Genomic DNA, 56036 nt, shown 5'->3' with positions numbered 1-56036 from the left:
ACCAGCCCGCCGTCACCATCAAGAACGTCGAAGTCTCCATCATCGACAAGGCGTGGGACGCCAACGACGTCAAGCCGCAGCCGCCGGAGCGGCTGTCCGGCAAGACCGTCGCGGTCATCGGCTCGGGCCCGGCGGGTCTCGCCGCCGCCCAGCAGCTGACCCGGGCGGGCCACACGGTCGCCGTGTTCGAGCGCGCCGACCGCATCGGCGGACTGCTGCGCTACGGCATCCCCGAGTTCAAGATGGAGAAGCGGCACATCAACCGCCGGATCGAGCAGATGCGCGCGGAGGGCACCAAGTTCCGCACGGGCGTGGAGATCGGCCGCGACATCGACGCGGCGAAGCTGCGCCGCCGGTACGACGCCGTCGTCATCGCGGCCGGCGCCACGACCGCCCGCGACCTGCCGGTGCCGGGCCGTGAGCTCAAGGGCATCCACCAGGCGATGGAGTACCTGCCGCTCTCCAACAAGGTCGTCGAGGGCGACTTCGTGGCCCCGCCGATCACCGCCGAGGGCAAGCACGTCGTCGTCATCGGCGGCGGCGACACGGGTGCGGACTGCGTCGGCACCGCCCACCGCCAGGGCGCGCTGTCCGTCACGCAGCTGGAGATCATGCCCCGGCCGGGCGAGGAGCGGAACGCCAACCAGCCCTGGCCGACGTTCCCGATGCTCTACAAGGTGACGTCCGCGCACGAGGAGGGCGGCGAGCGGGTCTACTCCGTCTCCACCACCCACTTCGAGGGCGACGAGGACGGCAACGTCCAGTCCCTGCACCTGATCGAGGTCGAGTTCGTCGACGGCAAGCTCCAGCAGAAGCCGGGCACGGAGCGTGTCATCCCGGCCCAGCTGGTCACCCTCGCCATGGGCTTCACCGGTACGGACGTCGACAACGGCCTGGTCTCCCAGTTCGGCCTGGAGCTGGACGAGCGCGGCAACATCGCGCGCGACGCGGACTTCGCGACCAACGTCGACGGCGTCTTCGTCGCCGGCGACGCGGGCCGCGGCCAGTCCCTGATCGTCTGGGCCATCGCCGAGGGCCGCTCCGCGGCACGCGGCGTGGACCGCTACCTCACGGGCGCGAGCCACCTGCCCGCCCCGATCCGCCCGACGGACCGTTCTCTGATGGTCTGACGTTCCCTCATATACGTCCCGTACAACGGCGTACGGAACTGATCGCGGCGCCTGCCCACTGTCCCCGACCGGACGACGGGCAGGCGTCGCGGTGTTCTTCCGGCGGGTGCCGCTGCCGCAGACTCATCCGGAGCGGGTGGCGGGGGTTGTCGGGGCAGACGAACACGCTGTACTCGCCACAGCGGCCCACGACGGCCTTCGTCGGATCCACCCGGCCGTCCTCGGCGTCCTCCACGGGGCGCCGGCCGCGCGAGCCCCCGTCCCCCTCGCGTGAATCGACGGCCGGCAGCAGCCGCAGCTCCCGACCGCAGGTGTCGCGGTACTGCCGGGACAGGTCCGTGGAATGCCAGGAGCGATGGCCGCGCGGTACCGGTCCGGTCCGACAGCCGATCGGGCGGCTGCGTCAACCGCTCGACTTCCCGTACATTCCTGCGCGTTGGCACACCCGGCGAACGGAGACGCGCAATGGCGGCGATCAGCCTCCGCAAGATAGAGGAGTCCGCCCCGGCCCTCGTCAGCCTCTACAAGACCGCGGGCGTCTCGCTGGAGAAGCACGGGCTGCGCGGGCAGCGCGTCGCGGTCTATCTGGTGGTGGACTACTCCGGCTCGATGAAGCCGTACTACAAGGACGGCAGCGTCCAGGCCCTCGCCGACCGGGTGCTGGGGCTGTCGGCGAACCTGGACGACGACGGGAGCGTGCCCGTCGTCTTCTTCTCCACGGACATCGACGCGGAGACCGAGATCGCCCTCGCGGACCACGAGGGCCGGATCGACCGGATCGTGGCCGGGCTCGGGCACATGGGCAAGACCAGCTACCACCTGGCGATGGATGCGGTCATCGACCACTATCTGGACAGCGGTTCCACGGCCCCCGCGCTCGTCGTCTTCCAGACCGACGGCGGCCCGATCAACAAGCTCGCTGCCGAGCGGTACTTGTGCAAGGCGGCGAGGCTGCCGATCTTCTGGCAGTTCATCGGCTTCGGCGATCCCGGCAGCAGGCAGTTCGAATTCCTGCGCAAACTCGACGAACTGGCCGTCCCGGCGAAGCGTCCGGTCGACAACGCCGGCTTCTTCCACGCGGGCCAGGACCCGCGCCGGGTCCCGGACACGGAGCTGTACGACCGGCTCGTCTCCGAGTTCCCGTCCTGGCTGGCCACCGCCCGCGCGCAGGGCATCGTGCGCTCCTGACCGTACGGGCCCCCACCCGTGGCCGCCGCCGCGCCGCCGTGTGCCCAGGTCACCGGCACCGTGCACAGCGCAGGAGACCGGGCGGGCCCATTCGTCCGCCGCCTCCGGTGATCATGGTGCATGCTCGGCCGCCCGACTGCGTGGCCCGGGAGGGGGAGCACATGGCGCCGCAGGAGGAGGTGACCTGGGAGACGGGTACGCGGTGTCCCCGCCGGGGGTGGCCCCGGGAGGACGGGGCCGGCCGTCTCTACCGTGACGCCGACGGGCCCGTGCCGAACGGACGCCGCTCCGCTCGCGCGCTCCACGTCGTCCCGAGGGCCGGGCTGCGGTCGCCCGGGTGACCACCGAGCAGCATCTCGGCTCCCGCGTGCGGGGACGCCGCGCCGTCCACCGGTTGGAGGAACCGTTGGGCGCGTCGCGGGGGTGGATCACGCTGCACTGTCGCCGACTGCTCCGGTTCGGCCGCACGCGGTGGGGTGCGACCGGGCGCGCCGTGCCCGCATCGTCCAGGAGACCTGAACCGGAGACCTGAACCGGCGGCGGTCTGTCGACCACGGCGACCGCTTCCCGGGCATGCGGAGTCCTGCGCGCCGCAATCTGGACAGAAGATGTCGGGTATCCGCGGTTGTCTGGAGCCATGGGAAACAGCTGGACAGATTTCAGTGAGGCGGAGCCGGACTTCGCCGCGACCGTGCAGCAGCGCTTCGAGCAGGACACGCACCACGTCCTGGCGACGCTGCGCAAGGACGGTTCGCCGCGCGTGACCGGCCTCGAGGTGAACTTCAGGTTCGGGGAGCTGTGGCTCGGGATGATGCCGAACTCGCGCAAGGCACTGGACCTGCGGCGTGACCCGAGGTTCGCGATCCATGCCAATCCCGGGACCGGTGCGTCCATGGAGGACGGGGACGTGCGGGTCGCCGGACGGGCCGTCGAGGTGACCGATCCGGAGGTGATGGCCCGGTTCCAGGAGGAGGTCGAAGCGCCGCAGCCGTTCCATCTGTTCCGGGTGGAGCCGACCGAGGTCGTACGCACGGGGGTCGAGGACGACGAGCTCGTCGTCCAGTCCTGGCGGCCGGGGCGAGGGCTGCGGACCGTGCGGCGCGGCAACGACGACAGCCCGCCGCGCCCGGACGCCGCGTGACCGTGCCGGGGCCGTGCCGGGACCGTGCCGGGGCCGTGCCGGGAGTCAGCCGGACAGCACCGCGGCCCGGCACTGGGCCGGCGTGCCCCATGCGTCCCGCAGCGGGCGGGCCTTGCGCAGCCAGAGCGAGAGGTCCAGCTCCTCGGTGTAGCCGACGGCGCCGTGCAGTTGGAGGGCGGTGCGGGCGGCGGCGTACGCGGCCTCGCCCGTGGCCACCTTCGCCGCGGCGACCTCGGCGGGGGCCAGCGAGAGCGCCGCCCCGTGGAGGAGCGGCCGGGCGAATTCGAGCGCGACGAGTGTGTCCGCCAGCCGGTGCTTGACCGCCTGGAACGACCCGATCGGCGCGCCGAACTGGGTGCGCTGCCCGGCGTACGCGACGGTCCGCTCCAGCAAGGCGAGCCCGATGCCGAGCGACTGCGCGGCCGTGGCGAGACGCGCCCAGTCCCCGGCGCGCCGGGCCGCCGCGGCGACGGCGGTCCCGGCGGCGATGACCTCCCCGCCCGCGTCCGGCACGGCAAGCCGCCGCACCGGATCGGCCGACGCCCGGACCGGTCCGTGCCCGGGTGCGACACGCAGCCTCGCGCGGGGCGGGCCGGAGCCGTCGGCGCCCTCGCCGCCATCCGGTTCGACCACCAGCACCCAGCCCGCCGCATCCGCGTCGAGCACGTACCGCCCCGCACCCGGAAGCCGCAGCGTCGCCGTCACCTCGCCCGCCGCGATCCCCGGCAGGAGCCGCTTCGCCGGGCCGGGCTCGCCGAGCTCCGCGAGCAGCGCGGCCGCGGCGACCGTTTCCGCCAGCGGCCCCGGTACCGCATGGCGGCCGAGCTCCACGAACGCGACGGCGAGCTCGACGGGAAGCGGGCCCAGGCCCTCGTACTTCTCCGGAACGGCCAGCGCGAAGACCCCCGCGTCGGCCAGGCGGGACCACAGTGCGCGGCCCGGCGCGGGGTCGCCCGCCGCCCAGGCCCGCGCCGCCGCCACCGTGTCCGCGGCCGTCAGCATCGCGTCCAGCGAGCGCCCGAAGGCCTGCTGTTCGTCGTCGAGCAGGAAGCGCATCAGCGGCGGCCTTTCGGAAGTCCGAGCAGGCGCTCGGCGATGATGTCGCGCTGGATCTCGTTCGTCCCGGCGTAGAGGGGTCCGGCCAGCGAGAAGACGTACCCCTCGGCCCACTCGCCCGGGCCGTCCGCCAACTCGCCGTCCGCGCCGAGCAGATCGAGCGCGGTCTCGTGCAGGGCGATGTCGTACTCGGACCAGAAGACCTTGTTCAGGCTGGATTCGGCACCGATGGCCGAACCCGCCGCGAAGCGCGAGGCGTTGGCGTACGTGAAGAGCTGGTACGCCCGTGCGCCGATCACCGCGTCCGCGACCCGGTTCCTCAGCGCCGTGTCGGAGGGGTCCCCGGCCGACCGCCAGAGCCGTACGAGCCGGTCGGCCGCGGCCAGGAAGCGGCCGGGGGAGCGGAGCGTGAGGCCGCGTTCGTTGCCGGCCGTCGACATGGCGATGCGCCAGCCCTGCCCGGGCTCGCCGATCACGTCCTCGTCCGGCACGAAGACGTCGTCCAGGAACAGTTCGCCGAAGGCCGGCTTGCCATCGAGCCGGCCGATCGGGCGGACCGTGACGCCCGGCGCGCGCAGGTCGAACATCAGGTACGTCAGGCCCCGGTGGGGCCTGCCGGCATCGGGGTCGGTCCGGAAGATGCCGAACGCCCGGTCCGCGAAGGCCGCCCGCGACGACCATGTCTTCTGGCCCGACAACAGCCAGCCGCCGTCCGTCCGCACGGCCCTGGACTTCAGCGACGCGAGGTCGGAGCCGGACTCCGGCTCCGACCAGGCCTGCGCCCAGATCGCCTCGCCACCGGCCATGGACGGCAGGACGCGGGCCCGCTGCTCCTCGGTCCCGTGGTCGAAGAGGGTCGGGGCAAGGAGGCTGATGCCGTTCTGCGACACCCGGCCGGGCGCGCCTGCCGCGTAGTACTCCTCCTCGAAGACCAGCCAGTGGAAGAGATCGACGCCGCGGCCGCCGTACCGCTGCGGCCAGGACACCACCGACCAGCGGTGCGCGTACAGCTCCGCCTCCCACTCCCGGTGCGCGGCGAAGCCCTCCTCCGTCTCCAGCGACGGCAGCGGCCCGGCCGGGACGTGCGCACGCAGCCACGCGCGGGCCTCCGCGCGGAACGCGTCCTCGTCCGCCGTGTGTGTCAGGTCCATGAAGCGCGCGCTCCCCTCCCCGGGAACCTTCCCTAACAAGTGTTTGGTAGGTTAACGTGCCGGTGTGACGGACAACAAGGCTCAGTACGTACCGGGGCATGCGCTGCTGGACCGCCGTACCGCCGTCATCACCGCGGCCGCGGGGGCCGGGATCGGCGGTGCGACCGCGCGCCGTTTCCTGGAGGAAGGCGCACGGGTCCTGATCAGCGACGCGCATGCGCGCCGCCTCAAGGAGAGCGAGGCCGCGCTCGCTGCCGAGTTCGGGGCGGCGGCCGTGGAGTCGCAGGTGTGCGACGTCACCGACGAGGCCCAGGTGCAGGCCCTCTTCGACGAGGCCGTACGGATCCACGGGGGCCTCGACGTCGTCGTCAACAACGCGGGCCTCGGCGGCACGGCCGAACTCGTCGACATGACCGACGAGCAGTGGTCCCGCGTGCTGGACGTCACGCTGAACGGCACCTTCCGCTGCACCCGGGCCGCCCTCCGGATGTTCAGGGCGGCCGGCCGCGGCGGCGTCGTCGTCAACAACGCCTCCGTCGTCGGCTGGCGCGCCCAGGCCGGCCAGGCCCACTACGCCGCCGCGAAGGCCGGCGTCATGGCGCTGACCCGGTGCGCGGCGGTCGAGGCGGCGGCGTACGGGGTCCGCGTCAACGCGGTCTCGCCGAGCCTCGCCATGCACCCGCACCTCGTGAAGGTGACCTCGGCCGAGCTGCTGGAGGAGCTCACCGCCCGCGAGGCCTTCGGCCGGTACGCCGAGCCCTGGGAGGTCGCCAACGTCATCGTCTTCCTCGCCAGCGGCTACTCCTCGTACATGACGGGCGAGACGGTGTCCGTCAGCTCCCAGCATCCGTAGATCGGGCAGGACCGGGCAGGACCAGAATGGGCACGTGCCAACGACGAAGAAGAAGACCCAGGTGACCGCCTCGCCGGAGCGGCGCCGCGAACTGCTCGGCATCGCGGCCGAGGTGTTCGCCGCCCAGGGCTACAACGCCACCACCGTCCGCAAGATCGCGGACGCGGCGGGCATGCTCGCCGGCAGCCTGTACTACCACTTCGATTCCAAGGAATCGATGCTCGACGAGATCCTCTCCACCTTCCTCGACGAGCTGTGGGCGGGGTACGACACCGTCCTCGCGGCCGGGCTCGGGCCGAGGGAGACGATCGAGGCACTCGTCACCGAGTCGTTCCGGGAGATCGACCGGCACCGCGCCGCCGTCGCGATCTACCAGAAGGAGTCCAGGCACCTCTCCGCACAGCCCCGCTTCCGCTATCTCGCCGACTCGCAGCAGAAGTTCGAGAAGGCATGGCTGGGAACGCTGGAGCGCGGGGTCGCCGCGCGCGTCTTCCGCGACGACCTGGACGTCCGGCTCACGTACCGGTTCGTCCGCGACACGGTGTGGGTCGCGGCGTCCTGGTACCGGCCGGGCGGGCGGCACAGCCCCGACGAGATCGCCCGCCAGTACCTGTCGATGGTGCTCGACGGCATTACGACGAAGGAGCAGCAGTCATGGCCGAGGCCTACATAGTCGAAGCGGTACGCACCCCGGTCGGCCGGCGCAACGGAGGCCTGGCCGGTGTCCACCCCGCCGACCTGGGCGCACACGTCCTCAACGCCCTGGTCGCCCGGTCGGGGATCGACCCGGCCGCCGTCGAGGACGTCGTCTTCGGCTGCCTGGACACCGTGGGCCCGCAGGCCGGTGACATCGCCCGCACCTGCTGGCTGGCGGCGGGCCTGCCCGAGGAGGTGCCGGGCGTCACCGTCGATCGCCAGTGCGGCTCCTCGCAGCAGGCGGTGCACTTCGCGGCCCAGGGGGTCATGTCGGGCACCCAGGACCTCGTCGTCGCGGGCGGCGTGCAGAACATGACGCAGATCCCGATCGCCTTCGCCTCCCGCCGGGCCGCGGAGCCGCTCGGGCTGACCGAGGGCCCCTTCCACGGCTCGCAGGGCTGGAGTGCCCGGTACGGCGACGCGCCCGTCGACCAGTTCCACGGCGCCGAGCTGATCGCGAAGAAGTGGGGCATCTCCCGCCTCGACATGGAGGAGTTCGCCCTCCGCTCCCACCAGCGGGCCGTCCGCGCGATCGACGAGGGCCGCTTCGAGCGGGAGACCGTCGCCCACGGCGACGTGACGGTGGACGAAGGCCCTCGCCGCGACACGACCCTGGAGAAGATGGCGGGCCTGCGCCCCGTCCTGGACGGCGGCACGATCACCGCGGCCTGCTCCTCCCAGGTCTCGGACGGCGCGGCGGCGATGCTCCTCGCGAGCGAGCGTGCCGTACGCGAACACGGGCTCACCCCACGCGCCCGCGTCCACCACCTCTCGGTGCGCGGCGAGGACCCCATCCGCATGCTCTCCGCCCCCATCCCGGCCACCGCACACGCGCTGAAGAAGACCGGTATGACCATCGACGACATCGACCTGGTCGAGATCAACGAGGCCTTCGCCCCTGTGGTGCTCGCCTGGCTCAAGGAGACCGGCGCGGACCCCGCGCGGGTGAACGTGAACGGCGGCGCGATCGCCCTCGGGCATCCGCTGGGCGCTACGGGTGTGAAGCTGATGACGACGCTGCTGCACGAACTGGAGCGCACGGGTGGGCGGTTCGGTCTTCAGACGATGTGCGAGGGCGGGGGCCAGGCGAACGTGACCATCATCGAGCGGCTGTAGCGCCGCCATCTCCGTGAGGGCGCGGCGCACATGTCAGTGGGACGGGCCGCGTCCTCGAAAGGCGGCGTGGGCTTTCGAGGGAAGGCGGTGACGCCGTGGACGGGTCGGCCCGGGGCGACATGGGTGCGGGCGCGTCCGGCGGCAGCGTCGATGGTGCTCATGACAATAGAGCTCGGTCACGGCTCCGCCGTTTCGTGGTTCCACACGGGAGATCCGGGCGTGCTACAGTTAGCGGCGTTGCAGTTTTGGTACCCATGAACTTTATGTGCGCCTGACGGGAAATGATCCGCTAGGCGCATTACTGTTTTTCCGGCTTTCTCCGGGTGGGACCTCTTACCTATCGGGAGAATGACATGGCCACTGGAACCGTGAAGTGGTTCAACTCGGAAAAGGGCTTCGGCTTCATCGAGCAGGACGGCGGCGGCGCCGACGTCTTCGCGCACTACTCCAACATCGCCTCCTCGGGCTTCCGTGAGCTCCAGGAAGGCCAGAAGGTCACCTTCGACGTCACGCAGGGCCAGAAGGGCCCGCAGGCGGAGAACATCGTCCCGGCCTGACATCCGGACGCGTACCACGCAGCCGGGGCCCGCACCTTCGCGGTGCGGGCCCCGGCTTGTGCTGTCCTCAGGCCCAGGAAGGCATTCCCGAATGACTCGCTCCGAAAGTCCCGCACGCCGGCGACCGGCGACGCGACCCGTCAAGCGCACCGCGAACGAGCCCGTGGACAGGTCCGCGGGCTCCTCCGCGAACCGGTCGGTGAACGAGCCGTCGAAACAGCCCGCGCGACGGTCCGCCAAGAGCCCTGCCAAGAGCCCCGCAAAGGGCTCCGCGAACGGCTCGGCCAAACGCTCCGGCGGTGTGCGCCGTGCCGTGACGCCTCCGCAGGAATTCACGCTGCCGGAAACCAGCACGCCCGCCCTGCCCGCCGTCGCGTCGTTCGACGAGCTGGAACTGCCCGCGGCGCTGCTGAAGACCCTCACCGCGCAGGGGGTGACCGCACCCTTCCCGATCCAGGCCGCCACGCTGCCGAACTCGCTCGCCGGGCGTGACCTGCTCGGACGCGGGCGCACCGGCTCCGGCAAGACCCTCGCTTTCGGTCTCGCGCTGCTCGCCCGCACCGCCGGGCGGCGGGCCGAGTCCGGGGCCCCGCTCGCCCTGGTCCTCGTGCCCACGCGGGAGCTCGCCCAGCAGGTCACCGATGCCCTCACCCCGTACGCGACGGCCGTCAACCTGCGGCTCACCACAGTCGTCGGCGGAATGTCGATCACCAAGCAGGCGGGCTCGCTGCGGCGCGGCGCCGAGGTGGTCGTGGCGACGCCCGGCCGGCTCAAGGACCTCATCGAGCGCGGCGACTGCCGGCTCGACCAGGTGGCGATCACCGTGCTGGACGAGGCCGACCAGATGGCGGACATGGGCTTCATGCCGCAGGTCACCGCCCTGCTGAAGCAGGTGGAGACGGACGGGCAGCGCATGCTGTTCTCGGCCACCCTGGACCGGAACATCGACCGGCTCGTACGGCAGTTCCTGACCGACCCCGTCGTGCACTCGGTCGACCCGTCCGCAGGCGCCGTGACCACGATGGACCACCACGTCCTGTACGTCGCCGACGAGACGGACAAGAAGGCGGTCACGACGCGCATAGCGGCCCGTGACGGCCGGGTCATCATGTTCCTGGACACCAAGCGGTCCGTGGACCGGCTCGTCAAGAGGCTGCTCGCCAGCGGCGTACGGGCGGCGGGCCTGCACGGCGGGCGGTCGCAGCCGCAGCGCAACCGCACCCTCGACCAGTTCAAGAACGGGCAGGTCAGCGCGCTGGTGGCGACCAATGTGGCGGCCCGTGGCATCCATGTCGACGACCTGGACCTCGTCGTGAACGTCGATCCGCCGATGGACCACAAGGACTATCTGCACCGGGGCGGGCGCACCGCGCGGGCGGGTGAGTCGGGCAGCGTCGTCACGCTGGTCCTGCCGGACCAGAAGCGCGAGATGGCCCGGCTGATGTCGGATGCGGGCATCAGCCCGCGCACGGCGATGATCAAGTCCAGCGACGAGGAGCTGGCACGGCTGACCGGGGCCCGCGAGCCGTCGGGGGTGGCCGTCACCATCGAGGTGCCGCAGCAGCCGCAGCCGCAGCAGACGGCGGCGCGGTCCGCGCGGTCGCGGCGCAGGACGCCGCGTCCGCAGCAGGGCGGCGGCGGTACGGGGTCGGGCCGGCGCGCGCAGACCGGCCGCCACCACCGGGCCGCGGGCCGCTAGGCGCGCCCGTCGGGCCCGCCCGACGGGGCGTGCGACGCCCGGTGCTGTTCGGTGGGCCCGGGTCTCCGTCGTCGGTCGGCGGGCGGGCTCGGTAATGGCGGGCCCGGGTGTCCGTCGTCAGTCGGCGGTCGGGCCCGGAAGGGGCGGTAGGGCGCGGAGTGTGTGGTCGGCCTCGGACATCACGCGGGCGACCAGCTCCGCGCAGCTGGGGAGGTCCTCGATCAGGCCCGCGACCTGACCGGACGCCATGACGCCGAGGTCGGTGCGGCCCTCGACCATGGAGGCCTTCAGGAGCATCGGCGTGTTCGCGGCGAGCAGGACCTGGCTCCAGGACAGGTCCTTGCCGTGTTTCATCGCGAGCCCGTCACGGATCATCGCGGCCCAGGGCAGTCCCGAGAGCTTCCTGAAACGGGCAGCCTGGCGGACGGCGTGCAGGAGGGCCCGGGTACGGCCGGACCGTTCGAGCGCGTCGACGAGTTCCGTACGGAGCATGCGGTGCGGCAGGCCGTCGACGGCCGTCGTGACGGTGATGTCCTTCACCGACGCCGCCAGATAACGGGCCTTGACGGCGTCCGGGACCGTCGAGTCCGATGTGAGCAGGAAACGGGTGCCCATGGCGACGCCCGCCGCCCCGAAGGCGAGCGCCGCCACCAGCCCTCGCCCGTCGTGGAAACCGCCCGCCGCGACCACCGGGATCTCCACGGCATCCACGACCTCCGGCAACAGCACGGTCGTGGCGACGTCCCCGGTGTGGCCACCGCCCTCGCCGCCCTGCACGATCACCGCGTCCGCGCCCCACGCTGCGACCTTCTCGGCGTGGCGGCGGGCGCCGATGGACGGGATGACCACGACGCCCGCGTCCTTGAGCTCGGCGATCAGCTCGCGCGAGGGGGCCAGGGCGAAGGAGGCGACGCGTACGCCCTCGTCGACGATGATCCGCACCCGCTCCCGTGCGTCCCCGGCGTCGGCGCGCAGATTGACGCCGAAGGGCGCGTCCGTACGGGACTTGACCTCACGCACGGCCTGTCGGAGCTGCCCGGTGGTCATGGTCGCGGAGGCGAGGATGCCGAGCGCCCCGGCGTCGGCGGTGGCGGTCACCAGCCGAGGGCCCGCGACCCAGCCCATGCCGGTCTGGACGATGGGGTGGCGGACGCCGACGAGCTTGGTGAGCGCGGTCTCCATCAGGCCCCGACCTCGCGATCGCGCATACCGTCCGGGTCGATGACGTCGCGGATCAGCGTCAGTTCGGCTGCGGTCGGCTCCCGCGTGCACGGGACGTCGTCACCGATCACCAGCCCGAATCCGGTCGCCTCCCGCACCTGTTCCACCGTCACCCCCGGATGCAGGGAGGCCAGCCGCATGGACCGGTCCGGCGTCGCGAAGTCGAAGACCCCGAGGTCGCTGACCACCCGCGGGATGCGGTGGAAGCGAGCACCCGCCGCGTTGTCGTACCCCACACCGCTCACCATGTCGACCTTCTCGACGAACACACGGGTGGAGTGCCGCGGCACCCAGTAACTGACCGGATTGTTGAGGGTGTTGACCGGCGCTCCGCGCACACCGAGCAGCTGGCGGGCCGGTCGGGCCCAGCCGCCGATGCAGGAGATGTTCTGGTTGCCGTACCGGTCGATCTGGCCGGCGCCCATCATGACGTGCCGTCTCCCGCCGGTGACCATCGTGAGGTGGCGGCGGTACGGCAGCCAGCCCTCGACCGTGCCGTCGAGGCCTACGAGCATCGCCTCGCCGTCCGTGAGCAGCAGATCGGGCGAGAAGGTGCGCTTGGCGAGGCGCGCGCCGACGGAGGGGATCAGGCCCATGGGACTGGCCAGCACCTCGCCGTTGTCCCGCCAGGCCTCGGCGCAGGCGATCACGCAGTACTCGGAACGAGAGACGGTCATCGCTGCTCCTCGTGCCAGGCCCGGACGTCCGACTGATAGGCGTGCTCGTCGGGGCCCGACAGGAAGCGTCCGGCGAATTCCTCCCACGGCGTGGTCGCGTACAGCTTCTGGAACGCCTCGTCGCGGCCGTGGTCGGGCACGCAGGAGGTGAAGTGCGCGCCGTTCGGGGTCTCGACGACGCCCGTGACGCTGTGCCGGCTGACGAGGAGGGTCTGCGGGGCGGCGTCCTTGGTCAGCTCGGCCGTCTCGACGAGCTGTTCGCACGACATGTACGCCTCGTCGGCCGCCTCGCAGAAGAGGTCGTCGAAGTACGGGTCGGGACCCAGGTACTGGCCGTTGCCGAGCCGGTCGGCGCGGTTCATGTGGACGAGGGCCGCGTCCATGCGCAGGGCGGGTACGGCGACGAGCTCCTCGCCGTCGTCGTAGGGCGACGTCACCGTCCGCAGCCCGGGGTTGACCCGCATGACGTCCGAGCCGAGTCCGGCCCGCACGGGCAGGAACGGCAGCCGGTTGGCCGCGGCGTGCAGGCCCCACATGAACATGGCCTCGTCGAGCTCGGTCATCTCGAAGGCGCCGCGCTCGCGGGCGGCGCGGAAGTGCGGCTCCAGCGGGATCGAGTCGAGCGTCGCGAACGGCGCCACGAGCCTGCGGATGCGGCCGGCCGCGGCGAGGAGGCCCACGTCGGGACCGCCGTACGAGACGACGGTCAGGTCGGTGATCCCGCTGCGGAGCAGAGCTCGCACCAGGGCCATCGGCTTGCGCCGTGAGCCCCAGCCGCCGATGCCGAGGGTCATGCCGCTGCGCAGCCGCCCGATGACGTCATCGACGGACATGGTCTTGTCGGCCATGGATCACGCCTCCTTGCCGAAGGTGTCGCGGACGCGGCCAGCGGTCCCGCTGAGGCCCGCCTCGAAGGTGAAGCCCTGCTCGAAGCGGTAGCTGCGGCGTACGTCGACGGGGTCGATGCCGTTGATGGCTGCCTTGGCCAGCCGGAGCAGATGGCCGTCCTTCCGCGCGATCTCGCGCGCCAGCTCCAGGGCCGCGGTGGGGAGTTCCTCGCGCGGGACGACCTTCCACACCGAGCCGTGGGCCTGCAGTTCGGCGGCCGTGGCCGTACGTGAGGTGTAGTACAGGGTGCGCATCAGATGCTGCGGTACGAGCCGGGCGAGATGGGTGGCCGCGCCGAGAGCGCCGCGGTCCAGCTCCGGCAGCCCGAAGGTGGCGTCATCGGACGCCACGATCGCGTCGGCGTTCCCGACGAGCCCGATCCCGCCGCCGAGGCAGAAACCGTGCACCGCGGCGACGACGGGTACCTCGCACTCGTAGACCGCGGCGAAGGCCTCGTAGCAGCCGCGGTTGGCGCCGATGAGGGCGCGGTGCGTGCCCGCGTCGCGCTGCAGCTCCTTGATGTCGACGCCCGCGTTGAAGCCGCGGCCCGCGGCGGTGAGCACGACGCAGCGGATCTCCCGGTCGCGGCCGGCCGCACGGACGGCGTCCGCGAGGTCGTACCAGCCCTGCACGGGCAGGGCGTTGACGGGCGGGAAGTCGACCGTGACGACGGATATGCCCTTCTCCGGGCCTGAGGTGGAGACACCCATGAGCAGATCAGCTACCTTTCCACCAAACATTTGTTAGGTGATGCTGCGTCAGGAAGGTAGCAGCCGATGGAGCTGGACGGGAGGGTCGCCGTCGTCACCGGCGGCACGCGGGGCGTCGGCGCGGGGATCGCGCGGGCGTTCCTGGCGGCCGGCGCGGAGGTCGTCGTCTGCGCCCGCAGACCGCCGGACGCCCCGGTCGAAGCGGGCGGTCGCGAGGCGGAGTTCATACCCGTCGACCTGCGCGACGGGGTGGCCGTCACGGACCTCTTCGCCGATGTCGGGCGCCGGTACGGACGGCTCGACGCCCTCGTCAACAACGCGGGCGGGACGCCGTACCGGCTGCTCGGCGAGGGGGCCGCCGAGCGCCACGCGCGGGTGGTGCAGCTCAATCTGGTGGCGCCGATGACCGCGTCCCTCGCCGCGTACGAGCACCTGCGCGCGGCGCGCGGCTCGCTCCTGATGATCGGCAGCGTGAGCGGTACGCGACCCTCGCCGGGCACGGCCGCGTACGGGGCCGCCAAGGCGGGCCTGGAGAACCTGGCCCGCTCCATGGCCGTCGAGTGGGCGCCCGAGGTCCGGGTGAACACCCTGGTGCTGGGCATGGTGCGCACCGAACTGTCGCACCTCCACTACGGCGACGAGGCGGGGATCGCGGCGGTAGGCCGCACCGTGCCGCTGGGCCGGCTCGCCGAACCGGGCGAGATCGGGGACGCGGCCGTGTTCCTCGCGTCGGACCGGGCGGGGTACGTGAGCGGGGCGTCGCTGCTGGTGCACGGGGGCGGCGAGCGCCCCGCGTTCCTGGACGCGGCGAATGTCGACCGGTGACGTGAGGAGAGAACGTGATGACCGCAATCACTGAGGGACGCGTCGTGATCGTGACCGGCGCCGGTCGCGGGCTGGGCAGGGCACATGCCCTCGCCTTCGCCGCCGAGGGCGCGAAGGTGGTGGTCAACGACCTCGGAGTGGGCCCGGACGGCTCGGGCACGTCCCGTACCCCCGCGGAACAGGTCGTCGACGAGATCCGCGCGGCGGGCGGCGAAGCGGTGGCGCACGCAGGCGACGTGGCGTCCGCCGAGGGCGCGGCATCCTTGGTGGCGACCGCGCTCGACACCTTCGGGCGGCTCGACACCCTCGTCAACAACGCCGGGTTCCTGCGCGACCGGATGCTGGTCAACCTGGACGAGGACGACTGGGACGCGGTGATGCGGGTGCATCTGAAGGGGCACTTCCTGCCGCTGAAGCACGCGGCGGCGTACTGGCGGGCCGAGGCGAAGGCCGGCCGCGAGCCGGCCGCACGGGTGGTGAACACCTCCTCCGGGGCGGGCCTGCTCGGCTCGGTCGGCCAGGGCAACTACAGCGCGGCGAAGGCGGGCATCGTCGGCCTCACACTCGTCGCGGCGGCGGAGATGGCCCGCTACGGCGTCCAGGTCAACGCGATCGCCCCGGCGGCACGGACACGGATGACCGAGCAGACCTTCGCGGAGACGATGGCGGCGCCCGGGGAGGCGGGGGCCTTCGACGCGATGGCCCCCGAGAACGTCTCTCCGCTCGTCGTCTGGCTCGGCGCTACGGCGTCGGCGGGCGTCACGGGCCGCGTCTTCGGGGCGGAGGCGGGTCGCATCACCGTGATGGAGGGCTGGCGCCCGGGCCCCACCGCGGACAAGGGTTCCCGCTGGACCGCCGCGGAGGCGGGGGAGGCGGCCCTGAAACTCCTGGCGGACTCGCAGCCACCGCAGCCGGTGTACGGGGCGGGGTAGCGCTTCGGGCCGGGGTGCGGGGTGCCCCCGGCGGGGTGCGGGTGTGGGGTGGGGGGTGTGCCCGGTGCCGTGACGGGTGTCCGGTGTGTCCGTCCTCAAGTGCCCCCTACGCCCTGCGGCGTGGGGGGACCCCGGACGGGCCGGGTGCGGCCGCTGTCGGTGGGTGGTGGTGCGGGGCCCCTCCGGGCTCGCCTCCTCGAAATCGGTGGGTACGGCGCCGTCCGGCACCACCGCCCGATTTCTGCGGGGGCGACCCTGCACGGCCCCGCCCCGGCCGTCCCCCGACCGCGGCCCGGTGGGTGGCCGGAAAGCCACGGGGGCATGGCAAGCGTGATGTGTGGCGCGCGGCACGGGTGATGACTGGGGTGCCGAGGTCCGTGTGCCGGTCACCTCGGGCCGGGTCCACGCGGACCGGGGTGCGCGCCCGGTGCGTACGGAGGACGGGGTGGCCGAGTACGAAGTGGGCCGGCTCCGGGACATGGACGTTCGGCTCGACGCTCGAGCCGGACGAGGGCTGACACACGACGAAGCCCCGGCCGGACCGACGGGTCCGGCCGGGGACTTCGGCCATGTCGGGGGCTTCAGCCCTCGACCAGGATCACTTCCAGCGTCCGGGGCCCATGGACCCCTTCCACCCGGTCCAGCTCGATGTCGCTCGTCGCCGACGGGCCGCTGATCCAGGTCAGCGGGCGCGCCGGATCCAGGCGCTCCAGGCCCTGCGGCACCGAGTCGGCGACCTGCTCCGGCACGCGCACCACGCAGATGTGGTGGTCGGGCACCAGCGTGATCCGGCGGCGGCCCTGGCCGGGGCCGCCGTCCAGGACGATCGTCCCGGTCTCGGCGATGGCCACCGCGCAGCCGGTCACCACGCTGTCCACCGTGTCGAGTTCGGCGGGTGTGGAGCCCGGCGTGTCCGGCACGAGCTCGATGCCGTTCGCCGCCGCCGTGGCCGGCCACTCCTCCGGCAGCCCGTCCGGCACCACGACCGTGCGGGTCCCGCGCTCCGCCAGCAGCCGGCCGATCAGCCCCGGCAGGTCGTCGGCGGACGCGACGCGGTGCACGAGCGCGCGGTAGTCCGCGAGGTTCTCGGCGAGCAGGTCCGCGGTCTGCGCGGGCGTGCGCTGCCCGTGGACGCGGAGGTAGTCGCGGACGACCGGCACGTCCTGAGGACGCTCGTCGCGCGGCACGTCCGCCAGGGCGCGGCGCACCCGTCCGAGGACCGTGTCCCTGCTGCTCACTCGCCGCTCCCTTCGGTACCGCGCGTGCGCTGCCACCAGTCGCGGAACGACTCGGCCGGCACCTCCGGCACCGTCCGTGTGTCCGTCCAGGCCCGGCCGGGACCCGGCAGGCGCCGGGGATGCAGCCGGCGCGTGCGGGAGGCGAGGCGCTGGAGCCTGCGCAGCGCGCCCGGGTGGTCCAGCGTCCAGCGGGCCGCGCGCATCGCGGCCCGTTCGGCCGCGTGCCCCTTGGCCGGGCGGATGGTGACCTTCGTACCGTTGCGCGTCACCTCGCCGCCCTCGACAACCCGTTCCCGCAGATGCACCAGCACTTCGGGGATGTCGATGGCGACGGGGCACACCTCGTAGCAGGCACCGCACAGCGTCGAGGCGTAGGGCAGCGAGGCGTCCAGCTCGCTGTCCGTGCCCCGCAGCTGGGGCGTGAGGATCGCGCCGATCGGGCCGGGGTAGGCGGACCCGTAGGCGTGCCCGCCCGCCCGCTCGTACACCGGGCACACGTTCAGGCAGGCCGAGCAGCGGATGCAGCGCAGCGCCTGCCGCCCCACCGTGTCGGCGAGGGTGTCGGTGCGGCCGTTGTCGATCAGCACCAGATGGAAGGTCCGCGGTCCGTCGCCGTCCGACGTCCCCGTCCACATGCTCGTGTACGGGTTCATCCGCTCGGCCGTGGACGAGCGGGGCAGGAGCTGGAGGAACACCTCCAGGTCCTGCCAGGTCGGCACCACCTTCTCGATGCCGACGACCGAGATCAGCGTCTCGGGCAGGGTCAGGCACATCCGGCCGTTGCCCTCGGACTCGACCACGACCAGGGTGCCGGTCTCGGCGACCATGAAGTTGGCCCCGGAGATCGCGACCTTCGCGCGCAGGAACTTCTCCCGCAGGTGCAGCCGCGCCGCCTCGGCCAGCTCCGCGGGCCGGTCGGTGAGACCTTCGGGGGCGGGGCGGCCCCAGTCGCCCATCTTCTCGCGGAAGATGGTGCGGATCTCGGACCGGTTGCGGTGGATCGCCGGGACCAGGATGTGCGAGGGCAGGTCGTCGCCCAACTGCACGATCAGCTCGGCGAGGTCGGTCTCGCAGGCGGTGATCCCGGCCTCGGCCAGCGCGTCGTTGAGCCCGATCTCCTGGGTGGCCATGGACTTGACCTTGACGACCTCGGTCTCCCCGGTGGCCCGTACGAGGTCGGTGACGATCCGGTTGGCCTCGGCGGCGTCGGTGGCCCAGTGCACCTGGCCGCCCGCCGCCGTCACGGCGGTCTCCACCCGCTCCAGGTAGTGGTCGAGGTGCCGGAGCGTACGGTTCTTGATCGCTGCCCCGGCGGCGCGCAGTTCCGCCCAGTCGTCGAGTTCGGCGACGGCCTTGGCGCGCTTGTCACGGATGGTGTGGGTCGCGTGGCGCAGATTGCCGCGCAGGGTGGCGTTCCGTGTGGACTCGGCCGCGGCCTTCGGGAAGGCGGGCATGCCGAGATATGTGCCGCTCATCGGGCATCCTCCTCCGTGCTCGCCAGGATCTCGGCGATGTGGACCGGACGCACCGGCGAGCCGAGCCGGGCGAGCGTACCGCCGATGTGCATCTGGCAGGAGTTGTCGACCGTGCACACGGCCTCCGCCCCGGTGGAGACGATGTTGCGGGCCTTGTCCGCGCCCATCGCCGCGGACACGGCGGCGTTCTTCACGGCGAAGGTGCCGCCGAAGCCGCAGCACTCCTCGGCGCCCGGAAGCTCCCGCAGCTCCAGCCCCTCGACGTGCTCCAGCAGCCGCCGCGGCCGGTCGCCGAGACCGAGCATCCGCAGGCCGTGGCAGGTCGGGTGGTAGGTGACGGTGTGCGGGTAACAGGCCCCGACGTCCGTCACCTTCAGCACGTCGACCAGGAACTCCGTGAGCTCGTAGGTCTTCGGGACCGCGGCAGCCGCCGCTTCCGCGAGCTCCTGGCCCCGTCCCTCGGCGGCCGCCTTCGCGCCGATGCGCGGGTAGTTGTCGCGCACCATCGCCGCGCACGAACCGGACGGGGTGACGACGTAGTCGTAGCCGTCGAACGCGGCGGCGTAGCGGCGCACCAGGGGCTCGGTCTCGTGCCGGTAGCCGGTGTTGAACTGCGGCTGTCCGCAACAGGTCTGTGCCGGAGGGAAGTCCACCTCCACGCCCAGCCGTTCCAGCAGCGTGACGACCGCCTGCCCGGTGCGGGGGAAGAGGGTGTCGTTGACGCAGGTGACGAAGAGCGCTACTCGCACGGCTGTTCCTCCTTGGCGCCCGTCCGCTGCCGGGCCGCTGCCTCCTGGCCTCCGGTGACGAGGGCTTCCGCCCGCTCCCATGCCCGGAGGTCGCCCGTGGGCTCGTGACGCCGCAGCTCCTGGGTGTCGTACAGGAGTTTCCGCAGCTCGGACAGGTCTCCGGCCACCGCCCCGGCCGCACGGGCCTGCACCAGGATATTGCCGAGCGCGGCGGCCTCGGCCGGGCCCGCCACCACGGGCAGACCGCACGCGTCGGCCGTCAGCCGGCACAGCAGCTCGTTGTGGGCGCCGCCGCCGACGATGTGCACGGTGTCGATCGTACGGCCGGAGAGCCGCTGGGCGTCCGCAAGCGCGCGGCGATGGGCCAGGGCGAGCGAGTCCAGTACACAGCGGGTCGTCTCGGCCGCGTCGCGCGGCACGGGCCGGCCGGTGCGGCGGCACGCCTCGGCGATGCGCTCCGGCATCCGGCCCGGGGCGATGAACTCCGGGTCGCCGGCGTCGACGACCGAACGCAGGGGCGCGCACGCGCCGGCCCGCCGCAGCAGCTCCCCGAGCTCCTGCGGCTGCCCTTGCGACTCCCAGCTGCGCAGACACTCCTGGAGCAACCAGAGGCCCATGATGTTGCGGAGGTAGCGGACGGTGCCGTCGACGCCGAGCTCGTTGGTGAAGTTGGCCCGGCGGCTGTCCTCGGTGAGGACGGGCGCGTCCAGTTCGAGCCCGGCGAGCGACCACGTGCCGGTGGCGATGTACGCGAAGCGCTCACCGCGCGCGGGCACGCCCGCCACGGCGGACGCGGTGTCGTGCGACCCGACCGCGGTCACCGGGACGGGACCGGTCAATCCCGTCTCCGCGAGGGCATCGGGCAGCAGCAGCCCCGCGCGGTCGCCGGGCCGGCGCAACGGCGGGAAGAGTGAGAGGTCGATCCCGAGTGTGTCGGCGACGGGGCGTGCCCAGTCGCGGCTGCGCGGGTCGATCAGCTGGGTCGTGGAGGCGTTGGTGATCTCGGTGCCGGTCTCGCCCGTCAGCCAGTACGAGACGAGGTCGGGGACGAGCAGCAGCCTGCGGGCGGCCGCCAGCGCGGGCGTGCCCTGCGCGGCGACCAGCTGGTAGACGGTGTTGAAGGGGAGGTGCTGCAGTCCGGTGGCCGCGTACAGGTCGGCGGGCGGGAGCAGGTCCGCGACCTTGGCGGTCGCGCTCTCCGTACGGCCGTCCCGGTAGTGCACGGGGTTGCCGACGAGGGCGCCGTCGGCGTCGAGGAGGCCGTAGTCCACGGCCCAGGAGTCGATCCCCACGCTCGCGAGCCGCCCGCCGGTGAACCGGCCGGCGGCGCGCAGCCCGTCGAGCACGCCCCGGTACAGCCCGAGGATGTCCCAGTGCAGGGTGCCGCCGACGCGGACGGGCGTGTTCGGGAACCGGTGCACTTCCGTCAGGCCGAGCGCCCCGGCCCCGACGTGCCCGACGATGACGCGCCCGCTGGAGGCACCGAGATCGACGGCGGCGAAAACGAGGGGTTCATCTGGTGACACGATGTCAGTCCTTTGGAACGTTGTGGGCAGTCGTTCCGCAGGGCGAGCGAAGCGACCGGGGGCACCCTCATGCCCGCAGGGCCAGGGGGGAGGGTGGGCACAACGCGACCACCGGGGTGCAGCTGCACACGAGTCGGACCGCCGGCGGTTGCGCGCCGTTGCCGGGTGCGGGCCATGGTGCGCCACCCTTCCGCCGCAGCGGACGAATGCCCGCGCCACGGCGGAGCGCCGTGTCCACGCGGCGTGCAGCGCAACGCGCAGGCCCGCGCCGCACGGTGCGGGCGTGGCGGCTGCTCGCGCACCCCGTTCGCCCGAGGGCCGGGCCGGCGCGTGCACGGGCGGTCCGGCCGCGCCGGCCTCGCGCGGTCCCGCCGCCGGCGGCGGGATGGGCCCGTCAGCGCAGGAACGCCGCCGCCACGCCCGCGTCCACCGGCACGTGGAGCCCCGTCGTGTGGCTCAGGTCCCCGCCGGTCAGCGCGAACACCGCGTTGGCGACATGCTCCGGCAGCACCTCCCGCTTCAGCAGCGTCCGCTGCGCGTAGAACTCGCCCAGCCTCTCCTCCTCCACCCCGTACACGGCGGCGCGCTTCGCGCCCCAGCCGCCCGCGAAGATGCCGGAGCCCCGCACGACGCCGTCCGGATTGACGCCGTTGACCCGGATCCCGTGCTCGCCCAGTTCGGCGGCGAGCAGCCGGACCTGGTGCGCCTGGTCGGCCTTGGTCGCCCCGTACGCGATGTTGTTGGGGCCCGCGAACACGCCGTTCTTGGAGGCGATGTAGACGATGTCGCCGCCGATGCCCTGCGCGGTCATCACCCTGGCCGCCTCCCGGGAGACCAGGAAGGAGCCGCGGGCCATGATGTCGTGCTGGAGGTCCCAGTCCTCGGCCGTGGTCTCCAGGAGCGGCTTGGAGACGGAGATCCCGGCGTTGTTGACCACCAGATCCACGCCGCCGAAGGCGAGCGACGCGGCGGCGAAGGCGGCGGCGATCTGCTCCTCGGAGGTGACGTCGACCGTCACCGCGACCGCCTTGTCGGGGCCGCCCAGCTCCTCCGCCACGGCGCTCGCGCCGTCCGCGTTCACATCGGCCACGACCACGCAGGCGCCCTCGGCGGGGAGCCGTTGCGCGATGGCCCTGCCGATGCCGGACCCTGCTCCCGTCACCAGGGCGACGCGGGTCGCGAGCGGCTTCGGCGCGGGCATCCGGCGGAGCTTGGCCTCCTCCAGCTCCCAGTACTCGATGCGGAACTTCTCCGCCTCCTCGATCGGCGCGTACGAGGAGACCGCCTCGGCCCCGCGCATCACATTGATCGCGTTGACGTAGAACTCGCCCGCCACGCGCGCGGTCTGCTTGTCCTTGCCGAAGCTGAACATGCCGACGCCGGGCACGAGGACGATCGCCGGGTCGGAGCCCCGCATGGCGGGGGAGTCCGCCTCGGCGTGCCGCTCGTAGTACTCGCGGTAGGCCGCGTGCAGTTCCTCGAGGCGGGCGACCGCCGTCTCCAGCGGGGCACCGGCCGGCAGATCCAGGACCAGCGGGCGGACCTTCGTGCGCAGGAAGTGGTCGGGGCAGGAGGTGCCGAGCGCGGCGAGCCGCGGGTGCTCGGCGCGGGCCAGGAAGTCCAGGACGACGTCGGCGTCGGTGAAGTGGCCGACCTGCGGGCGGTCGGTGGAGGCGAGGCCCCGGACGACGGGAGCGAGCGCGGCGGCGCGGGCCCGTCGCTCGGCCTCCGGCAGAGGCCCGTACCCGTCGAGCCCCGGCCCGAACGGCTCGGCCTCGCCGCGCTCGGCGAGGAACGCCTCGGCGGTGCGGATGATGTGCAGGGAGTTGCGCTCGCACTCCTCGGACGTGTCGCCCCAGGCGGTGATGCCGTGTCCGCCGAGGACGCAGCCGATGGCCTCGGGGTTGGCCGCCTTGACGGCGGCGATGTCCAGGCCGAGCTGGAAGCCGGGGCGGCGCCACGGCACCCATACGACCCGGTTGCCGAAGCACTCCTTGGTCAGGGCCTCGCCGTCGGCGGCGCACGCGAGCGCGATGCCCGAGTCGGGGTGGAGGTGGTCCACGTGGGCGGCCTCGACGAGTCCGTGCATCGCGGTGTCGATGGACGGTGCGGTGCCTTCTCCCCCTGGGAGCCGTCCCTTGCCGTGCAGGCAGTAGTCGAAGGCCGCGACCATCTCGCCCTCGCGGTCCACGCCCGGGTACACGCCGGTCAGCGCGCGCAGCCGGTCCAGCCGCAGTGCGGTGAGCCCGCCCGCCGTGAGCGTGCCCAGGTCGCCGCCCGAGCCCTTGACCCACATGAGCTCGACGTCGCCGCCGGTGACGGGGTCGGTCGCGGTGCCCTTGGCGGAGGTGTTGCCGCCGGCGTAGTTGGTGTTGCGGGGGTCGGCGCCCAGGCGGTGCGAGCGCGCCAGCAGGGCGTCGATCTGCGGGTGTTCTGCCATGTCGGTCACGCTCCCCATCCGGCCTGGGTGCCACCGACGCGCTCGTCGACGATCTTCTGTGCCCAGCCGGAGCGGGCGTACGCCGCGACCGGGTCCGGGTCGATGCCCAGCTCCTCGCGCACCTCGGCGAGCAGCGGCCGTACGTCCGTGTTGTAGGCGTCCATCAGCACCGCGTTGGCGGCGAGCACATCGCCGTCCTGCTGGGCTGCGGACAGTGCGTCGCGGTCGACCAGCAGGGCCTTCGCCGTCGCCTCCTGGACGTTCATCACCGAGCGGATGATCGCCGGGATCTTCGCCTCGATGTTGTGGCACTGGTCGAGCATGAAGGCCACGCCGGGCATGCTGTGCTCTTCCGGGGGACAACCTCCGGACCCCCCGCCGAATCCACCGCCCCTGATCACCTCGTACATGATGCGGAACAGCTGGAAGGGGTCGGCCGCGCCGACCATCAGGTCGTCGTCCGCGTAGAAGCGGGAGTTGAAGTCGAACCCGCCGAGCCTCCCCTCACGCAGCAGCAGCGCGACGATGAACTCGATGTTGGTGCCCGGCGCGTGATGACCGGTGTCCACGACGACCTGGGCCCTGGGACCCAGTTTCAGGCAGTGTGCGTAGGCGGTGCCCCAGTCCGGGACGTCGGTGGTGTAGAAGGCGGGCTCGAAGAGCTTGTACTCCAGGAGCATCCGCTGGTCCTCGCCCAGCCGCTCGTACACCGCGGCCAGGGCCTCGGCGAGCCGGTCCTGGCGGGCCCGGATGTCGTCCTGGCCCGGGTAGTTGGTGCCGTCGGAGAACCACAGCTTCAGATCGCACGAGCCGGTGGCGTCCATGATGTCGACGCACTCCAGCAGATGCCCGACGGCCTTGCGGCGCACAGCGGGGTCGGGGTGGGTGACCGAGCCGAGCTTGTAGTCGTCGTCCTGGAAGACGTTGGAGTTGATGGCGCCGAGCCGCAGTCCGCGCTCCTTGGCGTACGTGGCGAGCGCGCCGTAGTCGTCGACCTTGTCCCAGGGGATGTGGAGGGCGACGGTCGGGGCGGCGCCGGTGTGCTCGTGGACGCGCGCCGCGTCGTCGAGTTTCTCCCGCGGGGTGCGCGGCACCCCGGGCTGCGCGAACACCTTGAAGCGGGTGCCGGAGTTGCCGTACGCCCACGACGGCGTCTCGATGGCCTGGGTCTTGAGGGCCGCCTTTACGGCGGAAACGGCGGATGCACCGGACATGGATCAACGCTCCCGAGGGCCGAGCGAACGTATGAATCGTTTCATCACCGTGAAGCTATGGCCGCCCAACTGGGCTGTCAAGGGATCGCGTGACTCCGGAAATTTTCGTCGACTGACCCATTGACGGCGCGGGTCTTACCCGTCTAGCTTCCGTGAAACTTGGTTGAAACCTTTCACAGCGCCTTTCGCGGCGCACCTTCAACGGAGCATCCATGAACCAGCCCGACACGGGTCCGGCCCCTGTTCTGGCCCTGACGGACGTGTCCAAGTCCTTCGGTGCCGTACGGGCCCTGCAGGACGTCTCCCTGCAACTGCTCCCGGGCGAGGTACACGCGCTCGCGGGGGAGAACGGCGCCGGCAAGTCCACCCTCATCAAGACGCTCGCGGGGGTGCACCGGCCCGACTCCGGCCAGGTGCTGCTGGACGGGAAGCCGTCGCCTACGGTGACGACGACGACCAGAAGTCCTTCCAGGAGACCCAGGGGCTGCTCAAGGCCTACCCGAACCTGAAGGGCATCATCTCGCCCACCACCGTCGGCATCGCCGCAGCCTCCCGCTACATCAGCAGCTCCAGCTACAAGGGCAAGGTCGTCATCAACGGCCTCGGTACGCCGAACCAGATGCGCGAGTACGTCAAGGACGGCACCGTCGAGCAGTTCGCCCTGTGGGACCCGAAGAAGCTCGGCCGCCTCGGCGCGTACGTGGCATCCGCGCTGGTCTCGGGTCAGATCACCGGCGCGGAGGGCGAGAAGTTCAAGGCCGGCGACCTCGGTGAGTACACCATCGGCAAGGACGGCGAGATCATCCTCGGCCCGCCGACCGTCTTCGACAAGAACAACATCGACGACTTCGACTTCTGACGTCCCGGAGTCACCCGATGCAGCGCGTCTGCTTTCTGCTGAAGGTCAGGCCGGGGCGGCTGGAGGAGTACCGCGAGCGTCATGCGGCCGTATGGCCCGAGATGCTCGCGGCACTCTCCGCCGCCGGCTGGAACAACTACTCGCTCTTCCTCCGGGACGACGGACTGCTCGTCGGCTACCTGGAGACCGAGGACTTCGCGGCCGCCCGGGCCGCCATGGCCGCCACGGAAGTCAACGCCCGCCGGCAGGCCGAGATGGCCGGCTTCTTCGAAGCCCTGGACGGCGGGAGGCCGGACGAGGCCATGATGCCGCTCACCGAAGTCTTCCACCTGGCACAGGAACGGATCGCCCATGACCACAAGAACTCCCGCAGAGGTCACCGGCCGATGACATCGCTGCTCGGCCCTGCGGCAGGCCAGTCGGCGGGCCAGCCCGTCGGCATCAAGGACGTCGCCCGGGCCGCCGGGGTCTCGGTCGGCACGGTCTCGAACGTGATCAACCGTCCCGACTCGGTCTCGGCGGAGACCCGGGCCCGCGTCCGGTCCACCATCGAACGGCTCGGCTATGTACGCAGCGAGTCCGCCCGGCAGCTGCGGGCCGGCCGGAGCCGGATCATCGCGCTGCTCGTGCTCGACATGGCCAACCCCTTCTTCGTGGACGTGGCGTCCGGCGCCGAGCGGGCGGCGCGCGAGGCCGGACTGGGGGTGATGCTCTGCAACAGCGCGCAGAGCCCGAGCGAGGAGGCGGAGTACCTGGGGCTGTTCACCGAGCAGCGGGTGCGGGGCGTGCTGGTGACGCCCGCGGACACCACGGGCGCCAATCTGGAGAGCTTCCGCCGTCACGGCATCCCGTTCGTCTTCGTCGACCGTGTCCTGCCCAGCGCCAAGGGCTGCTCGGTGTCGGTGGACGACATCACCGGCGGCACCCTCGCCGTACGCCATCTCGTCGAGCAGGGCCACCAGGACATCACCTACGTCAGCGGCCCGATGCATCTCGCCCAGTGCCAGGACCGGCGTACGGGTGCGTTGCGGGCGCTGGCCGAGGCGGGGCTTCCCGAGGACCGGCTGAGGCATGTGGAGGCGGAGCGGCTGGACGTGGCGGCGGGGCGGGACGCGGGGGCGCGGCTGCTGGGCATGTCCCCGCGGCCGACGGCGGTGTTCTGCGCCAACGACCTTCTCGCCCTCGGCGTCCTCCAGGCGCTCTACGGGGCCGGGGTGAGCGTGCCCGACGAGATCGCCCTCGTCGGCTACGACGACATCGAGTTCGCCTCCGCCGCCGCCGTGCCCCTGACCTCCGTGCGCCAGCCCGCCTTCCGTATGGGGCGCACGGCCGCGGAGCTGCTGATCGAGGAGACGGACGAGAGCGCGGCCGTGGACCATGAGCACCGGAGGATCGTGCTCCAGCCGGAGCTCGTCGTCAGGAGAAGCAGCCTCGGCCGGGTGCGCGGCCGGCCTCCCGCGTAGCCGCTCTCCTGAGCGGCCGCCGTCCTGCGTAGCATGAAGCCGCGGCCGCGGCGGGCCGCGGGAAGGCGGGCGGTCGGACCTCGTGGCACGCATGGTGGGTATCAAGGACGTGGCGCGGCAGGCGAAGGTGTCGGTCGGCACGGTGTCGAACGTCATCAACCGGCCGGACATGGTCGCCGAGGAGACCCGCGAGCGGGTATTGGCCGTGATCGAGCGGCTCGGTTACGTGCGCAGCGAGACGGCCCGGCAGCTGCGGGCCGGCCGGAGCCGGATCATCGCGATGCTCGTCCTCGACATGGCGAACCCGTTCTTCGTGGAGGTCGCGTCCGGGGCCGAGCGCGCGGCGCGGGCCAACGGGCTCGGCGTGATGCTGTGCAACAGCGCGCAGAGTCCGGACGAGGAAGCCGACTACCTCTCGCTCTTCGCCGAGCAGCGGGTGCGCGGGGTGCTCGTCACACCCGCCGACGCCACGGGCCGGAACCTGGAGAACTTCCGGCGCCACGGCATCCCGCACACCTTCGTCGACCACGACAGGCCGCGGGACGAAGCCTGCTCGGTGTCGGTGGACGATGTCACCGGCGGTGCGCTCGCCGTACGCCATCTCGTCGAATGCGGCCACAGCGGCGTCGCCTACGTCAGCGGCCCGATGCATCTCGCCCAGTGCCAGGACCGGCGTACGGGTGCGTTGCGGGCGCTGGCCGAGGCGGGGCTTCCCGAGGACCGGCTGAGGCATGTGGAGGCGGAGCGGCTGGACGTGGCGGCGGGGCGGGACGCGGGGGCGCGGCTGCTGGGCATGTCCCCGCGGCCGACGGCGGTGTTCTGCGCCAACGACCTTCTCGCCCTCGGCGTCCTGCAGACCCTCTACGGTGCGGGCGTCCGCGTGCCGGAGGACATGGCCCTCGTCGGCTACGACGACATCGAGTTCGCCTCCGCCGCCGCCGTGCCCCTCACCTCGGTCCGTCAGCCCGCCTTCCGTATGGGGCGCATGGCGGCGGAGTTGCTGATCGAGGAGACGGACGAGAGCGCGGCCGGCGGGCACGAGCACCGGAGGATCGTGCTCCAGCCGGAGCTGGTCGTCCGCGAATCGACGCTTGTCCGGACCCGGAGCCGAACCAGCGGTACTGGACGGCCCGCCCCCGGAGCCTGATCCACCGGACAGGCCCGGACAGCCCCCGGACCGACCCCGGGCAGGGCCCCGGGCACACCCCGGACAGTCGGCAGACGGGCCCTGGTCCTGCTCTAGTCCAGCAGCCGCTTCGTCGCCGCGCGCTGGCGCTCGGTCGCGCCCGCCAGGAAGCGCACGGCGACCTCCAGCTCCTCCGTCGTGAACTCCTCGTAGAGTTCGGCCACTTCACGCGCCCAGTCGTCGAAGAGCGGCGCCAGCTCCGCGAGCTTCTCGGGTCGGGACTCGATCAGCACCCGGCGCTTGTCCGTCGGGTGCTTCACCCTGCGTACGTAGCCCTTCTTCTCCAGGCGGTCCACCAGGCCGGTGACCGAAGCGGGTGCGAGTCCGGAGCGTTCGGCGAGGTCCTTGGCGGTGAGGGCGCCGTGGCGCTGGAGGAGGTCGAGAGTCTTGGTCTCGGTCGGCCCGAGTCCCTGCTTGGCCGCGACCACCGTGTGGAAGGCGACGGATGCCGCGCTGGAGTCCCGGCCCGCGGCGGTCAGGGCCGCGATCACCTCGGCTCGTCGTGAGCTGTCGTCCCTGGTCATGAGGCCAGCTTAGCAAGATATTTCGTTCGGTCGAACGAAGGACTTGTGATCAGTGCTGCCCGCGTGCAAGTCTTTCGTTAGTCCGAACGAAATACATCCTGGACCCCGGGAGTCCCGATGGCCACGACGAGCCTCACCGCCGACCTCTCCGCCTCCCCGCACCCGCGACGCTGGGCGGCCGCGGCCGTCATGACGGTCGCCGCGCTGATGGACCTCCTGGACGTGACGATCGTCAACGTGGCGATCCCGTCCATCGGCCGCGACCTGGGTGCCTCCGCAAGCGCCCTGGTCAACGTCGTCCTGTCCGCCGTGCCGACCGACCTCGCGGGCGGTGCCTCGGGGATCTTCTCCACGGCCCAGCAGTTCGGCGGCGCCCTCGGGGCCGCAGTGGTCGGCACGGTGTTCTTCGCGCACACGACGGGCGGCGACGGCCTGACGGACGCCCTGTCGGCGGCGATGCCGTGGGTGGTCGGGGCGTTCGCCCTCTGCGCCGCCCTCTGCCCGGCCCTCCCGCGCACCGCCGTCAGCCAGGACGCCCCGACACCCGGCTAGACCCGTCCATCCGCACGTCGTCCCGCCGGATCCCGGTCCGAGCCAAGGAGGCCCACCATGTCCGCAAGGAAGCCACTCACCGCAACCCTCGCCCTGGCCACCCTGTTCGCCGCGCTCTTCACCGCACCGGCGGCCGGTGCCACGCCTGAGCGGGCGGCGGCGCGCCCCACCGTCGAAGTCACCACAGGCGATGGTGGTCTGGCCGCCCCGAGCACCACCCGACCCGGCCCCGTCGCCTTCAGGGTGACCGCCACCGACGTGAAGTCGGGGCACGTGGGCCTGGTCCGGCTCCGTGAAGGCGCCTCGCCCACCGCGTTCCGCATCGGCCTGCGGAAGGCGTTCTCCGACGAACCCGCCGAGGTCGTCGAAGGCAACCGCGAGGTGACGGCCCAGGCCGAACTGCTCGGCGGCGCCCTGACCCTGCCCGGCAGCCCCGGTTCGTTCACCCAGGTGCTGCGGCCCGGCACGTACCACCTGCTCGAGTACCGGGACTTCCAGGATCCCGGCGTGCCGACGGGGCAGGAGCGCATCCGTACGCTCACGGTCTCCGGGGCCGCGCACGGCCGGCTCCCGGAGGCGGAGGCGACGGTCGTCTCGGGGGCCGTCCCGGGCATCGGCCCCCGCTTCCGGGCGCCGCGCACGCTCCGCGCCGGAGCGCCTGTGCGCGTCGTCAACACCATGCGGGGACAGGTCAACGAGGCCGTCTTCCACAAGCTGTTCCCCGGGAAGACGGACGCCGACGTCCACAGGTTCTTCACCGCTCCGGACTGGGAAGACCCGCCCTTCGACCCGTACGCGAACGTCGGCACGCCGCCGCTCTCGCCCGGTCGCTCCACCGTGATCCGGATGCCGCTCACGCCCGGCGACTGGGCGCTCGTCACGTGGGTCGGCAGCGCCGTCGACGGCGGCAAGATCGCTGCGCAGGGCATGCACACGGTCATCACCGTCACGTGACCGGGGAGCGCGGCAGCGGGCCGGCCCGCCGGAGCCCGAGCTCCGGCGGGCCGTTCCCGTCGGGCGGACCCTGGCCCGGTCACCACCCAACGGCGTTCGCGCGTCCGGGTCGTGACGGTCACGTGGAGGAGGTGAATTGCGTGAAAACTCCTCAGACTTGACGTTGACACGACAACGTCTACGCGCGTCATCATGAGGGTCATGCGAATCCCCCCACGGATCACCATGCTCGGCGGCGCCGCCGCCCTTCTCTCCGCCCTTCTCGTCGGCGGGCCCGTAGCGGCCCCGGCGACCGCCGCCGCCACCGCGGTCGGTGACATCTGCTACTCCGACCTGCCGTCCCAGGCGTACGACACCCTCGAACTCATCGAGAACGGGGGTCCGTTCCCGTATCCCCAGGACGGGACGGTCTTCCAGAACCGGGAAGGCATCCTGCCCGCCCACTCGACCGGCTACTACCACGAGTACACGGTCAAGACGCCCGGCTCCTCCACGCGCGGCGCCCGGCGCATCGTCACCGGGCAGTCCTACCTGGAGGACTACTACACCGCCGACCACTACCGCTCGTTCGACCTCGTCGACCACGGCTGCTGAGCCGTCGCACAGCCGCCCCCCACCCCGTGCCGCCGGCCCTTCCCGCTCCTCGGCCGGCGGCACGGCGCGTTCCGGGGACCGGCGCTGCAACGGCCACCTCGGCGTAACCCTTCTGTCATCCCCGGGTGCGAGGCTCCGCGTCGTCGAAGAAGTTGTCTGTACAACTCGGAGTTCCACTCATGCCCTCCCTCGTGTCCGCACCGCCTGTCTGGCTGCGCGACAACTGTCCCTGCCCGCACTGCCGGGACCCCCGTAACGGCCAGAAGCTGTTCCAGATCACCGAGCTGCCCGCCGCTCTCGCCGTGGACAGCGTCCGGGACGCCACGACCGCGGACGGCGCCCCCGCCCGCGAGGTCGTCTGGGCCCCCGACGGGCACCGCTCCGTCTACGCCGAGACCTGGCTCGGCGCGCATCTCCCCGGCGCCTCCGCCGCACCCGGCGACGGCCGCACCGAGGACGACAAGGAGCTGTGGGCCGCCGCCGACCTGGAGGGACGACTCCCCGAGGCCGACTGGTCCGCCTACACCACCGGCCCCGCAGTCAAGGCCGCCGCCCTCCAGAGCGTGCTGCGCCTCGGCTTCGTCCTGCTGCGCGGCGTCCCCGTCCACGACCGCCAGGTCCTCGACGTGGCCCGGACCTTCGGTTACGTGCGCGAGACGAACTACGGCGAACTCTTCGAGGTACGCGTCGAGGCCGACCCGAACAACCTCGCCTTCACCGGCGCCCGCATCACCCCGCACACGGACAACCCGTACCGCGACCCGGTGCCGACCCTCCAGCTGCTGCACTGCCTCACCAACGCAGCCCAGGGAGGCGACTCCGGGCTCGTCGACGGCTTCCACGCGGCGGCCCTGCTGCGGCACGAGGACCCGGAGGCGTACGACGTCCTCACCCGCGTCCCGGTGCCGTTCGCCTTCGCCGACGACCGCAGCGAGCTGCGCGCCCACCGGCCGCTGATCGGCACCGACCCGGCCGGCCGGATCCGCGAGATCCGCTTCAACAACCGTTCCATCGGCACGCTGCACCAGCCGGCCGACGTGCTCGACGCCTTCTACGCCGCTTACCGGCGCTTCGGCGAGCTGCTGCTGCGCAGCGAGCTCCAGCTGGAATTCCGGCTCACCCCCGGAGACTGCCTCGTCTTCGACAACACCCGCCTGCTGCACGCCCGTACGGCCTTCGCCGAGTCCGGTGACCGCCACCTCCAGGGCGCGTACGCCGACATCGACGGCCTCGCCTCCACGCTGGCGGTCCTGCGCCGAGAGGAGACCGTGAAGTGAACCCCCTCGACACCCTCGCCGAGCTCTTCGAGGGCGAAGGCAGCGCCGAGTACTTCGGCGAGGCCGTCACCCAGGCCCAGCACATGCTCCAGGCCGGGGCCCTCGCCGAGGCCGCCGGAGCCCCGCCGCACCTGGTCGCCGCCGCGCTGCTGCACGACGTCGGCCACTTCCGGGGCGCGGTCACCGGCCGCGACCTGATGGAGCACGGCACCGACAACCGTCACAGCCACACCGGGGCCGACTGGCTCGACCGGTGGTTCGGCCCCGAAGTGACCGAGCCCGTCCGGCTGCACGTCGCCGCCAAGCGCTATCTGTGCGCTGTCGAACCCGGCTACTTCGACCTGCTCTCCGAGGCGTCCGTCCACACGTTGCGGGTCCAGGGCGGTCCGATGACGGAGGAGCAGGTACGGGCCTTCGAAGCACACCCCGGGGCGCGGGACGCCGTCGCCGTCCGCCGCTGGGACGAACAGGCGAAGGACCCGGCCATGCCGACGCCGGCCTTCGCCCACTTCCGGCCGCTGCTGGCGGGTCTGCTGCGCCCGGAGGCGGCGCCGACGGGCTGAGGCGGGCACGACACCGGCCGAAGCCGCGCGTCGAGTGGTCCGCAGGTCGGGGGAGAGTCGGGTGGGGCCCGGAAACCGTTCGCCCATGGAGGGCTCCGGTGGAGTGCCCCCGCCTGTTCTCTCCGGGAGTGCAGCAGTTGTCGAACTCCGGAGACCGTGTCGACGACGCAGGAGCCCGTAGGAGCGAGGGCCGGCGGCTACGTCGTGCCGTCCTGCCACGTTCCCGCGTCTGCCAGTCTTGGTGAAGAGGGTGTCGACCGAGGACCCTTCCTCGCCCGGGCCCGGTCGCGGGACCACGTACCGGCGCCGACCAGCACGGCTGCCCCGGCTCCGTACAGCGGCAGCCACAGGGTCGTAGTCGCTGCCAGGCAGTCGGCAACGGCCTTGCCGCTCCGGGCCTTTTGCGCGTAGGCCAAAGCGGCGCTGTCGCGCCCGGCCAGGTTCGCCAGCGCGGCCCTCGACCGGATGACCTCGTACCTGCCCACCTCTTGGCACCCGACACGAGTGCCTGACATCGGAAACAGCCAAGCCCAGCGCTGCAGCATGGGGGCCAGCGCGATCGCCACGCACAGGCCGACGACCAGCGAATACGCGACCAGACTGCGCATGTACGCAGATCGGATGCCGGGCGTCCAGGCCGGCTGTCGATGAAAGGCGAAGATCACCGCAAGAAGCGTCACCCCGATGAAAGTGGCGAACCACTGCCAGGAACCCTGCGCGAGTGCGAACGTCAGCACGGCAGCGAGTCCGATGCTGATGACCCCGGCCTGACCGGCAGCGTCATTACCTGCGCCGGTGGATGCCGACCTTCGGGTTCCTTCATGGCTGGGGTCGTTCACGGGCCTCTCCTGCAGGGTCGGAGGCATCAGCATCCGATGCGTGGCGCCGCGGGCCCCGGCGCCATGCCGGGCGGGTTCGGCACCCCGCTCGGATGGGGGGAGCCACAAGCCAGGCACCGCCGCCGAGACCCGGAGCCGCAACGTCTCGCGCCACGGCCGACAAGCCGGAATGCGACGCACGCCCGGCATCGAACGCGTGGTCGACGCGCACCCGGCCCACCACGCCCGCCGCAGGCGGTCAGCGGCTCAGTCGCCGCCCCAGCGCGCTCGTCGCCGTCGAGCTCTGCATCGTGAACGCCACCGTCCCCGGCAGATAGCGGTCCTGGGACCATTCGACCGGTGCTCCCGTCGGATCCGTCGAGTGACGCCGCTCCCGCAGCAGCGACTCCCCGGCCCGGCACCCCAGCAGCTGCGCGTCGTCGTCGTTCGCCGGCACGAGGTCGATCGTGTGCCGGGCGTCCGCGAACAGCACGCCGTGCAGTGCGAGTGCGGCCGAGTGCGAGACGGTGTCCAGGGGCATCTCCGCCACCAGCTTCCCGATCCGCTCCGGGTAGGTCGTCCGCTCCACCATCACCGGCGCGTCCGAGAGCGTACGAAGCCGACGCACCCGGTACACGACCGAGCCCTCCGCCAGCCGCAGCTTCTCCGCCTCCTCCTCGCTCGCTACGACCCGGTCGACCGCCACGACCCGGCCGCCCGGCTCCTCGCCCAGCGACCGCGCCCAGCGGGTGAACGAGCGCAGCTCACCGAAGCTGTGCAGCCGTGGCCCGCCCAGCACCACGCGCCGCGTGCCGCGTCGCGACGTGATGAGTCCGTCGGTGCGCAGCGCGGCGAGCGCCTGGCGCACGGTGCCTCTGGACACGCCGTAACGGCGGGCGAGTTCGTCCTCGGCGGGCAGCTTCGCCCCGGAGTCGTAGTCACCTGCCGTGATCGCGGTCCGCAGATCGGCGGCGACCTTCAGATACAGCGGAGTCCTGCCCCGTCCTTCGCTCACGTCCCACACCTTGTCATGCGCAGTTGTCATCGGACCAGTGAGCTCAGCAGCTCGGGATCCACCTCGTTCAACGACCCTGCCAGCGTGACCCCGTCGGCCTCCGCGAGGGGTTCGGTCGACGGTACCGCCAGCACCCGGCACCCCGCGGCGACGGCGGACGCGACCCCGGCCGGGCTGTCCTCGACGGCGACGCACTGCGCCGGGTCGGCGCCGAGCGCCGCGGCCGCCGCCAGGTACGGATCGGGCTCCGGCTTGGTGCGTACGGTGTCCTCGGCGCCGAACAGCGCGTCGAACCGGTGCCCGTCCAGCGTCCCCGCGACCTGCTCGACGACCGCCCGCGGCGAAGCCGAGACCAGCGCCGTCGGCACCTTCCGGGCGCGCAGCGCGGCGAGGAGCCGCAGCGCGCCCGGGCGAGGCACGGCGGCCGCCGCGAGGCGGGACGCGAAGTCCGCGCCCAGCTCCGCGGCGAGTTCCCCCTCCGGTGCCTCCAGCCAGCTGTGCAGCATCGCGGCGGTGTCCTCGACCGAGCGGCCCGTCACGGCCGTCCGGCGCTCGGGGTCCAGCACACGCCCCCGTCGTACGGCGGCCGACTCCACCACATCGAGCCAGGCACGTTCGGTGTCGACCAGGGTGCCGTCCATGTCGAACAGCACTCCACGCAGTACGGTCACGCGGCGCCGCCACGGGTGACCAGGACGGGCCGCTCCTGCGGGCGTACGGACACGGCGGTGCCCGGTGTGAGCTCGGCGGCGGCGTGCGTCGGCACGTCCGCCTTGACGGACGTTCCGTCGGCCAGCGTGACCCGCACCCGCGTGGTGGGGCCGTGGAAGGCGGTGGCGGTGACCCTGGCCGTACCGGCCGCATCCACGACGACGTCCAGCGCCTCGGGCCGGATCAGCGCGTGCACCGGACCGCCGGACGCGGGCGCGTCGCCCTCGACGGGCAGCCGCACCCCCAGCACCTCCACCGTTCCGCCGCCGTCGGCGGCATGCCCCGGCACCCGGTTCATGGTGCCGATGAACTCGGCGACGAAGTCCGTCGCGGGTCGGGCGTACAACTCGGTGGGCGCGGCGCACTGTTCGAGCCGGCCCTGGTTCATGACCGCGACCCGGTCGGCCATCGACAGGGCCTCCTCCTGGTCGTGTGTGACGAACACGGTGGTGATGCCGAGCTCCAGCTGGAGCCTGCGGATCTCGTCCCGCAGGGTCACCCGCACCTGCGCGTCGAGCGCCGACAGCGGCTCGTCGAGCAGCAGCAGCCGGGGCCGCAGCGCGAGCGCCCGGGCCAGCGCGACCCGCTGCTGCTGTCCGCCGGACAGCTGGTGCGGGAAACGGCCGCCGTGACCGGGCAGTCCGACGAGCTCCAGCAGCTCGGCGGCGCGCGCCCGCCGCTCGGCACCCCCGACCTTGCGCATGCGCAGGCCGAAGGCGACGTTGTCCGAGGCCGTGAGGTGCGGGAAGAGGCTGTACGACTGGAACACCATCGCCGTGTCACGGCGGTTGGCCGGCACCGGCACGAGGTCCTCGCCGTCCAGCAGCGCCTGGCCCTCGTCGGGCTGCTCGAAACCCGCCAGCACCCGCAGCGCGGTGGTCTTGCCGCAGCCGGAGGGGCCGAGCAGGGCGAGCAGCTCGCCCGGGGCGATGTCCAGGTCGAGGCCGTCGAGCGCGACGGTGGCACCGAACGTACGGCGCAGCCCGCGCAGTTGCAGCGCGGCGCCGGTGCGGGCGGGCGCGTCGAGGAGGGTCATCGGGAGGTCTTTCCTTCAGAGGTCCGGGCAGAGGTACGGGGTGCAGAGGTACGGGACGGGAGGCGGCGGTTGCCGAGCGTGGTCAGCGCCAGCAGCAGCACCCAGGTCAGCAGCAGGCTCAGCAGCGAAACGGCCACCGACAGCCGGGCGTCCGAGCCCGATGCCTGCACGATCCAGACCGCGAACGGCTGGAAGCCGAGCAGCGAGGCGACGGTGAACTCGCCCAGCACCAGGGCGAGCGTGAGGAACGAGCCGTTCAGCAGCGCGCCCCGCAGATTGGGCAGTACGGCCGAGACGAGCGCCCGCGGCCAGGACGCCCCGCAGTCGCGCGCGGCCTCCACCAGGGTGCGTACGTCGACGGCGCGCAGCCCCGCGTCCAGCGCCCGGTACACGAACGGCAGCGCCATCACGGCGTACGCCAGGACGAGGACGAACGGGAAGTCCGGGTTCTGCACGGCCACGAACGTCTGGTACAGCGGCGTCGTGGACAGCTTCTCCGGGCCCCAGCGCAGCACGGTCCCGAGACCGGCGGTCAGCGCCACGGGCGGCACCACCAGCGGCAGCGTGCACACGACTTCGAGCACCGGACGCAGCCGCGGAGCCGCCAGCCTGGCCGCGACCGCCGCCGGCACCGTGATCAGCAGCACGAGCGCGACCGTGGCCGCCGCGAGTGCCAGCGACAGCAGCAGACTGCCGGTGAAGCCGGGCGCGACGACGACCCGTGTGTACGAGGACAGGGTCAGCCCCTGGCCGGGGATGTCCAGCGTGAACACGGCGGAGGCGATCAGCGGCACCAGGAAGTACACCCCGGCGACCAGCAGCACGGCGGACCGGGTCAGGCGAGCCATCGGGTGCTCCTTCGCTGCAGCGGCAGATGGACGGCCATCACCAGCGCGGCGACCAGCACCATGTCGAGGCTGAGCGCGAGCGCCACGTTCTCCTGGCCGACCAGGACGTTGCCGGAGAGCGCGTCGGCGATCTGGAGAGTGACCAGCGGCACCGAACTGCCCACCATCGCCGCGGCGGTGGCGTACGCAGCGAAGGCGCTGCCGAAGAGCAGCACGAACCCGCCGAGGAGCGTGGGCAGGAGCACCGGGATGCCGACGTGCCGCCAGTACTGCCAGGTGGAGGCGCCGCAGTCGCGGGCCGCCTCCCGCCACTGGACGCGCAGCCCGTCGAGCGCGGGCGCGACGGTCAGCACCATCAGCGGGACCAGGAAGTACACGTACGTCAGCGCCAGTCCCCAGAAGCTGTAGAGCGACCAGCCGTGGTCGTCGAGGCCGAGCCGGGTGGTGAGGACGCCGGCGTTGCCGAGCGTGGCGACGAACGCGAAGGCGAGCGGTACGCCACCGAAGTTGGCGAGCACGCCGGACGCGGTGAGCACGGCCTCGCGCAGCGCGCGGCCGCGGGAGGTGACGACGGCCTGGGCGAGCAGCAGCCCGAAGAGCGTGCCCCCGGCCGCGGTCAGCGCGGAGAGCTCGACGCTGCCGAGCAGGGCGGTGCGGTAGGCGCCGTCGACCGAGTGGCTCAGATTGTCGAGGCCGTACGAGCCGTCGACGGTGAACGCCCCGTCGGCCATGGCCAGGGCGGGCAGCCCGAAGGCGACGCCGACGACGAGGAACAGCGGCAGCGCGGACATCCAGGCCCAGGAGCGCCGCCTGCGCCGGGGGCCCGCGCCCGCGGCCGGTGCCGTACCGGCCGAGGCGCGGGCGGGGGAGTCGAGCAGGGTCATCGGCGGATCACCCGGAGACGGCCGCGGCCCAGCCCTGCGCGAGGGTCTCCTTGGCCTTGGCGGTCTGCTGCTCGGTCGGGAACTTCGGGGTGCCCTCGACGGCCGGCAGTGCGGCCGCGGCCGCCTTGTCGATGGTGCCGTCGGCGGTCATCGCCGGCATCAGCACCGGGCGGGCGTGGCCCTTGAGCCACAGGTTCTGGCCCTCGGCGCTGTACAGGTACTCCTGCCACAGGCGGGCCGCGGCCGGGTGCGGGGCGTCCTTGTTGATGGCCTGCGCGTAGAACTGGGCGTAGACGCCGTCGGAGGGGACGGCGACCTTCCAGTCGATGCCCTTGGACGAGAACTGCTCGGCGTAGCCCGAGTTGAGGTAGTCCCAGTCGATGCTGATCGGGGTCTCGCCCTTCTCGACCGTGGCCGGGGTGGACTCGACGGGGTTGTAGTTGCCGTTGTCCTTCAGCTTGCCGAAGAAGTCGATGCCGGGCTGGATGTCGTCGAACGAGCCGCCGTTCGCGAGGGCCGCCGCGTACACGCCGCCGAAGGCGGAGCCGGACTTGGTGGGGTTGCCGTTGAGGGCGACCTGGCCTTTGTAGTCGGGCTTGAGCAGATCGGCGAAGGTCTGCGGGCAGACCTTGACGCGCTTGGCGTCGCAGCCGATGGAGACGTAGCCGCCGTAGTCGTTGAACCAGCGGCCCTGCGCATCGCGCTGCGTCTCGGGGATCTTGTCGAAGGCGGCGACCTTGTAGGGGGCCGTCAGTCCCTCGGCGGCGGCGGCCTGGGCGAAGGAGGCACCGAGGTCGAGCACGTCCGGGGCGCGGTCCTGACCCTTGCGGGTCTTCACCGCGTTGATCTCGTCCTGGCTGGAGGCGTCGGGGTTCTCGACGGTCACCTTGATGCCGTACTTGGCGGTGAAGCCATCGATGATCGCGCCGTAGTTCGCCCAGTCGCGGGGGAGGGCGATCGCGTTGAGCACGCCTTCCTTCTTCGCGGCGGCGACGAGGGCGTCCATGCCGCCGGCGTCGGCCGCGGACGCGGCGGTTGCGATGTTCTTTCCGTCGACGGTGGCGGAGTCGTTGGTGGGGGCGGCGCCACAGGCGGTGAGCGTCAGAGTGATACCGAGAGCACCGACGAAGGCGGCGGCGCGGGCAGGGGTGGTCACGCGTACTCCATGAGGGAATGCGAGGCGGGGCCAAAGCTGTATGGACAACAGTTGTCCATACAGCTCCGTCATTACGGGGGCTGCCGGTGTCCCGACGGTGAACGCGGGGCGTCGCGTGCGATGCGATTGCCGGGCGGGGTGGGGTCGGGCTCACTTCGAGCCCGTCCGGCGTTCGGGATGGGCAGCGCGGCGGCCGACTCGCCGGCGCCGTGCGCTGTGAGCCCGTGGGGTGCTGGGAGGTCGGGCGCTCGGGTCGACGTGCCGGTGCCGAGCCTCATTTCGAGCCTGTCCGGTGTTCGCGGATGGACAGCGCGGCGGCCGACTCGCCGGCGCCGTGCGCTGTGAGCCCGTGGGGTGCTGGGAGGTCGGGCACTCGGGCCGACGCGCCGGTGCCGAGCCACACTTCGAGCCTGTCCGGTGTTCGCGGACGCGCACTCGGGCCGACCGGACGGTCCTGGCACGTCCCCTGCGGCCGGGGCGGGGTCTGCCCTGCCCCTCACTCCGGCCCGTCGCGGGCGTCAGTGCGTGCGCGGGACCGTCGCCTCCAGGCGGCGCCTGGCGGGTTCGTCCTCGACGTACTCCACCGCCTGCTCGGCGGTGGAGTACGCGTACCCCTCCGGATCCTCTTCCGCGAGGATCCGCGCCAGTGCCTCGACCGCCCGCGCGTCCTGACGCATCGCCAGCCCCCGCGCCGCCTCCGCCTCGATGTCCGGGACCTGGTCGGTGAGCCGGGCCGCGAGCGCCTCGCGGATCTCCGGGCTGTCGGCCTCCACGTCCGCCAGCGCCGTCGTCGCCCAGTCCCGGACCCCGTCGTCGCTGTCCCGGGTGAGGCCGAGCAGCACACGGACGGCCTCGGCGTGATCACCGGGCACGAGCCCGTGCAGCGCGACCGCCACGCCGAAGCGGATCTCGGGATCGTCGTGCCCGGCGTGCCGCAGAATCTCCGGCAGCGCCGCCGGATCACCCTGCTGCCCGAGCCCCGCCACGGCAGCCCGGATCAGCTCGGGCTCGTCGGCCGCACGTGCCAGCTCCCGCAACAGCGGCACGACGCGCGCGACGAAGATCCCACGCCCGGGAGCCTCACCCTCGGTCGAGGCCGGCCCCGTACGTCCCGCAGCTTCCGTGCGTCCCGCCGGTTCCGTCGGCTCCGCGTCCACCGCGTCCACCGCGCCCAGCCCCGCCAGCACGTCCGCCGCGAACGCCTGCCGCAGGGCATCCTCGGTCCCGCACCACGCCGCCGCGGCCCGGAACGTCTCCTCGTCGCCGCGCCGCTGCAGGACGGCCACCGCCTCGGTCCAGTCGTCCCGGTCCGGGTCCCCGCAGCCCAGTGCCCGCGCCGCGAGCTCGTCGGCGGGCGGGTGCACGCCCACCGTGTCCTCCAGGAGCGTGACGATCGCCGCGTGCCCGGTCTGCTGCTCGACCGATCTCAGAAGACCGCGGTCGCCGATCAGCTCCACGACCACGGTCACCCCGCCGTCCTCCTCGACCTGCCGGGCCACCGTCACGGCGCCCTTGCCCTCCGGCCCGGGTTCGGGTTCGGGTTCGGGTTCGGACAGCGTGCGCCGAAGTTCCTCCTCCACATCGAGGTCGAGCCACCGCCTGGCCTCCGCGAGCGCCTCGGCCCTGGCCCGGGCACCGTGCCTCAGCAGGGCCCGTACGCACGAGGGTGACCCGCGCCGGGCCGCCGTCACGAGCGGAGGATCCCCGTCGGGACCGGGCAGGTCGGGGTCGGCGCCGGACGCGAGCAGCAGTTCCGCCACCTCGGCGCGGCCCTGGCGGCAGGCCCAGGTCAGGGCGCGCACCCCGGGGTTCTCCTCCAGATCGGGCCGCGCCCCCGCCGCGAGCAGGGAGCTCATCACCTCGGTGTGGCCCCACACCGCGGTCCCGCACAGGGGAAGCTCATCTGCTTCGGGCCCGCTCGCCCGATCGGGGTCGGCGCCCTTCGCGAGCAGCAGGCGCACCGTGCCGGGCCGGTCCTGGGACGCGGCCAGGTACAGCGCGGTCTGCCCGTCCTCGTCGGCCGCCTCCGCCGGTGCCCCGGCCCGTAGCGCCCGTACCACCGCGTCGTCGTCGCCCTCGTACAGGGCCTCGAACAGCTCTTCGGTCAGGTCCAGGTCACGGTCCCGGTCCGCGTCGCCGCCGCTTTCGGTGCTCATACCGAAACCCTACGGAAACCCCCTCAGGTGTCGCATTCGAGAATCGTCCGGCACAGTGCACACCGCGCCCGCACCCGTCCCCGCACCGGCACCCGGATCCGCTGGTGGCAGGTGGGGCAGGGGAACGACACCCGCAGCCCGCCTCCCGGCGCCCGCTCGAACGCGTACGCCGAGCCAGGGCCGGGGCCGGGGCCAGGGCCGGGGCCCGGTCCCGGACGCCCCGGTCCGGGGTGGTCCTGCGCGTTGCGCCGGTCCTTCGCGTACCGCCGCCGCCCGTTCCACCCCGCCGCGGTCAGCGGCGGCTGCTGCCCGTCGCGCAGTGCCTGCGCCCGGCCCTTCGTGTACGCCGAGTAGCCCTGCGGGCTGGTGAACCACACCGACGGGTCCTCGCCGAAGACCAGCGCGCGCTTCGCCAGGACGTACCCGAACTCCTCCGGGGTCAGATAGCCCAGTTTCTGGCTGGAAACCGCGTCCTCGCGGAACGCGTCGAGCAGCAGCCACCCCGCTCCGAGATACGTCGTCACCGTGTCCGTGAGGATCTCGTTGTCGCGCGTCCCGGGGAACGAGAGGTCCAGCCGGTGCAGCAGCACATGCGTGATCTCGTGCGCGAGTGCCGCCCCGATGTCCCTGCGATGCCTGCGGAAGCGGTCGTTCAGCTCGATGAAGTACTCGGGCCCGGCAGTGAGTTCCACGCTCGCCGCATGCTCCATCTCCCGGAAACTCACGATCATCCGGGCCTCGGGCAGCCGCAGCTGATGCACCAGTGCACGGGCCACGCGCTGCGCCCCGAGATGCAGGTCGTCGTGGTCGGCGAAGGCCACGTCGGCCGGCAGCACGCTGGTCGAGTACGCCCGCACTCCGTCGTACGACAGCCGTTTGTGCAGCGCGGTGATGGCCGCGCGCGCGGTGTCGAGGTGCGGGAACCCGTGCACCACCTCGCTGCCGGTCGTCACGCCCGTACCCCCTGCAGGTGCCGTACGAAGTCGCCCTGGACGACGGTCGACCGCTCTCAACTCTACGGTGCTCCGCGACGGCCCCGCGCTTCGTCGCGGGCGCCCTTCCTGGCCGAAAAGTGCACCTTGTGGCTCTCCTCGCGCCCTCCCGATAATCCGGACACGCCTTGACGGGCCCATGTCACATCGATGTGCCGTGTGCCGTCCTGCGCGTCACCGCAACCCCCCACGGAAGAAGGCAGAACCTTGAACAACAAGCTTGTACGTGCCCTCAAGAGATGTGCCGCCGCCGGCGCCGTCGTACTCGCCGCCGTCAGCCTCCAGCCCACCTCCGCCTCCGCCGCCCCGCCGCCCGTCGTCGGTGGAACCCGCGCCGCCCAGGGCGAGTTCCCCTTCATGGTCCGGCTCTCCATGGGCTGTGGCGGCGCGCTCTACACCCAGCAGATCGTGCTCACCGCCGCGCACTGTGTGAGCGGCTCCGGCAACAACACCAGCATCACGGCCACCGCCGGAGTCGTGGACCTCCAGAGCTCCAGCGCGATCAAGGTCAAGTCGACCAAGGTCCTCCAGGCCCCGGGCTACAACGGCACCGGCAAGGACTGGGCGCTGATCAAGCTCGCCCAGCCGATCAACCTGCCGACCCTGAAGATCGCCGAGACAACCGCGTACAACAACGGCACCTTCAGCGTGGCCGGCTGGGGCGCCACCCGCGAGGGCGGCGCCCAGCAGCGCTACCTGCGCAAGGCGACGGTCCCGTTCGTCTCCGACGCCTCCTGCCAGTCCTCGTACCCCGAGCTCGTACCGGGCGAGGAGATCTGCGCCGGCTACAACGAGGGCGGCGTCGACACCTGCCAGGGTGACTCCGGCGGACCGATGTTCCGCAGGGACAGCGCCGGCGCCTGGATCCAGGTCGGCATCGTGAGCTGGGGCTACGGCTGCGCCCGGGCGGGCTTCCCCGGTGTCTACACCGAGGTGTCCACCTTCGCCGCCGCGATCAAGAACGCGGCGGCCACCCTGTAGCTCCCCGTCCCACGGACACGGAGGGGCGGGGAGGCCACACCAGGCGTACGCCCGGGGATCACCCCAGGCGTACGTCCTCCCCGCCCCGCTCCAGCTCCAGCACCCACACCTCGTTCGCGCCCTCCCGCAGCACCGGACCGGGGACGAACAGGGACGTCTGCGGCCCCGCGGCCCAGTAGCGGCCGAGACAGAAGCCGTTGACCCACACGAACCCCCGGGTCCAGCCGGGGAGTTCGAGACCCGCGTCACCCGGGACGGCCACGTCCGCGGTGGCGCGGTAGAGGCCGGGCGCGCAGCCCTCCACCGCCCGGAACGGCACCTTCGCCACCGCCTCCTCGAAGGTGTCCAGCCGCAGCCCCCGCGCCCGGAAGCCGTGCAGATACTGCCACGGTGACCGCACCGGCCGTGCTCTGGCTCACCCCCGGTGTTCCGCACCACTACGCCCCGGACCCGGCGACCGGCTGGGACGAGAGTTTCGTCGACTTCGCGGGCCCGGCGACGGCCACCTACGCCGAACTCGGCTACATCGAGCCCGACCGCCCCGTCGTCCCCCTCTCCGAAGCGTCCCCCGCCCGGGCGGCCGTCGGCCGCATCGCCCGCGCCGCCCGTCGCGGCAACCCGCTCCTCGAGCTCGAGACCGCCGCCGCCGTTCATGAACTCCTCGTCGCCCTGCGCCGCGCCCGCGCCGACACGAGCCCCGACGGCGACCCCGTCCTCCAGGCCCTCGCCCGCGACGCCTTCCAGCCCCTGACCGTCGCCGAACACGCCGCCCGCCACGGAATGACCCCCGCCGAACTGCGCACCGCCGTCCGCCGCGGCGCCGGGTGCAGCCCCAAGGACTACCTCCTCGGCATCCGGCTCGGCCGGGCCAAGGAGCTCCTGGCCGCGACCGACCTTCCCGTCGCCGCCGTCGCCCGCCGCGTCGGCTACGACGACCCGGCCTACTTCTCCCGCCTCTTCACCCGCCGTGTCGGCACCGCCCCGATCCGCTTCCGCGAACAGCAGGGCCGCACCGTGCCGGGGGGCTGGAGCAACCGCATTCCGGATCCTGATCACCCTCCGATGATCACGGCCCGCCCGTCGTAAGCTCCCTCCTCATGACCTCCAGCGAGACGAACGACATCGACGAGGCCGTCCAGGCCGAACTCACCAGGCTGCGCGAGAGCATCGACAACATCGACGCGGCCGTCGTTCATATGCTTGCGGAACGGTTCAAATGCACCCAACAGGTCGGCCACCTCAAGGCGCAGCACCGCCTCCCGCCCGCCGACCCCGCCCGTGAGGCCCGCCAGATCGCCCGCCTCCGCGAGCTCGCGGAAAGCGCCAGACTGGACCCGGCGTTCGCCGAGAAGCTGCTCAACTTCGTCATCGCCGAGGTCATCCGCCACCACGAGACCATCGCGGGCGGCGACGCGGACACGCCCCGCTCCTGAGCCGGCCGCCGGCCCGTCCGGCCTCGTTCGTCTTCTTCGGCCTTCCGCGGCCTTCCTCGACCGTGCCTCGCTCGCCCACAGCGAATCCCCCTGCCACTGCCCCCACCCCGTCGGGCAGCATGGCCCCATGCCCGTACTCACGCGCGACGAAGCGCAGACCCGTGCCCAGTTCCTCGACGTCCACCGGTACACGATCGACCTCGATCTCACCACGGGGGACGAGACCTTCGACTCACGGACCGCGATCCGGTTCACGGCCCGCGCGGCCGGAGACACCTTCGTCGAGCTCAAGCCCGCCACCCTGCGCTCCGTCACCCTCGACGGACAGCCCCTGGACCCCGAGACCCTCGACGGGAACAGGCTCGCCCTGAAGGGGCTCACGGCGGGCGAGCACGAGCTGCGCATCGACGCCGCCATGCGCTACTCCCGCACCGGTGAAGGCATGCACCGCTTCACCGACCCGAGCGACGGTGAGACGTACCTGTACACCCAGCTCTTCATGGAGGACGTCCAGCGCGTCTTCGCCGCCTTCGACCAGCCCGACCTCAAATCCGTCTTCGAGATCACCGTCACCGCCCCCGAGGGCTGGACCGTCCTCGCCAACGGCATCACGACGGACCACGGACAGGGCCGCTGGACCGCGGCGCCCACACCCCTGATCTCCACCTATCTCGTCGCCGTGGCCGCCGGCCCCTGGCACTCGGTGCGCACCGAGCACGCCGGGCTGCCCTTCGCCATCCACTGCCGCCAGTCGCTCGCCCCGTACCTGGACGCCGACGCCGAGGAGATCCTCGACATCACGCGCGCCTGCTACGACCGCTACCACGAGAAGTTCGAGGAGCCGTACCCCTTCGACTCGTACGACCAGGCCTTCGTCCCCGAGTTCAACGCCGGCGCGATGGAGAACCCCGGACTGGTCACCTTCCGTGACGACTTCATCTACCGCTCGGCCGTCACCGACACCGAACGCCAGACCCGCGCCATGGTCATCGCCCACGAAATGGCCCACATGTGGTTCGGCGACCTCGTCACGCTGCGCTGGTGGGACGACATCTGGCTGAACGAGTCCTTCGCCGAGTACATGGGCTACCAGACCCTCACCGAGGCCACCCGCTTCACCGACACCTGGACCGACTTCGGGATCGTGCGCAAGGCCTGGGGCTACGACGCCGACCAGCGCCCCTCCACCCACCCCGTCGCCCCCGACCCCGACGCCGTCCCCGACACGGCATCGGCCATGCTCAACTTCGACGGCATCTCCTACGCCAAGGGTGCATCCGCCCTGCGCCAGCTCGTCACCTGGCTCGGCGAGAAGGACTTCCTCACCGGCATCAACCTCCACTTCGCCCGCCACCGCTTCGGCAACGCCACCCTCGCCGACTTCATCGACTCCCTCGCCGAGGCCACCGACCGCGACGTGCACAGCTGGGCCGAAGCCTGGCTGCGCACCACGGGCGTCGACACCCTCACGCCCGCCGTGGCCGAGTCCGACGGGAGCTGGCGGCTCGACATCACCCAGGACGGCAGCCGCCCGCACCGTATCGCCGTCGGCGCCTACGACCGCGACCCCGTCGAAGGCGGCCGCCTCGTCCTGCGCGAGCGCTTCGAGATCGACGTACCCTCCGGCGAGCCCACGACGGCACGCCCCGGCCGCCGCCCCGCCCTCGTCGTCCTCAACGACGGCGACCTCAGCTACGCCAAGGTCCGTCTCGACGAGGATTCCGCGGAGCCGGCGCTGCGCAGCCTGTCCGGCATCCCCGACCCTCTCACCCGCGCCGTCGTCTGGAACTGCCTGCGCGACATGGTCCGCGACGGCGAGCTCGAACCCACCGCCTATCTGGAGACCGCCCGCGCCCACCTCCCGGCGGAGAGCGACCTCGCCGTCGTCCAGGGCGTCCTCGCCTTCGCCGGCACCCAGATCGCCGACCGCTACCTCACCCCCGGGGCCCGCCCGGCCGCACTGGCCCTGCTCACCGACCTCACCCGCGACCTGATCCGCCGCACCGAGGACGGCCGCGACCCCGGCCTGAGGCTCACCGCCGTACGCCACTTCATCGACTCCGCCTCCCAGCCCAACGCGCTCCGCGACTGGCTCGGCAGCGGAAGCGTTCCCGGCGGACCCGACCTCGACCCCGAACTGCGCTGGCGCATCCTCGCCAGGCTCGCCGTGCTCGGCGCCACCGACGAGAACGAGATCGCGGCCGAACTCGACCGAGACCCCAGCGCCACCGGCCAGGAAGGCGCCGCCCGCTGCCGCGCCTCCCTCCCCACCCCCGAGGCCAAGACGGCCGCCTGGTCCCGGCTCTTCGACTCCGACGACCTCTCCAACTACCTGTTCACCGCCACCGCCCAGGGCTTCTGGCGCCCCGAACAGACCGACCTCCTCAGGGATTACGTCCCCCGCTTCTACCCCTCCGCCGTCGCCGTGGCCGCCCGCCGCGGCCCCGCCATCGCCGAGGCCGCCGGGCGCTACGCCTTCCCGGTCCACGCGGTGGACGCGGAGGCCCTCGGTCTCGGCGAGGACTTCCTCCGCGACACCGAGATGATCCCGGCCCTGCGCCGCAAGCTCGTCGACCAGCTCGACGACCTGCGCCGCGCACTGGCGATCCGGGAGGCCGTACCCCTTTCGGGTTGAGATCACCCGGTCTCCGGGCGCACCGTCCCCGGCGCGGCCAGTCTGGGGGCATGACCATCCCGCCCCTCGCCGGAGGGGCCGCAGGGCCCGACGCCCTGCGGCCCCTGCTCGGCGTCGTGCTCGACGCGCTCAAGGAGGGCGCGGACGCCCGGGGCGGACCCCTGCCGTCCGGCGGACCCGAAGCGGTCCGCGCGGATGTACGGGAGGCCGCCACCCCCGTCATCCCCGAGCACGGCCACGGCGCCGACGAGTCGCTGCGTACGCTCGTACGGGCCTTCGCCCGGGGCGCGGCCGACCCGGCAGACCCCCGGTGCGCCGCCCATCTGCACACCCCGCCGCTCGCGCTCGCCGTCGCCGCCGACCTCGCCGCGTCCGCGCTCAACCCGTCCCTGGACTCCTGGGACCAGGCGCCCGCCGCATCGGCCCTGGAGGCCGAGGTCACCCGCGCCCTGGCCGGCGAGGTGTACCCCCGCGGCGCCCGCCCCGACGCGCTCGTCACCACCGGCGGCACCGAAGCCAACCAGCTCGCCCTCCTCCTCGCCCGCGAGCGCCACGGCACCGTCCAGATCGTCTGCGGCGGCCAGGTCCACCACTCCGTCACCCGCGCCGCCTGGCTCCTCGGCCTTCCCGAGCCCGTCAGCGTCCCCGCCCCCGACGGCACCACGGACCTCGGCGGCCTCGACGACGCACTCGCCCGCCTCCACGGCCCCGTGCTCGTCACCGCCACCGCCGGCACCACCGACACCGGCCGCATCGACCCGCTCCCCGGCATCGCCGACCTGTGCGAGCGCCACGGCGCCGAGCTCCACATCGACGCCGCATACGGTGGGCCCCTGCTCCTCAGCCCTCGCCACCGCGACCTGCTGCGCGGCCTCGACCGCGCCCGGTCCGTCACCCTCGACCTGCACAAACTCGGCTGGCAGCCGGTCGCCGCCGGGCTCCTCGCCGTCCCCGACGGCGCCCTGCTCGCCCCCCTCGCCCACACCGCCGACTATCTGAACCCCGACGACGACACCGAGGCCGGAATCCCGGATCTGCTCGGCCGCTCCCTGCGGACGACCCGGCGCCCCGACATCCTCAAGATCGCCGTCACCCTCCGCGCCCTCGGCCGCAGCGGCCTCGCCGACCTCGTCGACCGCACCCTCGCCGCCGCCCACGACCTCGCCGACCTCGTCGAGAAGCACCCCTCCCTGGAGCTCCACGCCCGGCCCGTCCTCTCCACCGTCCTCTTCCGCCCGCGCGGCGCGAGCGACGACAGCGTCGCAGCCGTCCGCCGCACCCTCCTGCACCAGGGCCGCGCCGTACTCGGCCGCGCCCGCGCCGACGGCCGGCTCTGGCTCAAGGCCACCCTGCTCAACCCCCACGCCACCCCAGGCGACCTCGAAACCCTCATCTCCCTCGTGGAAGGCAGCACTCCCCGATGACCGGCACGCCCGCCTCCGGCGCCCACGGCCTCGACCAGCCCCACGACCTGGTGGGCATCGGCATCGGGCCGTTCAACCTCTCCCTCGCCGCCCTCGCCCACGGGCTGCAGTACGGGCAAGGGGCGGGAGGGCTCGCCGCCACCTTCTACGAGCAGCGCCCCGACTTCCACTGGCACCCGGGCCTCCTCATCGACGGAGCGACCCTCCAAGTGCCCTTCCTCGCCGACCTGGTGACCCTCGCCGACCCCGCCAGCCCCTGGTCGTTCCTCAACTACCTCAAGGCCCGCGACCGGCTCTTCCCCTTCTACTTCGCCGAGAAGTTCCACATCCAGCGCGCCGAGTACGACGCGTACTGCCGCTGGGTCAGCGGCCGGCTCCCCGGACTCCACTTCGGCCACCAGGTCGACGCCGTCCGCTGGAACCCCGAACGAGCCCTGTTCGAGGTCGACTTCACCCAGCTCGACACCCACGGGGGAGCGGAGTCACTCGGCCGCGCCTACGCCCGCCACATCGCCCTCGGCATCGGCACCGAGCCGTTCGTCCCCGTACCGCTGAAGACCCTCGTCGAGGCACCCACCGTCCCCGTCCTGCACTCCGCCGACTACCTCGAGCACCGGCAGAAGCTCCTCGCCGCCGAGCACATCACCGTCATCGGGTACGGACAGTCCGGCGCCGAGATCTTCCTCGACCTGCTGCGCGCCCGCCCCGTCGGAGCCGAGAAGATCCACTGGCTCGCCCGTACCGATGCCTTCGCCCCCATGGAGTACTCGAAGCTCGGCCTCGAACACTTCACCCCCGACTACACCCGCTACTTCCACGCCCTGCCCGAATCCGTACGCGACGGACTCGTCCCGCAGCAGTGGCAGCTCCACAAGGGCATCGACGCCGACACCATCGCCGCCATCCACGACGAGCTCTACCGCCGCACCCTCCACGGCGGCTGGCCCGACGCCGTCCTCACCCCCGGCGTCCAGGTCCGCACCGCGGGCCGCGTCGCCACCACCAAGGTCGAGCTCCATCTGGAGCACCTCCGGCAGGGCACCCGCTCCCGCCTCACCACCGACGCCGTCGTCCTCGCCACCGGCTACCGCGAACGCCCCCTCGACCGGCTCCTCGCCGGACTCGACCCGTACATGCGCCGCGACTCCTCCGAGCGCCCCCGCATCGACGACCAGTTCCGCCTCGTCCTCGACCCCGCCGTCACCGGCTCGGTGTACGTCCAGAACGCGGAACGGCACACGCACGGAGTAGGCGCCCCCGATCTCGGCCTCGCCGCCTGGCGCAGCGCGACCATCCTGAACTCGCTCACCGGCAAGGAGCACTATCCGCTCCCGCGGCGCACCGCCTTCACCAGCTTCGGCCTCGAACGGCGGGAGGCGCCCGGCATTCCCGGCCAGGCGCCCCCGCTCACTCCGCTCGAAGACCGTCGCTAGAGGATCGGCGCGAGAGGACCGGCGCTAGAAGACCGGAACGCCGTCCCGGGTCAGCTTCCAGCCCACCGACGCGAACGCGGCCGGATCGACGGTGCCCTTGGACTGCACCCACTGGATGATCGTGTTACGGATCTCGTCCGAGTTCGCCCACAGCTGCTCGGCCTTGGCGACATGCGGGAACGCACCGCCGCCACTGGCCCGGTAGTTGTTCACCGCCAGCACGAACTGCGCCGCCGGGTCCAGCGCCTTGCCCTCGAAGGACAGATTCACGATCCGGGACCCGGCCGGCTTCGCCACGTCGATCTCGTACGTCAGCCCGGACACGGCGTCGTAGTTGTAGTCCGGGATGCCGTCGGCGTTCGTCAGCTTCGCCGTGTCCACCGGCGCCCCCGCCGGGGTCTGCACGTAGTACCGCGCCGAGTACTCCAGATAGTCCTTCAGCTGCGCGCCGGTCAGCAGCCGCGCCTCCAGTGTGTTCTCGAACGGGTACAGCCCCGCCGCGTCCCGGATCGTGACCAGACCGGCCGGAATCGCCGCCGTACGGGAGAAGCAGGACGCCTGCGAGAGGACCGGCAGCGCCGCGTACGAGCCGCCGGCCAGCGCCGCCTTCACCGTCTCCGCCTGGACGTGGTTGATCAGATCGATGATCGGCTCGTCCTTCCACGGCGCCTCGGCCGTGGCCATCGCGGCGGTGGAGGTGCCGATGACCTGATTGACGTACGCGACGACCTTGTCGTGCTCGTCACCCAGCAGCTTGGTGATCTGCGGATCCTCGGCGACGGTGTTGGAGTTGAGGACCTTCGCGCCCACCCGCTCCACCGTCCAGCGGCCCTTCTCCCACACCAGGTCGAAGTCGAAGAGCGTCAGCCGCTGGCCCCACTTCAGCGGCTCGGACAGCACGACCTGCTTGTCGGTCTGCTTGTTCGTGACGAAGTACTCGACGATCTCCGTGTGCGCGTGCCCCACGAGAATCGCGTCGATGCCCGGCACCTGCTCGGCCACGAGCGCAGCGGCATTCTCGATGTACGGGAGCTGGTCACCGTACGAGGACGTGCCGCTCGACCCCGAGTGCGCCGACACGACGACGACGTCCGCACCCATCGCGCGCAGCTTCGGCACCCACTTCGCGGCCTGCTCCTCGAGACCGGGGAACACCATCTTCCCGCTGACGTTGGCCTTGTCCCAGATCGCGATACCGGGGTTGGTGAGCCCGAGGACGGCGACCCTGACATCCCGGCCGAGCGGGGTGCACATCCGGTGCATGCTGTAGGGCGGGAAGGCCGGCCGGAGCGTCTTCGCGTCCAGGGCGTTGGCGCCGAGCAGCGGAAAGTCGCACTGCTCCTCGAACTTCCGCAGCACCGGTATGCCGTAGTTGAACTCGTGGTTGCCGAGCGCCGCGGCGTCGTAGCCGATCGCGTTCATGGCCTGCGCCATCGGGTGGATCGGACCGCTGCGGGCGGTGATCGGGTCGACCTTGGCGTAGTAGTACGACAACTGGGTGCCCTGAATGGTGTCACCGGCGTCGATGAGAAGGGTGTTGCGCCTGCCCTTCTCGCTCCTGACCTGGTCGACCAGGGTCGAGATCTTGGCAAGACCCACGTCGTTGTGGTTCTTGTCGTCGAACTCCTTGTCCGTGAAGTAGTCCCAGTTGAAGACGTTGCCGTGCAGGTCGGTCGTCCCCATCACCGTGAACGAGTACCGCTTCCTCCGCCCTCCGTGTCCATGAGCCTCGGCGGGCCCGGCGACGCTCCCCACGACGGCCACCCCGGCACCTGCGGCGGCCGAACGGCCAAGGAACGTCCTGCGATTCATCGGCATGAAGATCTCCCTCGTTCACTGACACAACGCGCGTAGATTCTGGCGCAGCACGGCACCGTGCGAAAGTGATTCGAGGACACCAGCGAGGGAGTGGACCGTGAGCAGCGACACCGCACCACCGGCACCGTACGGAACACCCGAGACGCCGCGCGTCGCGGTTCGCGGTGAAGCCCGCCTCGAGGTCGACCCGGAGATCGCCCGGATCGGGGTCATGGTCAGCGCACGCGGCAGGGACCGCAGGTCCGCCCTTGAGGATCTGACCCGCCGCAACGGCCAGGTGCTCGACCTGATCAAGTCGTACGGCGACGCGGTCGAGAAACTGGAGACCGGCGCGTTCTCCATCAGTCCCGAGCTGACCCAGCACGGCCGCGGCGAACGCGTCCGCGCCTACCACGGCCGCGTCCACATCACCGCGGCGCTCAGCGACTTCACCGCCCTCGGCGAGCTCACGACCCGCATCGCCGACCTCGAGCTCACCCGCGTCGACGGCCCCTGGTGGTCCCTGCGCCCCGACTCCCCGGCCCACGGCGAGGCCCGCCGCCAGGCCGTCCGCGAAGCCGTCCGGCGCGCCCGCGAGTACGCCGAGGCCCTCGGAGCCCGCCTCGCCGCCCTCGTCGAGCTCGCCGACCTCGGCGCCGAGGCGCCCATGTCGTACGACATGCCCCAGGCCTCCGGCGCCATGCGCTCGGCCGCCTTCGCCGGCGCCGCCACCGAGGCCGCCCCCGCCCTCGACCTGGAGCCGCAGCGCCAGACCGTCTACGCGCAGGTGAACGCGCGCTTCACGATGACACCGCCGCAGCTGTGACACGCGGGCGGCTTCACGGCAGTCACCCAAGAGGGGGGACGTCGAATTGCTCAAAAGAGCGACCCCATGCACAATTCAATACTTGTCAATAAGCCTTCACGTAAAGGTTGTTGAGTAGTCATTCTCAGCCGAATCTCTACCGGCCGGTAAGCAATAGGCTCGAACCATGCGCCGAGCAAAGATCGTCTGCACACTGGGGCCCGCCACCGAGACATACGACCAGATCAAGGCACTGGTCGAAGCCGGAATGGACGTCGCCCGCTTCAACCTCAGCCACGGCACCTACGCCGACCACGAGGAGCGCTATCAGCGCGTTCGCAAGGCCTCCGACGAAATCGGCCGCAGCGTCGGCGTGCTCGCCGACCTTCAAGGCCCGAAGATCCGCCTGGGACGATTCCGTGAAGGTCCCGTACTGCTTGAACGCGGCGACGAGTTCACCATCACCGTCGAACCCGCCGAAGGCGACCGCCACACCTGCGGAACCACATACTCCGGCCTCGCCGCCGACGTCACCACGGGAGAGCGCATCCTCGTCGACGACGGCCGCGTCGCCCTCGAAGTCACCGCCGTCGACGGACCCCGCGTCCGCACCACCGTCGTCGAAGGCGGCGTCATCTCCGACCACAAGGGCCTCAACCTCCCCGGCGTTGCCGTCTCCGTCCCCGCGCTCTCCGAGAAGGACATCGACGACCTCCGCTGGGCGATCAGAATCGGCGCCGACGTCATCGCACTCTCCTTCGTCCGCAGCGGACGCGACATCGAAGACGTGCACCGCATCATGGACGAGGAAGGCCGCCGGCTCCCCGTCATCGCCAAAGTCGAGAAACCGCAGGCCGTCGACAATATCGACGACATCGTCGCCGCCTTCGACGGCATCATGGTCGCCCGTGGCGACCTCGGCGTGGAAATGCCCCTGGAGCAGGTGCCCATCGTCCAGAAGCGCGCGATCAAACTCGCCAAGCGCAACGCCAAACCGGTCATCGTCGCCACCCAGATGCTCGAATCGATGATCGACAATTCCCGTCCCACCCGCGCAGAGGCCTCCGACGTCGCCAACGCGGTCATCGACGGCACCGACGCCGTGATGCTCTCCGGCGAGACCAGCGTCGGCAAGTACCCCGTCGAAACGGTCACCACCATGGCGCGGATCGTCGAAGCCGCAGAGGAGGACATCCTCGCCAAGGGCCTCCCGCCGCTCACGGAACGCAACAAGCCCCGCACCCAGGGCGGAGCCGTCGCCCGCGCAGCCGCCGAAATGGGCGACTTCCTCGGCGCGAAATTCCTGGTCGCCTTCACCCAGTCGGGCGACACCGTCCGCCGCCTCTCCCGCTACCGCTCCCCGATCCCGCTGCTGGCCTTCACCCCGGACCCGGCCACCCGCTCCCAGCTCACCCTCACCTGGGGCGTGGAGACCTTCCTCGGCCCGCGTGTCGAGTCGACGGACGCGATGGTCGCCCAGGTCGACGAGATGCTCCTGAAGATCGGCCGCTGCCAGAAGGGCGACATCGTGGTCATCACGGCCGGCTCACCGCCGGGCGTCCCGGGCTCGACGAATCTCGTGCGGGTGCACCACATCGGCGAGGACGACACGAGTCCCTGAAGACGTTTGTCCGGTCTCGTCCCGGGCAGTCGGCGACTACAGGAGGCCCGAACCACACAGGGCCCGGCCGACAACGGACGCACCTGGAGGTCCGGATGTCCACAGGAACGCTCATCGCCATCATCGTCGCCCTCGCGGTCCTCCTGATCCTCATCGCCGTGGGCGTATGGCTCGCCATGCGCCGGCGTCGCCTCCAGGAACGGTTCGGACCCGAGTACGACCGGACCGTCCAGACCGAGGACAGCCGGCACTCCGCGGAACGCGACCTGCGCTCCCGGGAGCAACGGCACCAGGACCTCGACATCAGGCAACTGCCCGCGGAAGCCCGCGCACGGTACGCCGAGGAGTGGAAGCACGCGGAACAGCACTTCGTCGACGCACCAGGCACGAGCGTCGACGACGCCGACCGCCTGGTCACCCGCCTCATGAGCGACCGCGGTTACCCGACGGAAGGCTACGACCAGCAACTCCGGGACCTCTCCGTCGAACACGGACGCACCCTGGAGCACTACCGCGCCGCCCACGACGTCGGCATCCGCAACAGAGAGGGCCGCGCGACCACCGAGGAACTGCGCGGCGCCATGGTGCACTACCGGGCCCTCTTCCAGGAGCTGCTCGGCGACAGGAACCCCCGAAGCGACCGACGAACCCGGCACGACGCGGCCTGACCCCGCGCCGCACGAGGTGAGTTGACATGCGAGACACCGACACCACCCACGACGCCTCGACGAGCGGTCTCACCACCGACGACCTGGCGCACCCGAAGACCGACACCTCCAGGGAGGACACCACCGCGCAGGACACCACACTGGACGCCGCCCGCGACGAGCCGCCGCCGGCCTATCCCGGCGAAGCCGCACCGGTGCCCGGCACCACGGAGGAAGCACCTGCCGAACCCCCCGAAGAGCCGGCGTCAGCCGAGGAACCCGCGACCGCCGCGGCCCCCGAGCAGGGCCCGCCCCTCATCCCACCCGGGGAGGCCGAGAGCTACCGGGACCGCTGGCAGGAGATCCAGGGCACCTTCGTCGACGACCCGAGGGACTCCGTCCGCGCCGCCGACGCCCTGGTCGCCGACGTGATCCAGTCGCTGGCCGCGAACTTCGCCGACCACAAGAAGGACCTCGAGTCCCAGTGGAGCCGGGGCGAGGAGATCGAGACCGAAGGCCTCCGCGTCGCACTCCAGCGGTACCGGACCTTCTTCAACCGGCTGCTCCACGCCTGATCCACCGCGCACACGGCCGGGCCCGAGCTCAGTACTTGGGCCCGATGTGCGCGTCCATGAGGGCGACGGATTCCCTGCGGTCCGCGTTCCTTGCTCCGCCTCGCAGCAGCGAGAGGGCCTTCTGTCGCACATCAGTGCCGTGGAAGTTCATGCGGCCACTCTGGGCAACTGATCGTGGCGCCGAGTAGCAAAAAGCGGATGTTCACGAGAACGTGGACATCCGCTTCCTTGCGCAGTACCGGGTGCGGGACTCGAACCCGCAAGCCCTCACGGGCAGATGTGTTTGAGACATCAGCGTTTGCCATTTCGCCAACCCGGCCAGGTTCGCCTGTCGCAGTGTACCCGGTGACCAGCGAGCGCTTCAGCTAGGTAGGCTTTTGAAAGCAGCACCTGCCGCGCAGCGAGGAGTACCGTGACCGCCCCCGAGCCCGAGTCGCCCCAGCCCGTCGCAGACGACGACACCGACACGTCGCACGTCCCGCCGCTGACGACCCGCGTCGTCATCGCCGAGGACGAGGCCCTCATCCGCCTCGACCTCAAAGAGATGCTCGAGGAAGAGGGCTACCAGGTCGTGGGCGAGGCCGGGGACGGCCAGCGGGCCGTCGAGCTCGCCCG

52 protein-coding genes, 1 tRNA gene and 4 pseudogenes (2 of these 57 cut by a window edge) are annotated in these 56036 nt (G+C 72.0%); 31 read left to right on the top strand and 26 right to left on the bottom strand.

Annotated elements, in window-relative coordinates; genetic code table 11:
• From ABT078_RS09440 to ABT078_RS09430, 3 genes are all read left to right on the top strand, one after another.
• Positions 1-1130: the 3' portion of a glutamate synthase subunit beta gene (locus tag ABT078_RS09440; protein WP_351225560.1), read on the top strand. The gene continues 331 nt to the left of window position 1, outside the view; 1130 of the gene's 1461 nt are visible here — the last part of the coding sequence; its start codon lies beyond the left edge, outside the window; its stop codon occupies positions 1128-1130.
• 465 nt (positions 1131-1595) lie between these two features.
• Positions 1596-2318 carry a vWA domain-containing protein gene (locus ABT078_RS09435; protein WP_351225558.1) on the top strand — a complete coding sequence of 241 codons (723 nt, stop codon included), beginning with the start codon at positions 1596-1598 and terminating at the stop codon, positions 2316-2318.
• Positions 2319-2955: 637 nt separating this feature from the next.
• A complete protein-coding gene (locus ABT078_RS09430; protein ID WP_351225556.1) occupies positions 2956-3459 on the top strand; it encodes a pyridoxamine 5'-phosphate oxidase family protein in 504 nt (167 codons plus the stop codon).
• 45 nt (positions 3460-3504) lie between these two features.
• Here the strand turns inward: ABT078_RS09430 and ABT078_RS09425 are convergent, their stop codons facing one another.
• Both ABT078_RS09425 and ABT078_RS09420 read right to left on the bottom strand, forming a co-directional pair.
• The gene (locus ABT078_RS09425) at positions 3505-4515 is read right to left on the bottom strand and encodes an acyl-CoA dehydrogenase family protein (RefSeq protein ID WP_351225554.1); all 1011 of its coding nucleotides are present in this window, start codon (positions 4513-4515) and stop codon (positions 3505-3507) included.
• The gene (locus ABT078_RS09420; RefSeq protein WP_351225552.1) at positions 4515-5666 is read right to left on the bottom strand and encodes an acyl-CoA dehydrogenase family protein; all 1152 of its coding nucleotides are present in this window, start codon (positions 5664-5666) and stop codon (positions 4515-4517) included. The genes ABT078_RS09425 and ABT078_RS09420 overlap by 1 nt, the downstream gene beginning before the upstream one ends.
• A 64-nt stretch (positions 5667-5730) precedes the next feature.
• Between ABT078_RS09420 and ABT078_RS09415 the strand changes: the two genes are divergently transcribed.
• The 5 genes from ABT078_RS09415 (at position 5731) to ABT078_RS09395 (ending at position 10587) form a co-directional block, all read left to right on the top strand.
• On the top strand, positions 5731-6519 hold the full coding sequence (locus ABT078_RS09415) for an SDR family oxidoreductase (protein WP_351225550.1): 789 nt from the start codon (positions 5731-5733) through the stop codon (positions 6517-6519).
• Positions 6520-6553: 34 nt separating this feature from the next.
• Positions 6554-7192 (top strand): TetR/AcrR family transcriptional regulator, encoded by a 639-nt coding sequence (locus ABT078_RS09410; protein WP_351225548.1) that lies wholly within the window; start codon positions 6554-6556, stop codon positions 7190-7192.
• Positions 7174-8331, top strand: coding sequence for an acetyl-CoA C-acetyltransferase (locus ABT078_RS09405; RefSeq protein ID WP_351225546.1), 1158 nt, complete (start codon positions 7174-7176; stop codon positions 8329-8331). Before ABT078_RS09410 ends, ABT078_RS09405 begins: the two co-directional genes overlap by 19 nt.
• A 353-nt stretch (positions 8332-8684) precedes the next feature.
• Positions 8685-8888, top strand: coding sequence for a cold-shock protein (locus ABT078_RS09400; RefSeq protein WP_030707104.1), 204 nt, complete (start codon positions 8685-8687; stop codon positions 8886-8888).
• A 163-nt stretch (positions 8889-9051) separates the two neighbouring features.
• Positions 9052-10587, top strand: a complete 1536-nt coding sequence (locus ABT078_RS09395; RefSeq protein ID WP_502981180.1) for a DEAD/DEAH box helicase — start codon at positions 9052-9054, stop codon at positions 10585-10587.
• Positions 10588-10704: 117 nt separating this feature from the next.
• On the opposite strand, the gene ABT078_RS09390 is transcribed toward ABT078_RS09395, so the two are convergent.
• Genes ABT078_RS09390 through ABT078_RS09375 form a run of 4 tightly spaced genes read right to left on the bottom strand, consistent with a single transcriptional unit; the run spans position 10705 to position 14083 of the window.
• The gene (locus ABT078_RS09390; RefSeq protein ID WP_351225541.1) at positions 10705-11769 is read right to left on the bottom strand and encodes an NAD(P)H-dependent flavin oxidoreductase; all 1065 of its coding nucleotides are present in this window, start codon (positions 11767-11769) and stop codon (positions 10705-10707) included.
• A complete protein-coding gene (locus tag ABT078_RS09385; protein ID WP_351225539.1) occupies positions 11769-12485 on the bottom strand; it encodes a CoA-transferase subunit beta in 717 nt (238 codons plus the stop codon). The genes ABT078_RS09390 and ABT078_RS09385 overlap by 1 nt, the downstream gene beginning before the upstream one ends.
• On the bottom strand, positions 12482-13333 hold the full coding sequence (locus tag ABT078_RS09380) for a CoA transferase subunit A (RefSeq protein WP_351225538.1): 852 nt from the start codon (positions 13331-13333) through the stop codon (positions 12482-12484). Before ABT078_RS09380 ends, ABT078_RS09385 begins: the two co-directional genes overlap by 4 nt.
• Before the next feature lie 3 nt (positions 13334-13336).
• Entirely contained in the window at positions 13337-14083 is a 747-nt protein-coding gene (locus ABT078_RS09375) for an enoyl-CoA hydratase family protein (protein ID WP_351225536.1), read from the bottom strand.
• Positions 14084-14149: 66 nt separating this feature from the next.
• Between ABT078_RS09375 and ABT078_RS09370 the strand changes: the two genes are divergently transcribed.
• Entirely contained in the window at positions 14150-14908 is a 759-nt protein-coding gene (locus ABT078_RS09370) for an SDR family oxidoreductase (RefSeq protein ID WP_351225534.1), read from the top strand.
• Between the two features lie 17 nt (positions 14909-14925).
• Entirely contained in the window at positions 14926-15840 is a 915-nt protein-coding gene (locus tag ABT078_RS09365; protein WP_351225532.1) for an SDR family oxidoreductase, read from the top strand.
• Positions 15841-16421: 581 nt separating this feature from the next.
• Here the strand turns inward: ABT078_RS09365 and ABT078_RS09360 are convergent.
• From ABT078_RS09360 to rhaI, 6 genes are all read right to left on the bottom strand, one after another.
• Positions 16422-17078 (bottom strand): LutC/YkgG family protein, encoded by a 657-nt coding sequence (locus ABT078_RS09360; RefSeq protein ID WP_351225530.1) that lies wholly within the window; start codon positions 17076-17078, stop codon positions 16422-16424.
• The gene (locus tag ABT078_RS09355) at positions 17075-18553 is read right to left on the bottom strand and encodes a lactate utilization protein B (protein ID WP_351225528.1); all 1479 of its coding nucleotides are present in this window, start codon (positions 18551-18553) and stop codon (positions 17075-17077) included. The genes ABT078_RS09360 and ABT078_RS09355 overlap by 4 nt, the downstream gene beginning before the upstream one ends.
• Entirely contained in the window at positions 18550-19302 is a 753-nt protein-coding gene (locus ABT078_RS09350; RefSeq protein WP_351225526.1) for a (Fe-S)-binding protein, read from the bottom strand. Before ABT078_RS09350 ends, ABT078_RS09355 begins: the two co-directional genes overlap by 4 nt.
• Positions 19293-20831, bottom strand: coding sequence for a rhamnulokinase (locus ABT078_RS09345; protein ID WP_502981182.1), 1539 nt, complete (start codon positions 20829-20831; stop codon positions 19293-19295). The genes ABT078_RS09350 and ABT078_RS09345 overlap by 10 nt, the downstream gene beginning before the upstream one ends.
• 391 nt (positions 20832-21222) lie before the next feature.
• The gene (locus ABT078_RS09340; protein ID WP_351225522.1) at positions 21223-23268 is read right to left on the bottom strand and encodes a bifunctional aldolase/short-chain dehydrogenase; all 2046 of its coding nucleotides are present in this window, start codon (positions 23266-23268) and stop codon (positions 21223-21225) included.
• A 5-nt stretch (positions 23269-23273) separates the two neighbouring features.
• A complete protein-coding gene (gene rhaI / locus ABT078_RS09335; RefSeq protein WP_351225520.1) occupies positions 23274-24482 on the bottom strand; it encodes an L-rhamnose isomerase in 1209 nt (402 codons plus the stop codon).
• Positions 24483-24694: 212 nt separating this feature from the next.
• Between rhaI and ABT078_RS09330 the strand changes: the two are divergent.
• From ABT078_RS09330 to ABT078_RS09310, 5 genes and pseudogenes are all read left to right on the top strand, one after another.
• Positions 24695-24916 (top strand): annotated as a pseudogene (locus ABT078_RS09330) (ATP-binding cassette domain-containing protein); the annotation flags it as partial.
• A pseudogene (locus ABT078_RS09325) lies at positions 24916-25341 on the top strand (substrate-binding domain-containing protein); the annotation flags it as partial. The pseudogenes ABT078_RS09330 and ABT078_RS09325, both read left to right, overlap by 1 nt.
• A 17-nt stretch (positions 25342-25358) precedes the next feature.
• A pseudogene (locus tag ABT078_RS09320) lies at positions 25359-25661 on the top strand (L-rhamnose mutarotase); the annotation flags it as partial.
• Between the two features lie 66 nt (positions 25662-25727).
• Positions 25728-26804: a LacI family DNA-binding transcriptional regulator gene (locus ABT078_RS09315; RefSeq protein WP_351225624.1), complete on the top strand. Its 1077-nt coding sequence runs from the start codon at positions 25728-25730 to the stop codon at positions 26802-26804.
• Between the two features lie 82 nt (positions 26805-26886).
• Complete coding sequence (locus ABT078_RS09310; RefSeq protein ID WP_351225518.1) at positions 26887-27951, top strand: LacI family DNA-binding transcriptional regulator; 1065 nt, start codon at positions 26887-26889, stop codon at positions 27949-27951.
• A 92-nt stretch (positions 27952-28043) separates the two neighbouring features.
• Here ABT078_RS09310 and ABT078_RS09305 read toward each other — a convergent pair whose 3' ends face one another.
• Complete coding sequence (locus ABT078_RS09305; protein ID WP_351225516.1) at positions 28044-28514, bottom strand: MarR family winged helix-turn-helix transcriptional regulator; 471 nt, start codon at positions 28512-28514, stop codon at positions 28044-28046.
• A 117-nt stretch (positions 28515-28631) separates the two neighbouring features.
• Here ABT078_RS09305 and ABT078_RS09300 point away from each other — a divergent pair, with 117 nt between their 5' ends.
• From ABT078_RS09300 to ABT078_RS09280, 5 genes are all read left to right on the top strand, one after another.
• Entirely contained in the window at positions 28632-29066 is a 435-nt protein-coding gene (locus ABT078_RS09300; RefSeq protein ID WP_351225514.1) for an MFS transporter, read from the top strand.
• Positions 29067-29123: 57 nt separating this feature from the next.
• Positions 29124-30020 carry a hypothetical protein gene (locus ABT078_RS09295; RefSeq protein WP_351225512.1) on the top strand — a complete coding sequence of 299 codons (897 nt, stop codon included), beginning with the start codon at positions 29124-29126 and terminating at the stop codon, positions 30018-30020.
• A 201-nt stretch (positions 30021-30221) separates the two neighbouring features.
• Positions 30222-30614 (top strand): guanyl-specific ribonuclease, encoded by a 393-nt coding sequence (locus tag ABT078_RS09290; protein ID WP_351225510.1) that lies wholly within the window; start codon positions 30222-30224, stop codon positions 30612-30614.
• A 191-nt stretch (positions 30615-30805) separates the two neighbouring features.
• A complete protein-coding gene (gene tmpA, locus ABT078_RS09285; protein ID WP_351225508.1) occupies positions 30806-31891 on the top strand; it encodes a 2-trimethylaminoethylphosphonate dioxygenase in 1086 nt (361 codons plus the stop codon).
• A complete protein-coding gene (locus ABT078_RS09280) occupies positions 31888-32454 on the top strand; it encodes a phosphonate degradation HD-domain oxygenase (protein ID WP_351225506.1) in 567 nt (188 codons plus the stop codon). The genes tmpA and ABT078_RS09280 overlap by 4 nt, the downstream gene beginning before the upstream one ends.
• A 197-nt stretch (positions 32455-32651) precedes the next feature.
• Here ABT078_RS09280 and ABT078_RS09275 read toward each other — a convergent pair whose 3' ends face one another.
• From ABT078_RS09275 to ABT078_RS09235, 9 genes are all read right to left on the bottom strand, one after another.
• Entirely contained in the window at positions 32652-33293 is a 642-nt protein-coding gene (locus ABT078_RS09275; RefSeq protein WP_351225504.1) for a hypothetical protein, read from the bottom strand.
• Between the two features lie 238 nt (positions 33294-33531).
• The gene (locus tag ABT078_RS09270; RefSeq protein WP_351225502.1) at positions 33532-34287 is read right to left on the bottom strand and encodes a GntR family transcriptional regulator; all 756 of its coding nucleotides are present in this window, start codon (positions 34285-34287) and stop codon (positions 33532-33534) included.
• A 26-nt stretch (positions 34288-34313) separates the two neighbouring features.
• The gene (locus tag ABT078_RS09265) at positions 34314-34958 is read right to left on the bottom strand and encodes an HAD family hydrolase (protein ID WP_351225500.1); all 645 of its coding nucleotides are present in this window, start codon (positions 34956-34958) and stop codon (positions 34314-34316) included.
• Positions 34955-36034 (bottom strand): ABC transporter ATP-binding protein, encoded by a 1080-nt coding sequence (locus ABT078_RS09260; protein WP_351225498.1) that lies wholly within the window; start codon positions 36032-36034, stop codon positions 34955-34957. The genes ABT078_RS09265 and ABT078_RS09260 overlap by 4 nt, the downstream gene beginning before the upstream one ends.
• Entirely contained in the window at positions 36031-36882 is an 852-nt protein-coding gene (locus ABT078_RS09255) for an ABC transporter permease (protein WP_351225496.1), read from the bottom strand. The genes ABT078_RS09260 and ABT078_RS09255 overlap by 4 nt, the downstream gene beginning before the upstream one ends.
• The gene (locus ABT078_RS09250; RefSeq protein ID WP_502981179.1) at positions 36870-37766 is read right to left on the bottom strand and encodes an ABC transporter permease; all 897 of its coding nucleotides are present in this window, start codon (positions 37764-37766) and stop codon (positions 36870-36872) included. Before ABT078_RS09250 ends, ABT078_RS09255 begins: the two co-directional genes overlap by 13 nt.
• A 7-nt stretch (positions 37767-37773) precedes the next feature.
• A complete protein-coding gene (locus ABT078_RS09245) occupies positions 37774-38922 on the bottom strand; it encodes an ABC transporter substrate-binding protein (protein ID WP_351225494.1) in 1149 nt (382 codons plus the stop codon).
• A gap of 518 nt (positions 38923-39440) precedes the next feature.
• On the bottom strand, positions 39441-41078 hold the full coding sequence (locus tag ABT078_RS09240; protein ID WP_351225492.1) for an ankyrin repeat domain-containing protein: 1638 nt from the start codon (positions 41076-41078) through the stop codon (positions 39441-39443).
• Positions 41079-41101: 23 nt separating this feature from the next.
• On the bottom strand, positions 41102-42031 hold the full coding sequence (locus tag ABT078_RS09235) for a hypothetical protein (RefSeq protein WP_351225490.1): 930 nt from the start codon (positions 42029-42031) through the stop codon (positions 41102-41104).
• A gap of 246 nt (positions 42032-42277) precedes the next feature.
• Here ABT078_RS09235 and ABT078_RS09230 point away from each other — a divergent pair, with 246 nt between their 5' ends.
• Positions 42278-43051, top strand: coding sequence for a S1 family peptidase (locus ABT078_RS09230; protein ID WP_351225488.1), 774 nt, complete (start codon positions 42278-42280; stop codon positions 43049-43051).
• Positions 43052-43109: 58 nt separating this feature from the next.
• On the opposite strand, the pseudogene ABT078_RS09225 reads toward ABT078_RS09230, so the two are convergent.
• A pseudogene (locus ABT078_RS09225) lies at positions 43110-43436 on the bottom strand (beta-galactosidase); the annotation flags it as partial.
• 5 nt (positions 43437-43441) lie between these two features.
• On the opposite strand from ABT078_RS09225, the gene ABT078_RS09220 reads away from it, so the two are divergent.
• From ABT078_RS09220 to ABT078_RS09200, 5 genes are all read left to right on the top strand, one after another.
• Complete coding sequence (locus tag ABT078_RS09220; protein ID WP_351225486.1) at positions 43442-44137, top strand: helix-turn-helix domain-containing protein; 696 nt, start codon at positions 43442-43444, stop codon at positions 44135-44137.
• Between the two features lie 11 nt (positions 44138-44148).
• On the top strand, positions 44149-44484 hold the full coding sequence (locus ABT078_RS09215) for a chorismate mutase (protein ID WP_351225484.1): 336 nt from the start codon (positions 44149-44151) through the stop codon (positions 44482-44484).
• A gap of 127 nt (positions 44485-44611) precedes the next feature.
• On the top strand, positions 44612-47119 hold the full coding sequence (gene pepN / locus ABT078_RS09210) for an aminopeptidase N (RefSeq protein WP_351225482.1): 2508 nt from the start codon (positions 44612-44614) through the stop codon (positions 47117-47119).
• A gap of 50 nt (positions 47120-47169) precedes the next feature.
• Complete coding sequence (locus ABT078_RS09205; RefSeq protein WP_351225480.1) at positions 47170-48543, top strand: pyridoxal phosphate-dependent decarboxylase family protein; 1374 nt, start codon at positions 47170-47172, stop codon at positions 48541-48543.
• Positions 48540-49976: a lysine N(6)-hydroxylase/L-ornithine N(5)-oxygenase family protein gene (locus ABT078_RS09200; protein ID WP_351225478.1), complete on the top strand. Its 1437-nt coding sequence runs from the start codon at positions 48540-48542 to the stop codon at positions 49974-49976. Before ABT078_RS09205 ends, ABT078_RS09200 begins: the two co-directional genes overlap by 4 nt.
• A 24-nt stretch (positions 49977-50000) precedes the next feature.
• Here ABT078_RS09200 and ABT078_RS09195 read toward each other — a convergent pair whose 3' ends face one another.
• The gene (locus tag ABT078_RS09195; protein WP_351225476.1) at positions 50001-51794 is read right to left on the bottom strand and encodes a bifunctional metallophosphatase/5'-nucleotidase; all 1794 of its coding nucleotides are present in this window, start codon (positions 51792-51794) and stop codon (positions 50001-50003) included.
• A gap of 97 nt (positions 51795-51891) precedes the next feature.
• On the opposite strand from ABT078_RS09195, the gene ABT078_RS09190 reads away from it, so the two are divergent.
• From ABT078_RS09190 to ABT078_RS09175, 4 genes are all read left to right on the top strand, one after another.
• On the top strand, positions 51892-52599 hold the full coding sequence (locus ABT078_RS09190; protein WP_351225474.1) for an SIMPL domain-containing protein: 708 nt from the start codon (positions 51892-51894) through the stop codon (positions 52597-52599).
• Positions 52600-52765: 166 nt separating this feature from the next.
• Complete coding sequence (gene pyk / locus ABT078_RS09185) at positions 52766-54199, top strand: pyruvate kinase (RefSeq protein WP_351225472.1); 1434 nt, start codon at positions 52766-52768, stop codon at positions 54197-54199.
• A 95-nt stretch (positions 54200-54294) separates the two neighbouring features.
• Positions 54295-54867, top strand: a complete 573-nt coding sequence (locus ABT078_RS09180) for a hypothetical protein (protein ID WP_351225470.1) — start codon at positions 54295-54297, stop codon at positions 54865-54867.
• 26 nt (positions 54868-54893) lie between these two features.
• Entirely contained in the window at positions 54894-55421 is a 528-nt protein-coding gene (locus ABT078_RS09175; protein WP_351225468.1) for a hypothetical protein, read from the top strand.
• 28 nt (positions 55422-55449) lie between these two features.
• On the opposite strand, the gene ABT078_RS09170 is transcribed toward ABT078_RS09175, so the two are convergent.
• Both ABT078_RS09170 and ABT078_RS09165 read right to left on the bottom strand, forming a co-directional pair.
• On the bottom strand, positions 55450-55572 hold the full coding sequence (locus ABT078_RS09170) for a hypothetical protein (RefSeq protein WP_351225466.1): 123 nt from the start codon (positions 55570-55572) through the stop codon (positions 55450-55452).
• 85 nt (positions 55573-55657) lie between these two features.
• Positions 55658-55740, bottom strand: a tRNA-Leu gene (locus ABT078_RS09165).
• Positions 55741-55833: 93 nt separating this feature from the next.
• Between ABT078_RS09165 and ABT078_RS09160 the strand changes: the two genes are divergently transcribed.
• Positions 55834-56036: the beginning of an ANTAR domain-containing response regulator gene (locus ABT078_RS09160; protein ID WP_351225464.1), read on the top strand. The gene runs 463 nt beyond the window's last position; 203 of the gene's 666 nt are visible here — the first part of the coding sequence; it begins with the start codon at positions 55834-55836; its stop codon lies beyond the right edge, outside the window.

Source organism: Streptomyces sp. NPDC002133 (genome assembly GCF_040296405.1).
GTDB lineage: Bacteria > Actinomycetota > Actinomycetes > Streptomycetales > Streptomycetaceae > Streptomyces.
This window is presented reverse-complemented; position numbering and strand designations above follow the sequence as displayed.

What these genes read in the sequence shown, in the direction of transcription:
- ABT078_RS09435 (WP_351225558.1), top strand. Translation starts at nt 1,596, where the DNA reads ATGGCGGCGATCAGCCTCCGCAAGATAGAGGAGTCCGCCCCGGCCCTC.
- ABT078_RS09430 (WP_351225556.1), top strand. Translation starts at nt 2,956, where the DNA reads ATGGGAAACAGCTGGACAGATTTCAGTGAGGCGGAGCCGGACTTCGCC.
- ABT078_RS09425 (WP_351225554.1), bottom strand. Translation starts at nt 4,515, where the DNA reads ATGCGCTTCCTGCTCGACGACGAACAGCAGGCCTTCGGGCGCTCGCTG.
- ABT078_RS09420 (WP_351225552.1), bottom strand. Translation starts at nt 5,666, where the DNA reads ATGGACCTGACACACACGGCGGACGAGGACGCGTTCCGCGCGGAGGCC.
- ABT078_RS09405 (WP_351225546.1), top strand. Translation starts at nt 7,174, where the DNA reads ATGGCCGAGGCCTACATAGTCGAAGCGGTACGCACCCCGGTCGGCCGG.
- ABT078_RS09400 (WP_030707104.1), top strand. Translation starts at nt 8,685, where the DNA reads ATGGCCACTGGAACCGTGAAGTGGTTCAACTCGGAAAAGGGCTTCGGC.
- ABT078_RS09390 (WP_351225541.1), bottom strand. Translation starts at nt 11,769, where the DNA reads ATGGAGACCGCGCTCACCAAGCTCGTCGGCGTCCGCCACCCCATCGTC.
- ABT078_RS09385 (WP_351225539.1), bottom strand. Translation starts at nt 12,485, where the DNA reads ATGACCGTCTCTCGTTCCGAGTACTGCGTGATCGCCTGCGCCGAGGCC.
- ABT078_RS09380 (WP_351225538.1), bottom strand. Translation starts at nt 13,333, where the DNA reads ATGGCCGACAAGACCATGTCCGTCGATGACGTCATCGGGCGGCTGCGC.
- ABT078_RS09375 (WP_351225536.1), bottom strand. Translation starts at nt 14,083, where the DNA reads ATGGGTGTCTCCACCTCAGGCCCGGAGAAGGGCATATCCGTCGTCACG.
- ABT078_RS09370 (WP_351225534.1), top strand. Translation starts at nt 14,150, where the DNA reads ATGGAGCTGGACGGGAGGGTCGCCGTCGTCACCGGCGGCACGCGGGGC.
- ABT078_RS09365 (WP_351225532.1), top strand. Translation starts at nt 14,926, where the DNA reads ATGACCGCAATCACTGAGGGACGCGTCGTGATCGTGACCGGCGCCGGT.
- ABT078_RS09355 (WP_351225528.1), bottom strand. Translation starts at nt 18,553, where the DNA reads ATGAGCGGCACATATCTCGGCATGCCCGCCTTCCCGAAGGCCGCGGCC.
- ABT078_RS09340 (WP_351225522.1), bottom strand. Translation starts at nt 23,268, where the DNA reads ATGGCAGAACACCCGCAGATCGACGCCCTGCTGGCGCGCTCGCACCGC.
- rhaI (WP_351225520.1), bottom strand. Translation starts at nt 24,482, where the DNA reads ATGTCCGGTGCATCCGCCGTTTCCGCCGTAAAGGCGGCCCTCAAGACC.
- ABT078_RS09315 (WP_351225624.1), top strand. Translation starts at nt 25,728, where the DNA reads ATGACATCGCTGCTCGGCCCTGCGGCAGGCCAGTCGGCGGGCCAGCCC.
- ABT078_RS09305 (WP_351225516.1), bottom strand. Translation starts at nt 28,514, where the DNA reads ATGACCAGGGACGACAGCTCACGACGAGCCGAGGTGATCGCGGCCCTG.
- ABT078_RS09300 (WP_351225514.1), top strand. Translation starts at nt 28,632, where the DNA reads ATGGCCACGACGAGCCTCACCGCCGACCTCTCCGCCTCCCCGCACCCG.
- ABT078_RS09295 (WP_351225512.1), top strand. Translation starts at nt 29,124, where the DNA reads ATGTCCGCAAGGAAGCCACTCACCGCAACCCTCGCCCTGGCCACCCTG.
- ABT078_RS09290 (WP_351225510.1), top strand. Translation starts at nt 30,222, where the DNA reads ATGCGAATCCCCCCACGGATCACCATGCTCGGCGGCGCCGCCGCCCTT.
- ABT078_RS09260 (WP_351225498.1), bottom strand. Translation starts at nt 36,034, where the DNA reads ATGACCCTCCTCGACGCGCCCGCCCGCACCGGCGCCGCGCTGCAACTG.
- ABT078_RS09255 (WP_351225496.1), bottom strand. Translation starts at nt 36,882, where the DNA reads ATGGCTCGCCTGACCCGGTCCGCCGTGCTGCTGGTCGCCGGGGTGTAC.
- ABT078_RS09250 (WP_502981179.1), bottom strand. Translation starts at nt 37,766, where the DNA reads ATGACCCTGCTCGACTCCCCCGCCCGCGCCTCGGCCGGTACGGCACCG.
- ABT078_RS09240 (WP_351225492.1), bottom strand. Translation starts at nt 41,078, where the DNA reads ATGAGCACCGAAAGCGGCGGCGACGCGGACCGGGACCGTGACCTGGAC.
- ABT078_RS09215 (WP_351225484.1), top strand. Translation starts at nt 44,149, where the DNA reads ATGACCTCCAGCGAGACGAACGACATCGACGAGGCCGTCCAGGCCGAA.
- pepN (WP_351225482.1), top strand. Translation starts at nt 44,612, where the DNA reads ATGCCCGTACTCACGCGCGACGAAGCGCAGACCCGTGCCCAGTTCCTC.
- ABT078_RS09205 (WP_351225480.1), top strand. Translation starts at nt 47,170, where the DNA reads ATGACCATCCCGCCCCTCGCCGGAGGGGCCGCAGGGCCCGACGCCCTG.
- ABT078_RS09200 (WP_351225478.1), top strand. Translation starts at nt 48,540, where the DNA reads ATGACCGGCACGCCCGCCTCCGGCGCCCACGGCCTCGACCAGCCCCAC.
- ABT078_RS09195 (WP_351225476.1), bottom strand. Translation starts at nt 51,794, where the DNA reads ATGCCGATGAATCGCAGGACGTTCCTTGGCCGTTCGGCCGCCGCAGGT.
- pyk (WP_351225472.1), top strand. Translation starts at nt 52,766, where the DNA reads ATGCGCCGAGCAAAGATCGTCTGCACACTGGGGCCCGCCACCGAGACA.
- ABT078_RS09180 (WP_351225470.1), top strand. Translation starts at nt 54,295, where the DNA reads ATGTCCACAGGAACGCTCATCGCCATCATCGTCGCCCTCGCGGTCCTC.
- ABT078_RS09175 (WP_351225468.1), top strand. Translation starts at nt 54,894, where the DNA reads ATGCGAGACACCGACACCACCCACGACGCCTCGACGAGCGGTCTCACC.
- ABT078_RS09170 (WP_351225466.1), bottom strand. Translation starts at nt 55,572, where the DNA reads ATGAACTTCCACGGCACTGATGTGCGACAGAAGGCCCTCTCGCTGCTG.